This window comes from Enterobacter sp. SORGH_AS_0287 (assembly GCF_031453695.1).
Lineage (GTDB): Bacteria > Pseudomonadota > Gammaproteobacteria > Enterobacterales > Enterobacteriaceae > Enterobacter > Enterobacter ludwigii.
Window position 1 is genome coordinate 692059 of the sequence record NZ_JAVIZW010000001.1, and the last position, 57671, is coordinate 749729.

58 protein-coding genes and 1 riboswitch (2 of these 59 only partly in view) are annotated in these 57671 nt (G+C 53.8%); of the genes, 30 read left to right on the plus strand and 28 right to left on the minus strand.

Going from position 1 to position 57671, the window contains the following annotated elements; translation table 11 throughout:
• Window positions 1–1266, minus strand: partial view of a pyruvate kinase gene (pyk, locus tag QE396_RS03210; protein ID WP_020883399.1) — the 5' portion only. The gene continues 177 nt to the left of window position 1, outside the view; the window shows 1266 of its 1443 coding nt (coding positions 1–1266); its start codon is at window positions 1264–1266; its stop codon lies off the left edge, out of view.
• A gap of 124 nt (window positions 1267–1390) precedes the next feature.
• Window positions 1391–2260 (minus strand): MurR/RpiR family transcriptional regulator, encoded by an 870-nt coding sequence (locus QE396_RS03215; RefSeq protein ID WP_025203851.1) that lies wholly within the window; start codon window positions 2258–2260, stop codon window positions 1391–1393.
• 357 nt (window positions 2261–2617) lie between these two features.
• On the opposite strand from QE396_RS03215, the gene zwf reads away from it, so the two are divergent.
• From zwf to kdgA, 3 genes are all read left to right on the plus strand, one after another.
• Complete coding sequence (gene zwf / locus QE396_RS03220) at window positions 2618–4093, plus strand: glucose-6-phosphate dehydrogenase (RefSeq protein ID WP_020883401.1); 1476 nt, start codon at window positions 2618–2620, stop codon at window positions 4091–4093.
• 234 nt (window positions 4094–4327) lie between these two features.
• Complete coding sequence (gene edd / locus QE396_RS03225; protein ID WP_014170631.1) at window positions 4328–6139, plus strand: phosphogluconate dehydratase; 1812 nt, start codon at window positions 4328–4330, stop codon at window positions 6137–6139.
• 39 nt (window positions 6140–6178) lie between these two features.
• A complete protein-coding gene (gene kdgA / locus QE396_RS03230) occupies window positions 6179–6820 on the plus strand; it encodes a bifunctional 4-hydroxy-2-oxoglutarate aldolase/2-dehydro-3-deoxy-phosphogluconate aldolase (RefSeq protein WP_020883402.1) in 642 nt (213 codons plus the stop codon).
• A 41-nt stretch (window positions 6821–6861) separates the two neighbouring features.
• Here the strand turns inward: kdgA and purT are convergent, their stop codons facing one another.
• The gene (gene purT, locus QE396_RS03235; protein WP_309949899.1) at window positions 6862–8040 is read right to left on the minus strand and encodes a formate-dependent phosphoribosylglycinamide formyltransferase; all 1179 of its coding nucleotides are present in this window, start codon (window positions 8038–8040) and stop codon (window positions 6862–6864) included.
• A gap of 170 nt (window positions 8041–8210) precedes the next feature.
• Here purT and QE396_RS03240 point away from each other — a divergent pair, with 170 nt between their 5' ends.
• On the plus strand, window positions 8211–8861 hold the full coding sequence (locus QE396_RS03240; protein ID WP_020883404.1) for a tellurite resistance TerB family protein: 651 nt from the start codon (window positions 8211–8213) through the stop codon (window positions 8859–8861).
• Window positions 8862–8946: 85 nt separating this feature from the next.
• Entirely contained in the window at window positions 8947–11007 is a 2061-nt protein-coding gene (gene ptrB / locus QE396_RS03245) for an oligopeptidase B (protein WP_020883405.1), read from the plus strand.
• Here ptrB and exoX read toward each other — a convergent pair.
• From exoX to QE396_RS03260, 3 genes are all read right to left on the minus strand, one after another.
• On the minus strand, window positions 11004–11666 hold the full coding sequence (exoX, locus tag QE396_RS03250; RefSeq protein ID WP_014170626.1) for an exodeoxyribonuclease X: 663 nt from the start codon (window positions 11664–11666) through the stop codon (window positions 11004–11006). The genes ptrB and exoX overlap by 4 nt on opposite strands.
• Window positions 11667–11690: 24 nt before the next feature.
• Window positions 11691–12341, minus strand: coding sequence for a carbon-nitrogen hydrolase family protein (locus tag QE396_RS03255; RefSeq protein WP_020883406.1), 651 nt, complete (start codon window positions 12339–12341; stop codon window positions 11691–11693).
• A 108-nt stretch (window positions 12342–12449) separates the two neighbouring features.
• Complete coding sequence (locus QE396_RS03260; RefSeq protein ID WP_013096102.1) at window positions 12450–12680, minus strand: DNA polymerase III subunit theta; 231 nt, start codon at window positions 12678–12680, stop codon at window positions 12450–12452.
• 137 nt (window positions 12681–12817) lie between these two features.
• On the opposite strand from QE396_RS03260, the gene yobA reads away from it, so the two are divergent.
• Genes yobA through QE396_RS03275 form a run of 3 tightly spaced genes read left to right on the plus strand, consistent with a single transcriptional unit; the run spans window position 12818 to window position 14415 of the window.
• Window positions 12818–13189, plus strand: coding sequence for a CopC domain-containing protein YobA (gene yobA, locus QE396_RS03265; protein ID WP_020883407.1), 372 nt, complete (start codon window positions 12818–12820; stop codon window positions 13187–13189).
• Between the two features lies 1 nt (window position 13190).
• On the plus strand, window positions 13191–14060 hold the full coding sequence (gene copD, locus QE396_RS03270) for a copper homeostasis membrane protein CopD (RefSeq protein ID WP_047366330.1): 870 nt from the start codon (window positions 13191–13193) through the stop codon (window positions 14058–14060).
• Window positions 14061–14076: 16 nt separating this feature from the next.
• Window positions 14077–14415: a YebY family protein gene (locus tag QE396_RS03275; RefSeq protein WP_014170622.1), complete on the plus strand. Its 339-nt coding sequence runs from the start codon at window positions 14077–14079 to the stop codon at window positions 14413–14415.
• A 689-nt stretch (window positions 14416–15104) separates the two neighbouring features.
• On the opposite strand, the gene QE396_RS03280 is transcribed toward QE396_RS03275, so the two are convergent.
• The 3 genes from QE396_RS03280 to QE396_RS03290 all read right to left on the minus strand — a co-directional run bounded on the left by QE396_RS03280 (window position 15105) and on the right by QE396_RS03290 (window position 17732).
• Window positions 15105–15971: a glycosyl transferase family 17 gene (locus QE396_RS03280; RefSeq protein WP_020883409.1), complete on the minus strand. Its 867-nt coding sequence runs from the start codon at window positions 15969–15971 to the stop codon at window positions 15105–15107.
• 65 nt (window positions 15972–16036) lie between these two features.
• Entirely contained in the window at window positions 16037–16240 is a 204-nt protein-coding gene (locus QE396_RS03285; RefSeq protein ID WP_230075023.1) for a hypothetical protein, read from the minus strand.
• Between the two features lie 550 nt (window positions 16241–16790).
• The gene (locus QE396_RS03290; RefSeq protein ID WP_020883410.1) at window positions 16791–17732 is read right to left on the minus strand and encodes a VirK/YbjX family protein; all 942 of its coding nucleotides are present in this window, start codon (window positions 17730–17732) and stop codon (window positions 16791–16793) included.
• Window positions 17733–17899: 167 nt separating this feature from the next.
• Between QE396_RS03290 and pphA the strand changes: the two genes are divergently transcribed.
• Window positions 17900–18544: a protein-serine/threonine phosphatase gene (pphA, locus tag QE396_RS03295; RefSeq protein WP_020883411.1), complete on the plus strand. Its 645-nt coding sequence runs from the start codon at window positions 17900–17902 to the stop codon at window positions 18542–18544.
• A 34-nt stretch (window positions 18545–18578) separates the two neighbouring features.
• Here the strand turns inward: pphA and QE396_RS03300 are convergent, their stop codons facing one another.
• The 4 genes from QE396_RS03300 to yebS form a co-directional block, all read right to left on the minus strand.
• Entirely contained in the window at window positions 18579–18818 is a 240-nt protein-coding gene (locus QE396_RS03300) for a YebV family protein (protein ID WP_020883412.1), read from the minus strand.
• 105 nt (window positions 18819–18923) lie between these two features.
• Window positions 18924–20366, minus strand: coding sequence for a 16S rRNA (cytosine(1407)-C(5))-methyltransferase RsmF (gene rsmF, locus QE396_RS03305; protein ID WP_032669968.1), 1443 nt, complete (start codon window positions 20364–20366; stop codon window positions 18924–18926).
• A 76-nt stretch (window positions 20367–20442) separates the two neighbouring features.
• Entirely contained in the window at window positions 20443–23076 is a 2634-nt protein-coding gene (locus QE396_RS03310; protein ID WP_020883414.1) for a PqiB family protein, read from the minus strand.
• A complete protein-coding gene (yebS, locus tag QE396_RS03315) occupies window positions 23045–24328 on the minus strand; it encodes a membrane integrity lipid transport subunit YebS (protein WP_020883415.1) in 1284 nt (427 codons plus the stop codon). Before yebS ends, QE396_RS03310 begins: the two co-directional genes overlap by 32 nt.
• Window positions 24329–24460: 132 nt before the next feature.
• Between yebS and QE396_RS03320 the strand changes: the two genes are divergently transcribed.
• The 4 genes from QE396_RS03320 to htpX all read left to right on the plus strand — a co-directional run bounded on the left by QE396_RS03320 (window position 24461) and on the right by htpX (window position 28884).
• A complete protein-coding gene (locus QE396_RS03320) occupies window positions 24461–24958 on the plus strand; it encodes a GAF domain-containing protein (RefSeq protein WP_014170613.1) in 498 nt (165 codons plus the stop codon).
• Between the two features lie 96 nt (window positions 24959–25054).
• Entirely contained in the window at window positions 25055–25741 is a 687-nt protein-coding gene (proQ, locus tag QE396_RS03325; protein WP_014170612.1) for an RNA chaperone ProQ, read from the plus strand.
• A 19-nt stretch (window positions 25742–25760) separates the two neighbouring features.
• A complete protein-coding gene (gene prc / locus QE396_RS03330; RefSeq protein WP_020883416.1) occupies window positions 25761–27809 on the plus strand; it encodes a carboxy terminal-processing peptidase in 2049 nt (682 codons plus the stop codon).
• Window positions 27810–28002: 193 nt separating this feature from the next.
• Entirely contained in the window at window positions 28003–28884 is an 882-nt protein-coding gene (gene htpX / locus QE396_RS03335; RefSeq protein WP_014170610.1) for a protease HtpX, read from the plus strand.
• A gap of 48 nt (window positions 28885–28932) precedes the next feature.
• On the opposite strand, the gene QE396_RS03340 is transcribed toward htpX, so the two are convergent.
• A complete protein-coding gene (locus QE396_RS03340; RefSeq protein WP_020883417.1) occupies window positions 28933–30306 on the minus strand; it encodes an MFS transporter in 1374 nt (457 codons plus the stop codon).
• A 178-nt stretch (window positions 30307–30484) separates the two neighbouring features.
• Between QE396_RS03340 and kdgR the strand changes: the two genes are divergently transcribed.
• A complete protein-coding gene (kdgR, locus tag QE396_RS03345) occupies window positions 30485–31276 on the plus strand; it encodes a DNA-binding transcriptional regulator KdgR (protein ID WP_014170608.1) in 792 nt (263 codons plus the stop codon).
• 64 nt (window positions 31277–31340) lie between these two features.
• On the opposite strand, the gene QE396_RS03350 is transcribed toward kdgR, so the two are convergent.
• Complete coding sequence (locus tag QE396_RS03350) at window positions 31341–31580, minus strand: YobH family protein (RefSeq protein WP_020883418.1); 240 nt, start codon at window positions 31578–31580, stop codon at window positions 31341–31343.
• Between the two features lie 169 nt (window positions 31581–31749).
• On the opposite strand from QE396_RS03350, the gene mgrB reads away from it, so the two are divergent.
• The 7 genes from mgrB (at window position 31750) to rlmA (ending at window position 36974) form a co-directional block, all read left to right on the plus strand.
• On the plus strand, window positions 31750–31884 hold the full coding sequence (gene mgrB / locus QE396_RS03355; protein WP_309952574.1) for a PhoP/PhoQ regulator MgrB: 135 nt from the start codon (window positions 31750–31752) through the stop codon (window positions 31882–31884).
• 74 nt (window positions 31885–31958) lie between these two features.
• Entirely contained in the window at window positions 31959–32249 is a 291-nt protein-coding gene (locus QE396_RS03360) for a YebO family protein (RefSeq protein WP_020883419.1), read from the plus strand.
• Window positions 32250–32272: 23 nt separating this feature from the next.
• Window positions 32273–33262, plus strand: a complete 990-nt coding sequence (locus QE396_RS03365; RefSeq protein ID WP_309949912.1) for an MBL fold metallo-hydrolase — start codon at window positions 32273–32275, stop codon at window positions 33260–33262.
• A 525-nt stretch (window positions 33263–33787) separates the two neighbouring features.
• Window positions 33788–33904: a DUF2627 domain-containing protein gene (locus tag QE396_RS03370; RefSeq protein WP_032611517.1), complete on the plus strand. Its 117-nt coding sequence runs from the start codon at window positions 33788–33790 to the stop codon at window positions 33902–33904.
• 39 nt (window positions 33905–33943) lie between these two features.
• Entirely contained in the window at window positions 33944–34153 is a 210-nt protein-coding gene (gene cspE, locus QE396_RS03375) for a transcription antiterminator/RNA stability regulator CspE (RefSeq protein ID WP_001062678.1), read from the plus strand.
• A gap of 231 nt (window positions 34154–34384) precedes the next feature.
• A complete protein-coding gene (gene ftsI / locus QE396_RS03380) occupies window positions 34385–36091 on the plus strand; it encodes a peptidoglycan glycosyltransferase FtsI (RefSeq protein WP_309949925.1) in 1707 nt (568 codons plus the stop codon).
• A 67-nt stretch (window positions 36092–36158) separates the two neighbouring features.
• Window positions 36159–36974, plus strand: coding sequence for a 23S rRNA (guanine(745)-N(1))-methyltransferase (rlmA, locus tag QE396_RS03385; RefSeq protein WP_049023018.1), 816 nt, complete (start codon window positions 36159–36161; stop codon window positions 36972–36974).
• Here rlmA and mntP read toward each other — a convergent pair.
• The 5 genes from mntP to manX form a co-directional block, all read right to left on the minus strand.
• A complete protein-coding gene (gene mntP / locus QE396_RS03390; RefSeq protein WP_014170601.1) occupies window positions 36971–37537 on the minus strand; it encodes a manganese efflux pump MntP in 567 nt (188 codons plus the stop codon). The genes rlmA and mntP overlap by 4 nt on opposite strands.
• Before the next feature lie 10 nt (window positions 37538–37547).
• Window positions 37548–37737, minus strand: a riboswitch (yybP-ykoY riboswitch).
• A gap of 198 nt (window positions 37738–37935) precedes the next feature.
• Window positions 37936–38394 carry a DUF986 family protein gene (locus QE396_RS03395; protein ID WP_049023019.1) on the minus strand — a complete coding sequence of 153 codons (459 nt, stop codon included), beginning with the start codon at window positions 38392–38394 and terminating at the stop codon, window positions 37936–37938.
• A gap of 54 nt (window positions 38395–38448) precedes the next feature.
• On the minus strand, window positions 38449–39300 hold the full coding sequence (locus tag QE396_RS03400; RefSeq protein WP_006810994.1) for a PTS mannose transporter subunit IID: 852 nt from the start codon (window positions 39298–39300) through the stop codon (window positions 38449–38451).
• Between the two features lie 12 nt (window positions 39301–39312).
• Window positions 39313–40113, minus strand: a complete 801-nt coding sequence (gene manY / locus QE396_RS03405; protein ID WP_014170599.1) for a PTS mannose transporter subunit IIC — start codon at window positions 40111–40113, stop codon at window positions 39313–39315.
• A gap of 47 nt (window positions 40114–40160) precedes the next feature.
• A complete protein-coding gene (manX, locus tag QE396_RS03410) occupies window positions 40161–41123 on the minus strand; it encodes a PTS mannose transporter subunit IIAB (RefSeq protein WP_309949932.1) in 963 nt (320 codons plus the stop codon).
• 316 nt (window positions 41124–41439) lie between these two features.
• Here manX and QE396_RS23465 point away from each other — a divergent pair, with 316 nt between their 5' ends.
• Complete coding sequence (locus tag QE396_RS23465) at window positions 41440–41598, plus strand: protein YoaL (protein ID WP_404997360.1); 159 nt, start codon at window positions 41440–41442, stop codon at window positions 41596–41598.
• Entirely contained in the window at window positions 41586–43145 is a 1560-nt protein-coding gene (gene yoaE / locus QE396_RS03415; protein WP_014170597.1) for a CNNM family cation transport protein YoaE, read from the plus strand. The genes QE396_RS23465 and yoaE overlap by 13 nt, the downstream gene beginning before the upstream one ends.
• A 6-nt stretch (window positions 43146–43151) precedes the next feature.
• Here yoaE and QE396_RS03420 read toward each other — a convergent pair whose 3' ends face one another.
• The 4 genes from QE396_RS03420 to pabB form a co-directional block, all read right to left on the minus strand.
• A complete protein-coding gene (locus tag QE396_RS03420; protein WP_020883423.1) occupies window positions 43152–44750 on the minus strand; it encodes an EAL domain-containing protein in 1599 nt (532 codons plus the stop codon).
• A 141-nt stretch (window positions 44751–44891) separates the two neighbouring features.
• Entirely contained in the window at window positions 44892–46256 is a 1365-nt protein-coding gene (gene sdaA, locus QE396_RS03425) for an L-serine ammonia-lyase (protein WP_309949935.1), read from the minus strand.
• A 184-nt stretch (window positions 46257–46440) separates the two neighbouring features.
• Complete coding sequence (locus tag QE396_RS03430; protein WP_181240543.1) at window positions 46441–47019, minus strand: CoA pyrophosphatase; 579 nt, start codon at window positions 47017–47019, stop codon at window positions 46441–46443.
• A gap of 6 nt (window positions 47020–47025) precedes the next feature.
• Entirely contained in the window at window positions 47026–48372 is a 1347-nt protein-coding gene (gene pabB, locus QE396_RS03435) for an aminodeoxychorismate synthase component 1 (RefSeq protein ID WP_309949940.1), read from the minus strand.
• Window positions 48373–48433: 61 nt separating this feature from the next.
• Between pabB and QE396_RS03440 the strand changes: the two genes are divergently transcribed.
• Window positions 48434–48616 carry a YoaH family protein gene (locus tag QE396_RS03440; RefSeq protein WP_020883426.1) on the plus strand — a complete coding sequence of 61 codons (183 nt, stop codon included), beginning with the start codon at window positions 48434–48436 and terminating at the stop codon, window positions 48614–48616.
• A 6-nt stretch (window positions 48617–48622) separates the two neighbouring features.
• Here QE396_RS03440 and QE396_RS03445 read toward each other — a convergent pair whose 3' ends face one another.
• A complete protein-coding gene (locus QE396_RS03445) occupies window positions 48623–48967 on the minus strand; it encodes a RidA family protein (protein WP_020883427.1) in 345 nt (114 codons plus the stop codon).
• Between the two features lie 131 nt (window positions 48968–49098).
• On the opposite strand from QE396_RS03445, the gene QE396_RS03450 reads away from it, so the two are divergent.
• From QE396_RS03450 to rnd, 5 genes are all read left to right on the plus strand, one after another.
• A complete protein-coding gene (locus QE396_RS03450; protein ID WP_020883428.1) occupies window positions 49099–51009 on the plus strand; it encodes an ATP-dependent DNA helicase in 1911 nt (636 codons plus the stop codon).
• A gap of 66 nt (window positions 51010–51075) precedes the next feature.
• Entirely contained in the window at window positions 51076–51771 is a 696-nt protein-coding gene (tsaB, locus tag QE396_RS03455; protein WP_020883429.1) for a tRNA (adenosine(37)-N6)-threonylcarbamoyltransferase complex dimerization subunit type 1 TsaB, read from the plus strand.
• A gap of 37 nt (window positions 51772–51808) precedes the next feature.
• Complete coding sequence (locus tag QE396_RS03460) at window positions 51809–52390, plus strand: Slp family lipoprotein (RefSeq protein ID WP_020883430.1); 582 nt, start codon at window positions 51809–51811, stop codon at window positions 52388–52390.
• 202 nt (window positions 52391–52592) lie between these two features.
• Complete coding sequence (gene fadD, locus QE396_RS03465; RefSeq protein WP_025203871.1) at window positions 52593–54278, plus strand: long-chain-fatty-acid--CoA ligase FadD; 1686 nt, start codon at window positions 52593–52595, stop codon at window positions 54276–54278.
• A gap of 83 nt (window positions 54279–54361) precedes the next feature.
• Window positions 54362–55477: a ribonuclease D gene (rnd, locus tag QE396_RS03470; RefSeq protein ID WP_123266851.1), complete on the plus strand. Its 1116-nt coding sequence runs from the start codon at window positions 54362–54364 to the stop codon at window positions 55475–55477.
• Between the two features lie 78 nt (window positions 55478–55555).
• Here the strand turns inward: rnd and minE are convergent, their stop codons facing one another.
• From minE to minC, 3 genes are read right to left on the minus strand one after another with little or no spacing between them, the layout of a single operon-like run.
• Window positions 55556–55825 (minus strand): cell division topological specificity factor MinE, encoded by a 270-nt coding sequence (gene minE, locus QE396_RS03475; protein ID WP_008500504.1) that lies wholly within the window; start codon window positions 55823–55825, stop codon window positions 55556–55558.
• Between the two features lie 3 nt (window positions 55826–55828).
• Window positions 55829–56641, minus strand: a complete 813-nt coding sequence (minD, locus tag QE396_RS03480) for a septum site-determining protein MinD (RefSeq protein ID WP_014170584.1) — start codon at window positions 56639–56641, stop codon at window positions 55829–55831.
• 23 nt (window positions 56642–56664) lie between these two features.
• Window positions 56665–57372 carry a septum site-determining protein MinC gene (gene minC, locus QE396_RS03485; RefSeq protein ID WP_020883433.1) on the minus strand — a complete coding sequence of 236 codons (708 nt, stop codon included), beginning with the start codon at window positions 57370–57372 and terminating at the stop codon, window positions 56665–56667.
• 124 nt (window positions 57373–57496) lie between these two features.
• Between minC and QE396_RS03490 the strand changes: the two genes are divergently transcribed.
• Window positions 57497–57671: the 5' portion of a YcgL domain-containing protein gene (locus QE396_RS03490; RefSeq protein ID WP_020883434.1), read on the plus strand. The gene runs 101 nt beyond the window's last position; the window shows 175 of its 276 coding nt (coding positions 1–175); the start codon lies at window positions 57497–57499; its stop codon lies beyond the right edge, outside the window.

Sequence of the window (57671 nt, forward strand, 5' to 3'; positions counted from 1 at the left end):
ACCGCGATACAGCGCCGTCAGGTTCAGCGTACGCTCGTGGCGAGACATGGCGAAGATGGGCAGACCGGAGCTGATACGGGAGGTCATCAGCGCGGTACGGCCAGATTCGGTCATGGTGATAATCGCCGTTACGCCTTTCAGGTGGTTAGCGGCGTACATGGCAGACATCGCAATCGCTTCTTCCACGTTGTCGAACTGCACGTCCAGACGGTGTTTAGAGACGTTGATGCTTGGGATCTTTTCAGCACCCAGGCAAACGCGTGCCATCGCGGCTACGGTTTCAGCAGGGTACTGGCCGGCTGCGGTTTCTGCAGAAAGCATTACGGCATCGGTACCGTCCAGCACGGCGTTAGCCACGTCCATCACCTCTGCACGGGTCGGCATTGGGTTGGTGATCATGGATTCCATCATCTGGGTTGCGGTGATCACGGCGCGGTTAAGCTGACGTGCACGGCGGATCAGGGCTTTCTGGATCCCCACCAGTTCAGGGTCGCCAATTTCCACGCCCAGATCGCCACGGGCAACCATCACCACGTCAGACGCCAGAATCACGTCATCCATCGCGTCCTGATCGCAAACGGCTTCCGCACGTTCCACTTTAGCAACGATTTTGGCATCACAGCCCGCATCACGTGCCAGACGGCGCGCGTAGTTCAGGTCTTCGCCACAGCGTGGGAAGGAGACGGCCAGGTAGTCAACGCCAATCAGCGCAGCGGTCACGATATCCGCTTTGTCTTTATCGGTCAGCGCTTCGGCTGAGAGGCCACCGCCAAGTTTGTTAATGCCTTTGTTGTTTGAGAGCGGGCCGCCGACGGTGACTTCGGTGAATACCTTCATCCCCTGAACTTCCAGCACTTTCAGCTGAACGCGACCGTCGTCGAGCAGCAGGATATCGCCAGGCACGACGTCAGCCGGCAGACCTTTATAGTCGATCCCAACTTTTTCTTTATCGCCTTCGCCTTTACCCAGGTTGGCATCAAGCAGGAATTTATCACCGATATTGAGGAAGACTTTACCTTCTTTGAAGGTTGAAACACGAATTTTTGGACCCTGCAGGTCCCCGAGGATAGCAACATGACGGCCAAGTTTGGCCGCAATTTCACGCACTTTGTCGGCACGTAATTTATGGTCTTCTGGCGTACCGTGAGAGAAGTTCATACGCACCACGTTGGCACCCGCGGCGATAATTTTCTCGAGATTGTTATCGCGGTCAGTGGCCGGGCCTAAGGTGGTTACGATCTTGGTTCTGCGAAGCCTTCTGGACATGTAATACTCCGTTGACTGAAACAACTTTGGTGTTGCGTGAACATTAAATCGGCCTTCATCTGCTGCAAGGCAACAGAGAGAGGACCGAATGCCGTAAATCGTTACATCGTAGTTATTAAACTATTTAGGGAACATCGCTTTTCATAAGCAATTCTTTATCAAAACGCGATTCCTTAAGCGCTTCCTTGACACGCTTCAAGTTATCTCTGAATTTTGCGCCACGACGCAGGGTGAAACCGGTTGCCAGCACGTCAATCACCGTGAGCTGCGCCAGACGGGAGACCATCGGCATATACATGTCGGTGTCTTCCGGGACGTCAAGGGTGATGGCGAGCGTTGCTTCTCTTGCCAGCGGCGTGCCCGCCGTCGTGAGGGCAATAACCATGGCATCGTTTTCACGCGCCAGTTGCGCCAGCTCCACCTGGCTTTTGGTGCGCCCGGTGTGCGAAATGAGTACCACGACATCATCTTCACTGCAATTCATACAGCTCATGCGTTGCAGGACAATGTCATCGGAATAAATGACCGGGACGTTAAAGCGGAAGAACTTATTCATGGCGTCATGCGCCACGGCCGCCGACGAGCCGAGGCCAAAGAACGCAATGCGCTTGGCCTGGGTCAGTAAATCCACCGCGCGGTTCACGGAATTCATATCCAGGGACTGGCGAACGTGGTCCAGCGTAGCCATGGCCGACTCAAATATTTTCGCCGTATAGGCATCAACACTGTCGTCTTCATCCACATTGCGATTAACATAAGGCGTGCCGTTTGCCAGACTTTGTGCAAGATGCAGTTTAAAATCAGGAAAGCCGCGCGTTTCAAGGCTACGGCAGAAGCGGTTAACCGTCGGTTCGCTGACGCCTGCCTCCTGCGCCAGAGCGGCGATGCTTGAATGAATCGCCTGAGCAGGAGCGGCAAGAATGACTTCGGCCACTTTTCGCTCGGATTTGCTAAGGTGTTCCAGTTGGAACTGGATTTTTTCCAGCATGTTCATTGTTAACAGGGCGCTCATGGGTGGAAACGATTTCATTAATACATGAAATCATGATTCGATTTAGCCGATATTACCCCTGTGGCTTCCATAAAGGGTAACAGTCGACAAGATAATGTTGTTGTTTTTTTTCATTACTTGATCGGTGTCGGGTTTTGTTATGACCCTGTAGTTCAAAGAATCAACGCTTTTTGCGTGATTCCGCCACCACACGCGTCTGACGGCGAAAAAATCGCGGTATCGCACGCGAGGTTAAGCGCTAATGGTTTCGGGAATGACGTAAAAGCAGTACAGTGCAACGTAATAAAATTACAACGATACCTGGCAGAAGTACCAGGTGATCCAACTGAGGAGAATGACATGGCGGTAACGCAAACAGCCCAGGCATGTGACCTGGTCATTTTCGGCGCGAAAGGCGATCTTGCACGCCGGAAATTGCTGCCTTCCCTGTATCAACTGGAGAAAGCGGGCCAAATTCATCCGGATACGCGTATCCTGGGCGTTGGGCGCGCCGACTGGGACAAGGAAGCTTATACCAAGGTCGTACGCGAGGCGCTCGAAACTTTCATGAAGGAAAAGATTGATGAAAGTTTGTGGGATACCCTGAGCGGACGTCTTGATTTCTGTAACCTGGACGTGAACGACGTCAGCGCGTTTAACCGTTTAGGCGCGATGCTGGATCAGAAAAACCGTGTCACCATTAACTACTTCGCCATGCCACCAAGCACTTTCGGTGCAATCTGCAAAGGTCTGGGCGAAGCGAAGCTGAACGCTAAACCGGCACGCGTGGTGATGGAGAAACCGCTGGGGACCTCTCTTTCAACCTCACGCGAAATTAACGACCAGGTCGGCGAGTACTTCGAAGAGTGCCAGGTCTACCGCATCGACCACTATCTTGGTAAAGAGACGGTACTGAACCTGCTGGCGCTGCGTTTTGCCAACTCCCTGTTTGTGAATAACTGGGACAACCGTACCATCGACCATGTGGAAATCACCGTGGCCGAAGAGGTAGGTATCGAAGGCCGCTGGGGTTACTTTGACCAGGCCGGTCAGATGCGCGACATGATCCAGAACCACCTGCTGCAAATCCTTTGCATGATTGCCATGTCTCCTCCGTCTGACCTGACGGCGGACAGCATTCGTGACGCTAAAGTGAAAGTGCTGAAGTCACTGCGTCGCATCGATCGCTCAAACGTGCGTGAGAAAACGGTACGCGGCCAGTACACCGCAGGCTTTGCTCAGGGTAAAAAAGTGCCGGGCTACCTGGAAGAAGAGGGCGCCAACAAGGCGAGCAATACCGAGACGTTTGTGGCGATCCGCGTGGATATCGATGACTGGCGCTGGGCGGGTGTTCCGTTCTACCTGCGTACCGGTAAACGTCTGCCGACCAAATGCTCTGAAGTGGTCGTTTACTTCAAAAACCCTGAACTCAACCTGTTCAAAGAGTCCTGGCAGGAGCTGCCACAGAACAAACTGACCATTCGTCTGCAGCCAGACGAAGGGGTGGACATCCAGATCCTGAACAAAGTGCCGGGCCTGGATCATAAACATAACCTGCAGACCACCAAGCTGGACCTGAGCTACTCCGAAACGTTCAATCAGACGCACCTTGCCGATGCTTACGAGCGTCTGCTGCTGGAAACTATGCGCGGTATCCAGGCGCTGTTCGTGCGTCGTGATGAAGTGGAAGAGGCGTGGAAATGGGTCGACTCCATCACTGAAGCCTGGGCTGCGGATCAGGATGCGCCGAAACCGTATCAGGCGGGCACCTGGGGGCCTGTCGCGTCCGTCGCGATGATCACCCGTGATGGCCGCTCCTGGAATGAGTTTGAGTAAAATAATCAGCTGCCTCTTAGGTGTTATTTTACCGGTAACATGATCTAACACAGCTCGTGGCACAATTTATAAACTTTTAAGCTCCGCGTGGATTCACCCGCGGAGCTTTTTTTATTACACTGCCGGAAGTGATTTTGCCCCTGAGCTCCGGACAGCAAGCGTTTCAGCGTTGTTAATAATCGCCAGCGACTTTGTAAACTCCCGAGCCCGGACAGATAAATTAGAGGAGCTTTTATGAATCCGACATTGTTACGCGTAACACAACGCATTATTGAGCGCTCGAAAGAGACCCGTTCTGCCTACCTCGCCCGGATTGAACAGGCCAAAAGTAATACCGTTCATCGCTCACAACTCGCCTGCGGTAACCTGGCGCACGGTTTCGCCGCCTGCCAGCCCGACGATAAAGCCTCGCTGAAAAGCATGCTGCGTAACAATATCGCCATCATTACCTCCTACAACGACATGCTTTCTGCGCATCAGCCGTACGAAGTGTATCCGGAGATCATCCGTAAAGCGCTGCACAGCGTCAATGCGGTAGGCCAGGTTGCGGGCGGCGTGCCGGCCATGTGCGACGGCGTGACGCAGGGTCAGGATGGGATGGAGCTCTCTCTGCTGAGCCGCGAAGTGATTGCGATGTCGGCCGCAGTGGGCCTGTCTCACAATATGTTTGATGGCGCGCTGTACCTCGGCGTGTGCGATAAAATCGTCCCGGGGCTGGCCATGGCAGCGCTGTCGTTTGGTCATCTGCCTGCGATCTTCGTGCCATCAGGTCCGATGGCAAGCGGTCTGCCAAACAAAGAAAAAGTGCGTATCCGTCAGCTGTATGCGGAAGGTAAAGCAGACCGTCAGGCACTGCTGGAAGCGGAAGCCGCCTCCTACCATGCGCCGGGCACCTGTACTTTCTACGGTACGGCCAACACCAACCAGATGGTGGTGGAATTTATGGGGATGCAGCTTCCTGGGTCCTCTTTCATTCAGCCGGATGCGCCACTGCGTAAGGCCCTGACTGAAGCAGCTGCCCGCCAGGTAACGCGTCTGACCGGTAACGGCAACGCATGGATGCCGCTGGGTAAAATGGTCGACGAGAAAGTGATCGTCAACGGTATCGTTGCGCTGCTGGCAACCGGCGGTTCAACCAACCACACCATGCATCTGGTGGCGATGGCACGCGCGGCGGGCATCCTGATTAACTGGGATGATTTCTCTGATATCTCGTCTGTGGTGCCACTGATGGCGCGCCTGTACCCGAATGGCCCGGCTGACATCAACCACTTCCAGGCTGCCGGTGGCGTGCCGGTGCTGATGCGCGAGCTGCTGAAAGGCGGTCTGCTGCATGAAGATGTGAACACCGTGGCGGGCTTTGGTCTGCAGCGTTATACCCATGAGCCGTGGCTCAATAACGGTGAGCTTGACTGGCGTGAAGGCGCCACCGCCTCGCTTGACGCACAGGTTATCGCCACCTTTGAACAACCGTTCTCTCGTCACGGCGGCACCAAAGTGCTCAGCGGTAACCTGGGGCGTGCGGTGATGAAAACCTCCGCCGTACCGGAAGAGAACCAGATTATCGAAGCGCCGGCCGTGGTGTTTGAAAGCCAGCATGACGTTTTGCCTGCGTTTGATGCCGGTCTGCTCGACAAAGATTGCGTCGTTGTGGTACGCCATCAGGGGCCAAAAGCGAACGGGATGCCAGAATTACATAAACTTATGCCGCCACTTGGTGTATTATTGGACCGCCGTTTCAAAATTGCGTTAGTGACCGATGGACGCCTCTCTGGCGCATCAGGTAAAGTGCCTTCTGCCATCCACGTGACCCCGGAAGCTTACGACGGCGGTTTGCTGGCGAAAGTTCGTGATGGAGACATGATCCGCGTCAACGGTCAGACAGGTGAGTTAACCCTGCTGGTGGATGACGCTGAACTGGCGGCACGTAAGCCACATATTCCTGACCTTAGCGCATCGCGCGTGGGAACCGGACGCGAAATGTTTGGCGCGCTGCGTGAGAAACTCTCCGGTGCGGAGCAGGGCGCAACCTGTATTACGTTTTAAGACGACTTGATTTTATCGATCTGGCGAGAGAAAACTCTGATGAAAAACTGGAAAACAAGTGCAGAAGCAATCCTGACCACTGGCCCTGTCGTGCCGGTAATCGTGGTGAATAAGCTGGAACATGCTGTCCCGATGGCGAAAGCCCTGGTCGCGGGTGGTGTTCGTGTTCTGGAAGTCACCCTGCGTACCGCCTGCGCGATGGACGCTATTCGCGCTATCGCCAAAGAAGTGCCGGACGCGATCATCGGTGCGGGTACCGTACTGAATGCACAGCAGCTGGCTGACGTGACCGAAGCGGGCGCGCAGTTCGCTATCAGCCCTGGCCTGACCGAGCCGCTGCTGAAAGCTGCAACCGAAGGCACGATCCCTCTGATCCCGGGTATCAGCACCGTATCTGAGCTGATGATGGGTATGGATTACGGCCTGAAAGAGTTCAAATTCTTCCCGGCTGAAGCTAACGGCGGCACCAAAGCGCTGCAGGCTATTGCGGGTCCATTCTCTCAGGTTCGCTTCTGCCCGACGGGCGGTATCTCTCCGGCAAACTACCGTGACTACCTGGCGCTGAAAAGTGTCCTGTGCATCGGCGGCTCATGGCTGGTTCCTGCGGATGCACTGGAAGCAGGCGACTGGGATCGCATCACTAAACTGGCTCGCGAAGCGGTTGAAGGCGCGAAGCAGTAAGCGAAGACAGTATGAAAAACGGGCCTGCTGGCCCGTTTTTTTTATCCTGCAACCTTCACATTCGCGGCGGCTGTTTTGGCTCTTGCTACAGCCTCATCCACGTTTTCACCGGTCGCTAGCGCCACGCCAAGGCGGCGCGTGCCGTCAATCTCCGGTTTCCCGAACAGACGAACCTGCAAGCCTGCACCCATAGCCCCTTCGACGTTATCAAAGGTGACGTTCTGGCTGGTTAATTGCGGCAGGATCACCGCCGAAGCCGCCGGGCCGTACTGACGAATGCCGCCAACGGGCAGGCCGAGGAAGGCGCGCACATGCAGGGCGAATTCAGAAAGGTCCTGTGAAATCAGCGTGACCATCCCGGTATCGTGCGGGCGAGGGGAGACTTCACTGAAAATTACCTCATCGCCGCAGAGAAACAGCTCCACGCCAAACAATCCGTAACCGCCCAGCGCCAGAACCACTTTACGGGCAATTTCCTGCGCACGTGCCAGCGCCAGGTCGCTCATCTGCTGCGGCTGCCAGGACTCACGATAGTCGCCATCTTCCTGACGGTGGCCAATCGGATCGCAGAAATGGACGCCATCAACGGCGCTGACCGTCAGCAGCGTGATTTCGAAATCAAACTTTACGACACCTTCGATAATCACGCGACCGGCACCGGCACGTCCTCCCTGCTGGGCATACTCCCACGCCTTATCCAGAGTGCTGCTGTCGCGGATAAAGCTCTGTCCTTTACCGGAGGAACTCATGACGGGCTTAATGATGCACGGGTAGCCAATTTCGTCGACAGCCTGCAGGAAAGCGGCTTTATCGCCGGCAAAACGGTAGCCGGAGGTAGGTAAGGCCAGCTCTTCAGCTGCCAGACGACGAATGCCTTCGCGGTTCATGGTCAGTTTGGCCGCTTTTGCGCAGGGCACCACGTGCTGGCCTTCCTGCTCAAGGGCGATCAGCGTATCGGTGGCAATGGCTTCAATTTCGGGTACCACGAAATCCGGTTTCTCCTGCGTAATCAGCGTACGCAGGGCATCGCCATCCAGCATATTGATCACATAAGAACGGTGGGCGACATGCATGGCAGGTGCGTCAGCGTAACGATCCACTGCAATGACTTCCACGCCCAAACGCTGGCACTCAATGGCGACCTCTTTACCCAGTTCGCCCGATCCTAACAGCATCACACGGGTCGCCGCAGGTCGCAGCGCGGTTCCTAAACGAGTCATAACAATCCCCCTGAAAAAGTTGCGCGCATTATAAACGTAAACGTTTGCGTCTGTCTTGTTCAGGGCCCGAGAGCGGTTAAGAAATTTGCGCTTCTTTAGCCGTGGCAGACATTTCCTGACGCCTGCTCGCTTACGCTGGGAGACATATTTACCGTTAAGTGAGGGAAACCATGTCAGGCTGGCTAAATCAATTGCAATCCATGTTGGGACAGAAAACGTCGTCATCCGGCGAGCAGGGGCTGAGCAAACTCCTGGTACCGGGGGCGCTTGGCGGGCTGGCTGGACTGCTGGTTGCCAATAAATCCTCGCGTAAGTTACTGGCAAAGTATGGTACCGGCGCGCTGCTGGCGGGCGGCGGCGCTATTGCGGGTACCGTACTGTGGAACAAATACAAGGACAGAGTGCGGACCGCGCACAGCGACGAACCCCACTTTGGTGAGCAGACCTCGCCGCTGGATCTGCGTACCGAACGGCTCATCCTGGCGCTGGTGTTCGCGGCGAAAAGCGACGGGCACATTGATGACCAGGAACGATCGGCGATTGAGCAGCAACTGCGCGAGGCCGGTGTCGAAGAAAGGGGCAGAGCGCTGGTGGCGCAGGCCATCGAACAGCCACTCGAACCGCAGCGTCTGGCGCAAAGCGTGAAAAATGAGGAAGAGGCGCTTGAGCTCTATTTTCTGAGCTGTGCCGCCATCGATATCGATCACTTTATGGAGCGCAGCTATCTCAATGCGCTGGGTGATGCCCTGAAGATCCCACAAGATGTTCGGGACGGGATCGAGAAGGATATTCAGGAGCAAAAACGGGCGTTACAGGGCTAACTGCCACCGTCGCAGCCATGTTTCGCTTGCATCATGCGTGGGTTTTGCCAACCTTATAGGGTGTAAAACTCAAAAGAATGATGACATGCCACCGAAAGCCCGACGTACTCCTTATGCGATCACCACGCATGGCGATACGCGTATAGATAACTATTACTGGCTGCGGGACGACTCCCGTTCCCGGCCAGAAGTGCTCGACTACCTGCACGAGGAAAACGACTATGGCCGCAAGGTCATGTCCAGCCAGCAGGCGTTGCAGGACCAGCTGTTAAATGAAATGGTGCAGCGTATCCCCCAGCGCGATATTTCCGCGCCATGGACCAAAAATGGCTATCGATATCGCCATATCTACGAACCTGGCAACGAGTATCCCATCTACCAGCGACAGTCGGTGTTATGCGCCGAATGGGATGAGTGGGATATCTTGCTGGATGCCAACCAGCGCGCCGCCCATAGCGAGTTTTATACCCTCGGCGGCATGTCCATCTCTCCCGATAACACCATTATGGCGCTGGCGGAGGATTACCTCTCCCGTCGTCAGTACGGTTTGCGTTTTCGCAACCTGGAAACCGGTAACTGGTATCCGGAAATGCTGGATAACGTTTCGCCGGACTTTGTCTGGGCGAATGATTCCGAAACGGTCTACTACGTCACAAAGCATGCCTCCACGTTGTTACCTTACCAGGTGTGGCGCCACACCGTTGGGACGGATTCTGCTGACGACGAACTGGTTTACGAAGAGAAAGACGAAACGTTTTATGTCAGCCTGCACAAAACCTCGTCCCGCCACTATGTGATTATCTTCCTGGCCAGCGCCACAACCTCTGAAGTTCTGCTGCTGGACGCCGAGCTACCTGATGCGCAGCCGCTGTGCTTCCTGCCGCGACGTAAAGATCATGAATACAGCCTCGATCACTTCCAGCACAGCTTTTACCTGCGCTCTAATCGGGAGGGTAAAAACTTTGGCCTCTACAAAACCAAAGTACGCGATGAACGTAAGTGGGAAGTGTTAATCTCCGCCCGGGAGCAGGTAATGCTCGAAGGGTTTACGCTGTTCACCGACTGGCTGGTGGTTGAGGAGCGCCAGCGGGGGCTGACCAGCCTTCGGCAAATTAACCGCAAAACGCGGGAAGTGATCGGGATTGCGTTTGACGACCCGGCCTATGTCACGTGGATAGGGTTTAATCCTGAGCCGGAATCGTCGCGTCTGCGCTACGGCTACTCGTCTATGACCACGCCCGATACGCTCTTTGAGCTGGATATGGACACCGGGCAACGTCAGGTGCTTAAACAGTCCGAAGTGAAAGGGTTTGATTCCGACAACTACCGAAGCGAACACCTGTGGGTTACCGCCCGCGATGGCGTCGAGGTGCCGGTCTCGCTTGTTTATCATCGGGCGCATTTCCAGAAAGGTAAGAATCCGATTCTGGTTTACGGCTACGGCTCCTACGGCTCAAGCATGGACGCTGATTTCAGCAGCAGCCGGTTAAGTCTGCTGGATCGCGGTTTTGTGTTCGCCATTGCGCATGTTCGCGGCGGCGGGGAGCTGGGTCAGCACTGGTATGAAGACGGGAAATTCCTGAAAAAGAAAAATACCTTCAATGATTATCTCGACGTCTGCGATGCGTTGATTGAGCAGGGCTATGGCGATCCTGGGCTTTGCTTTGGTATGGGCGGCAGCGCGGGAGGATTATTGATGGGGGCCGTCATCAATCAGCGTCCCGAACGCTTTAAAGGGATTATTGCGCAGGTGCCGTTTGTCGATGTGGTAACGACCATGCTGGATGAATCCATCCCGCTGACGACCGGAGAGTTTGAAGAGTGGGGCAACCCGCAGGATGAGATCTACTATCGCTACATGAAAGAGTACAGCCCGTACGACAATGTAGAAGCGAAAGCGTATCCGCACATGCTGGTGACCACCGGATTGCACGATTCACAGGTGCAATACTGGGAGCCTGCAAAATGGGTAGCGAAACTGCGGGAACTGAAAACCGACGACAATCTGCTGCTGCTGTGCACGGATATGGACTCCGGTCACGGCGGGAAATCGGGACGATTTAAATCTTACGAAGGCGTGGCACTGGAGTATGCGTTTTTGATTGGCCTGGCGCAGGAGACGCTGCCAGGCCGTGCGGAGCGTTAAGCTTCGCCAAGATAGTGCTTAAGCGTTAAACGCAGTTCCGGGCTCATCTTATCGAGGTTGTTATAGAGCCAGCGCAGATAGCCCGGATCTTTATCCGCAATATCGGAAACCGCCCGACCGCGGTATTTGCCAAAGGTGAAGGTAGTCAGCAACGCCGGACGCCCGGTAATGGTCGCCATATCATCAGGGGTCCAGCCGGAGTTATTCATAATATCAATGAGTAACGCGGCGGTGATGTAGCAGTCATACAGGGCGCGGTGATGGTGCAGACCCTCCGGCGTTCTGACACTCAGCTTACGGGATTTGTACAACGCCATATTGCTGTACTTAATCCCGGGCCAGAGACGACGCGCCAGTTTCATCGTGCAAATCCATTCTCCGGGCATGTCGGGGAGCACCCGGCGGTCAAAACTGGCGTTGTGCGCGACGTACCACGGGCTACCGTAATAGTGGGGTATCACCTCTTCTATCCACGGTTTGTCCGCCACCATCGATTCTGTAATGCGATGAATAGCCATTGCCTGCGGGCTGATCGGGCGGTCGGGACGTACCAGATGGCTCATTGGGTTGACTATTTTTCCATCAATCACGTCGACAGAAGCCACTTCCACTATTCCGCCCTGAAGATCGCAGGTTTCGGTATCGATGACGCGCAGCATTGAACTCTCCTGAGCCTAAAACGCCTAGCCTAAAGGAATGATATCGCCTTGCCAACCCTGTCTGCCAAGAGATCCGGTCAATAGCAGTTCACCTTTGTCCGCGCGGACGATCAGCTGACCTTTTTCATCCCATAACGCGCTGCCGCCGCGCGCGTTCGCCATTAACACCGCAATGGCATATTTGTGTGCGAATCGCTGCAGGGTACTGATGGACTGCCGCCAGCGGCTATCTCCCACTGACTGGCAGCTGGTAAACAGCGTCGCCTGCGGGTCGAGATTTGGCGAATCAGCATGTGCATCGATGATCGTCAGCTGTTTATCTCCCGGGATCAGGCTTGCACCGCGACCCTGAGGGTAGCGCAGGATGCTATGGCGAGAGGGGGTAAACAGGGCAAGGCCTTTCTGACGATGGCCATTCACGTCGAGCGGAAGCCCGGCAATAATAGTAATCCGGTATAATTTCGCGGCGTTTAGCAACGGGGCCAGCTGTTTATCATCGGGAGGGGCGGGGAGCGTCGTTGTCCCTGGGCCAGTTAATGAGAGCTCCGGGAATACCAGCAAATCGCACTGCTGGCGTGCCGCTTCGGCAATGAAACGGAGATGGTGCGCGACATGTTCATCTACACTGTGGTGCAGCCCGGCATACTGGGCCGCAGCAATATTCCATTGTGACATCGTGACTTCCTTTACACAGAGTCGCAGTGATTTAAGAATACACCTAATTTAATCAGGGTTTCTTATCCTGCCATATTCCGCGTAAGGAAGTGTAACGACTCGTTAAGCTTATTTAACTTTAGGTTCGTACGGTAAACGAGAAAGGTTAACTGAGGCGAGACGATGCGCAATTAAGCGTTCGCGAAACCAGTCGCGCAGATGAGCAGGTTGCTCACGTTCAACCACTTCAGCCACGATGGGCATGTTGTAACGCTCTTTAAATGCGACGCCAGCGGCAGCGAGATCGACATTCACTTTATCCATCTCGTCCTGAGGAAGGGCGGCCAGATTGATCTTCATTACCTTCTCCTTTTTAGACGGCGGCAACGTTACCGCGATTGCTCGACGATGACAAGCATAGGTGGGATGATCCTCGACTCGCTTATTATACAGAGTTATTCTTTGCCATACAGGCATAACAAAAAGGAATGATTGCGATGGGTTTATCCTCTTCCCGCGCGGCAGGCGCACTGGTCTTTTTGGCCTCTTGCGTGATGTCACCCTCCGTGCTGGCGCACGCTCACCTTAAACAACAGACTCCGGCAGCAGATAGCCTCGTGACGGCACCGCGGACGCTGACACTGACGTTTTCAGAAGGTATTGAGCCCGGTTTTAGCGGTGTGGTGGTGACGGATGCACAAAAGCAGACCATCAGGACCGGTGCCGTTAAACGCGACGAGAAAGACAAGACGCAGCTGAATGTGCCGCTGGATCGCGAGTTGACGCCCGGAACCTACCAGGTTGACTGGCATGTGGTGTCGGTAGACGGCCACAAGACAAAAGGCAGTTATCACTTTAGCGTGAAATAGCATGCTGGCGATGTGCTACGTAGGGCTGCGCTTTCTCCATTTCGGCGCGTTAATGCTTATTTTTGGCAATGCGCTTTATAGCGTCTGGTTTGCTCCTTCCTCTCTGCAACGGCTCATGTCCCGGCGTTTTCAGTCGCAGCAGAGAATGGCGGCGTTAATCAGCCTGGTGACAGCGCTCCTGATGTTTACGCTTCAGGGCGGGTTAATGGGGAATGGCTGGGGCGATGTCGTCAACCCCGACATCTGGCGTAGCGTGCTGGGGACGCAGTTTGGAAGCGTCTGGCTGTGGCAAATTATTCTCGCGGTCCTTACTGCCGGTACAGCATGGCTGGCACCGCATAAAGGCTCACGGCTGTTACTGCTCGCCATGGGACAGTTCATCCTGCTGGCGGGAGTAGGGCATGCGACAATGAACGAAGGCGCGGTGGGCGCATTACAGCGTCTTAATCACGCTCTTCATGTGTTATGTGCTTCAACCTGGCTTGGCGGATTACTGCCGCTGCTGTTTTGCATGCGTCTGGCGAAAGGGCAGTGGCAGCCTGCCGCAATCTACACCATGATGCGCTTCTCACGCGTGGGGCATTACGCCGTAGCAGGCGTGGTGCTTACCGGCGTTTTCAATGCGCTGTTTATTCTGGGTATCGATATTCCCTGGCAGGCCCGTTATGTGCAATTTTTGTTGTTCAAATGTGCGCTGGTGGCTTTGATGGTGGTAATTGCGCTGGCAAATCGGTATTTTCTGGTGCCACGGTTTCGTGCGCAAAGCGGGCGAGAACAACAAATATTTATCAGAATGACACAAGCAGAAGTGGTGCTGGGTGCGCTGGTGCTGGCTACAGTCAGTCTGTTCGCGACCTGGGAACCCTTCTGACAAGGTTAACTATCCTATGAAAAAGACATTACTTTCTCTCATCTTGCTGGCCTGCACGGGGAGTGCCCTGGCCGCACCACAGGTCATTACCGTCAGCCGTTTTGAAGTGGGTAAGGACAAATGGGCGTTTAATCGTGAAGAGGTGATGCTGACCTGCCGTCCGGGGCACGCCTTGTATGCGATTAACCCAAGCACGCTGGTGCAATACCCTTTAAATGATGTCGCAGAGCAGCAGGTCGCCAGCGGCAAAAGCAGTGGACAGCCAATCAGCGTTATTCAGATTGATGATCCCGCGCATCCAGGGCAGAAGATGAGCCTGGCACCGTTTATCGAGCGTGCAGACACGCTTTGTTAATCTTCGGGTTTCCAATAAAAAACCGCAGATGCTTGCGAAAGCACTGCGGTTTTTCACTTTTAATGATGCTCATACGCTTTTTTTCCGGCCGCTTTAACTGAGGACTGGAAAACCTGGCGTCGTCATCTATTCTTAAAAGGCAAGGCGACTTAGCCTGCATTAATGCCAACTTTTAGCGCACGGCTCTCTCCCAAGAGCCATTTCCCTGGACCGAATACAGGAATCGTATTCGGTCTCTTTTTATCTATTTTAAATTTCAGTCACTTACAGCGATCTGCCACCAAAGTACCCTAAAATTGTCCGAACTTGAATATTCGGTATTTCCCGTTATACCACACCGTTTTTAACATTCACAATTCATTTACACGCAAATTTAGGGATCATCACGCACTCTTTTATCCTGCATCCCATTGTGTCCATGCGACGACAGTCAGTGCTGTTTGCCGCTTGAGTGTATGTCGGGACAGTGGCAATCATGGAAGATCGCTTGCAAATTTGCTTACAGGAACTGGGGTAACGGAGAGGTGTAGCACACATATGCGCGGCCATTAACCGTCAACTGTTGCGGAGCTATATCTTTTATCCGGGAAAGACTACGTTAAGGACAACCGGGAAAGGAGAGGGGGCATGGCATCAATGTTGATATAACCACAACACCCCGTTATGTTTGCTGGAAAGATATGACGTGATTAAAGGATAAAGTCTTTAAACTTATCTTTATTGTCAACGAGATAGGCTGGGAATACGGGTTTTTCTAGCGCCTGCCTGATTAGCTTCCTGTCTCTTCCCCAAATATCTTCTGCATTTTTGAGTACTTTCATAATGTGTTCTGGATTATTGAAATCAGGAGTATTGTATTCCTGATGAGAAATAGTCGCCATCTTCTCAGAAATGCGTTCAGGGGACATTACCCAGGAGAAATGCCAGCCACCATTATCGATAGTTTTATTCTTTAATTTAAAGAAGTTCCATTTAAACCACGACCAATTTTTATTTTTACGGGCATGCTTTATATTTCTGAAAGATTCAGGTTCACCATCAAAATAATTTAATAAATTTTTATATGTTGTTGCTCTCGGTAACGTGCATTTTCGGGGAGTACCATTAGTATTAAATACTTGCATATTAAACTGATAATTATAAAAATTTTGATGGATAGTCGTGCACAGATGGCGTGGGTTAATCCTGTCGATCACTGCGGGATCAAAAATTTCGTCTACATCAGAAACAAGAATGATATCGTCAGGCTGTGCGTTTACAAGCCCTTGCATAATGCTATTGCGGTGGTGCGATTCTACAGCCCAGGGATCAACTTCATTATCAGTGGTATATTTTGCACCCGGAATTTTTGTTGGGTCCGTATCGTTTACAACATAAATGATTTTATCGGCGAAACACGTGAACTTCTCGATGTCGAAATTGAGTTTCTTTGGTTTCCCGGTAAAAGTATATGTTGATTCAACAATAACGAATTTGTCAACGACATCCGAGAGTGTGTGTAGACGGATGTCTAACAACATATCTTCATCATAATATAAAAAACAATCATAAATCATCATCAATTCCTTAATCTTTTGCACCGATATCGCGCATTTTTCCTGTCACTTTATTTAATTCGTTTTCATTTAAAACTAAATGAGCGGCCAAAAAACACCTTGTACATCCCCATTACGCGAGGTAACTCACCGCCGGTGTATTTTCGCCAGCGATTGCTTCCTGCAAGCCCGGCAAACTTTGCCATTTGGGTACCCGTAAGACCGAGCGATGACTTGAGTAGAGCAAGGTCTTCCGGCGTAGGTGAGGCATAGTTTTCAATCAGAGGCATAACACACCAGTAAAAGCCGAACGGACATAGTTGGTTATCTAAATATAAGAAAATTAGGGTGGAGACAGCAATTGCATTCGTAAATCAGTATACAATTATAATCGTATCCCAACGAAATATCAGCAAAGTTTAGACACTTCAGTAATGAATAGCACCAGCATTTCTGTGACGATGATTGTACTACCTTTCGGGAGGTGAGACCCCGTGGCAAGAGGGCACGCTTTCGCACAACGGTAGCCCCTTCAGGATTTTTCATCAACGAACCAAAACAGAAACAAGCTTAATGTTCAGTCCGTTATTGTAAAATACCTTTGCAACAGCGGCAGAGTGGAGAGTAAATCACATTGAAAAGCGGGGCAAATGAACTGGGAGGAAGGTCAATTTTATCCCACAGATCGTCTGTTCTGGCCGGACGTAACCTCAAGGATCACTTTTTACCTATAAAAATACCCTTCGACCGAATCGACATCAATCACCCGGCAAAACAGCATGCCCTTTTTGCCGGTTTTGTTAAATTTTTGTGCAGAGTTGAAGAAAGCTCTCAGCGCGCTTAAAAGCGTGATTTCACCTCAGCCTCAATGCAGTCAAGCAGTTCAAAGCGACGGCGATATTCCGCCCGTTTTTTACTGGCGATATCTTCCAGGGATTTACGCTCCATCTGTAACGGCAGTTGCCAGCAGAAAGAGGATATTTTTTTACCGTCCAGACTTGCCCAGAATTCGTCATAGCTGGCATGGAAATGACGGCCTTTGCTCAGGCGGTAACGCAGTGCGCGGAAAACGTGTCCCTCATCACCAACAGCAAAAATTGCCCGGACGGATGAATGTGCGGCCAGCTGGAAAACCACTTCCATCAGCACGCGTTTTGGAAACAGGCCATGGCAGGCGCGGGTCGCCAGTTTAATGGCGTCATGCGAGACGTTGCGACGTGGCCCCTGAAGCCCACCAATCACCAGCACTCGCTGCCCGTTACTGCGGGCGACGCTAAACGTCAGGCTTGCGAGCACGGTATTCTCGCTGTCGCGCAGCCACAGCGTGCTTTCACCTTCCCGCTCGGCTTTGCCGGCAGAGGAGGCACTCACGGTATAGGTCGCGTCGTTTTTTGCCTGAAATTGCACTATCGTCTGCTCTTGCGGGCTGGTCAGCGCGTTGGCGAGGGTGATATTTTTCAGGCTATCGACCCAGTGATAATGGCTGATGATAGCGTCAGCCCGATCGCCGGCCGTCAGGCCACGCATCAGATACTGCCTATGGGTTTTACTCGGTAAGGTAATTTGAGAGGCCAGCAGACGGTCAAAATCATCACGTCCTGAGAGCGTTTCCAGCACGCGATGGGTGGAAGACCAGAACAGGAGCGAGCGCAGCAGGAACTTCAGACGATACTCGCGCTTCTGCCAGATTGGACCCGGAACGCGTTTTCCTTTCACCAGCTCGGAAATGATATTTGTGCGATGCGGATAGAACACATCGTTGTGCAGGTGCATATTAGACACGTTAAGACCTCTCGTTTAATTCATGCCTTATTCTAAAGAGTCAGCAAAAAGGGATTAATAGCGCGCGGATCTTTATTTCCATTTGGTTTACCGTTCGTTTGGCTTTGTGAATGCTGCGCGTGTCAGCTGTAATTTCTGCTGCGTCTATACTTAAGCAAGGAGGTTTTATGTATCAGCGAATCGATGGTGGGAAGTGGCGGCATGTCTGGGTTGTCAGCGACATACATGGTTGTTATCAGTGGCTCATGGATGAACTGAAACGCCGGCATTTTAATCCTTATGAGGATTTGCTTATTTCCGTAGGGGATGTAATTGACCGTGGCCCTGATAGTATTAAATGTTTACAGCTCATGAATGAAAAATGGTTTCGTGCAGTACGGGGCAACCATGAACAAATGGCTATCGACAGCCTTGATAATAATGATTTCGCACTCTGGACAATGAATGGCGGAATTTGGTTTACCCGCCTTGAGCACACACAGCAGCAGCTGGCGCTGACGTTACTTAATGCGTGTCGGGAACTGCCGCACATAATCGAGATAACCTGTGCAAACGGTTTGAATGTGATTGCTCACGCTGACTATCCCGCAGCGGAATACCGCTGGCAAAAACCCGTAAGCGCCCAGCACGTACTATGGGATCGCGACCGGCTGATGGGGTTTATGGTCGGGAAAGGGCAGGGGATCGGCGGTGCGGACCATTTCTGGTTCGGACATACGCCACTTGACCGGCGGTATGATTTTAATAACCTGCACTACATTGATACCGGCGCCGTTTTCGATGGTTACTTTACGCTGGCGCAGCTTCAGTAATAAATAACCCGCCTTCGGGCGGGTTCTCTTTAGGTCAGGCAAGACGCATGACCCAGGCATCGGATTGACTATCGTAATGCTCACGGTAAAGGACTGAGTGTTCGCCATCAAGTATTGCCGGTACGCTGGTATCGGCATCCCAGGCATCCAGTTGCATGCACAAATCCGGGTCGGATTTGCAGGGAATACTTAACGTTCGTTCGCCCTGTGCTTCGCCGCGCAATTCTGCGTCGTCGATTTCGAAAGCGCCAATACGCACGCTGGTTTTCGTCATATTGCTCTCCGGGTGTGTTATCAAAATCTGGTATGACCAGTATGGGCATCCATTTTTGATCGTAGACAAGGAGAGCAAAATCGCCAGTAAAAAAATGCGCTTTTTTCAGCCGGTGCGATCGTTACCGGTAAACAATCGCCCATCACGAACCAGCTCTCGCGGATAGCTGTTTTTCAGTCGTGAGCCTACCTTTTTCGCCAGCCCTAACGGATAACCCTGATAGGTCACCACCACTTCATCATGCGATGGCGTGTTGTCCGGATATACATCACGGCCCCGGTACCACTCTTCGGCTTCCTGGTGCGTCAGGGCGAACGTATTCTCGCTGCCGGCGAGGGCGATAACAGCCTCATGCTGCCAGCGATAGCCTTTATTGTGCACTTCCGCCAGGCGGATCCCGATGCGGGAAAAACGTACCTTGCCGATAAGCGGCTCAATATTTGCCGGGAAAAGCCAAATCTCTTTATCGCGAATCCAAAGATGGCATGTGTCATCCCAGGCCAGCCCGACCTTAGCGGCGGCGGTAGTGACTTGCTCCGCCTCACGCCTTTTCATGGGGGCGAAGGGGAAATTGCCGACCTTAAACGTCGGGGCTGGCAGTGGCTCAACCGTCTGCGTTTTACGCAACCGTGCGACAAAAAAACCTTCGCAGTCATAAATCTGGGGGAAAACGTGCAGAAATCCTTCAGGCGTGACGGCTTCATTGGCTGAAGCGAACAAGCCGTTTAACGGCAGGAACTCGACGGCATCAGGGTATTGCGCCTTGAGCCACAGACAGACGTCCTCGTTCTCGTCACGGTTTAAGGTGCAGGTCGAATAAACCAATGTGCCACCGGGACGCAGGGCATGGAAGGCGCTGTCGATCAGTTCGCGCTGGGTGGCGGCAATCTCAAGGTTACTCTCCACAGACCAGTTTTTTAACGCATCAGGATCTTTACGCACCACCCCTTCGCCGGAGCAGGGCGCGTCCAGCAGGATGGCATCAAACGCTTCTGGCAGGGCTGCGCCAAATACGCGGCCATCGAAGTGCGTCAGGGCAACGTTATGGATCCCGCAGCGGCTGATGTTAGCGTGCAGAACTTTAACGCGACTGGCTGAAAACTCGTTGGCGAGAATGGCCCCGCGATTTCCCATCCTGGCGGCAATCTGCGTGGTTTTGGAGCCCGGTGCGGCAGCGACATCCATGACGCGTTCTGGCGCATTATCATCCGTAAACAGGGCGGCAACCGGCAGCATCGAGCTGGCTTCCTGGATATAAAACAGACCACTCAGATGTTCTGCGGTACTGCCCAATGGCAACGACGCTTCGTCATCCCGTTCAATCCAAAAACCCTCTGCACACCACGGTACTGGCGTCAGTTGCCAGTTATACGGCGAGACCAGCGCCAGAAAATCGGCGACGCTTATTTTCAGCGTGTTGACGCGAATACTCCGGCGCAACGGCCGCTGACAGGCGGCGATAAAATCGTCTAACGAGAGGTGAGAAGGAAGCGCCTCGCGCATCTGCGCCAGGAATTGTTCAGGAAGAAATACGGAGTTTTGAGCCACGTGCACACCACAGGGAAAAGTTCAGGGGCGCAGTGTAACATAAAGGCTCCGGTGCGTTGACACCGGAGCCCTGAGATTAACGCGGCAGGGCAGTGCCCCATTCACGCCACTCTTTCGGCTCGCTTTCGAGCAGCAGGAAGTGTTTGCCCGGTTGCGCTTTCGGCGCCAGCGGCGTCCCCGGTGGTGTAGCGAAAGCAATACCGCCACGAATGAACTGGTTGAAGGTGCCGGTTTTCACCACCCCGCCCGTCAGACCGAAGTCCAGTGAATAGCCGGAGGCCAGCCAGAACACCGAGTTATTACGCACCAGGTGCTGGTAACGATCGCTGATGCGTAATGCCACCATCACGCGGTCAGAGAGCGTACCGAGCGTCAGGCCCGTCACTGTGCCCACCTCAATCCCGCGGAACAGCACCGGTGTGCCGATGTTCAGCGAGCCCGCTTCCGGCACTTCCACCACAATGCTCAGGCCATCCAGATAGCGAGAGTCAGTGATCGTGGCTTCCTGCAGTTCAAAGTCACGGCGAGCATTCCCTTTACCGGGTTCGACGTTGATATAAGGCTGCAGGATAGTGTCGAGGTGCTCAACGCCAGCGGCCGAAATCTGTGGCGTCACCACCGAGAAGCGGGAGCCTGAGCGGGCGAAGGTTTGAACATATTCCGGGTAGAGCACGGCGGTGGCCTGGACCTCGTTACGCGCGGTGATAAGCGTCAGCTTCTGGATCTGCCCGATATCAATACCCAGATAACGGATAGGCATCCCTTCCGCCAGCTTCCCTGCATCAAAAGCATGCAGGGTAATCTGCCCGCCAACGGCACGGGCAGCGGTTTCAGACGGGAAGAGAATACGCTTATCGCCTTTACGCAGGTTTGCACCCGCACCGCTGAGGTTATCGAAGCTGATCGCTCCGCGCAGCGCACGTGAAAGCGGGGAGGCCTGCACGGTCAGCCCGTTACCGTTAAGCTGCACTTTCGCACCACCTTCGGCCCAGAACACGCTATTCGGGGTCAGCAACTTGCGATACTCCGGTTTGATATGCAGTTCGATATCAAACGCGTCCGCATGAGGGCGTACGGCAATCACTTCCCCGACCTCAAACTTACGGTACAGCACAACGGAGCCAGCCTGGACATCAGGAAGCGTCTCGGCGCTTAGCGTCAGTGTCGTGGTTGGGAGATCGCTCATGCTGTTTTCAATCGCTTTGTCCAGGTTGGCATACAGCGGATAACTGTCGCGCACCGGGCCTTTATTGCCCGGTAAAATGCGGATCCCGCCGTTAACCCATTCGCTGGCGCTGGCACCGAGGAACTCAACGCCGTCGAGGCCAACCTTCACGTCGACGCGGCTGTTCACCACAAATTTACTGTCGCCATGGACAAGGTCGCTGTATTGCGGATCGATAGCCACCGAGAAGCTCACGCCGTTTTCAGAGAGCGTACGCTCCAGCACCTGGCCCACCTGGACGCCATGCAGAATCAGAGGCTGGCCGGCTTCGATACCGTAACTTTCAGGCGCGGTCAGTTTCACCGTTACGACGCCCGGTTTTTGCAGCAGCGCTTTATCTGCTGGCGCAACAACGAAACTGTTGCTGGGTTGACCTTCACCGGGGATCAGTTCAAACGTATTGCCGGTCAGAAGATTGCTCAGGCTGGTATCGTTCAGAGACAGTTTTGGGCTGCGCATCTCGATACGCGTTTTTTCACGCAGGAGATCAACCACGCTCGGGTCGACGGTCATCTCACCGGTCACGGAACCGCCTGGATTGAGCGTCATTTTGGTGAGCTGACCAACCTGTAATCCCTGATACATAAGCGGTGTGGAACCCGCTTTCAGCCCTTTAGCGTCGGGCAGGGCGAGTTTGACGATCACGCCGCGCTGGCTGTGCGCCAGGTCAGCATACAATCCGAAGGTATCATCTGCCGTGGCCGGGCTGGAGTTTTCCGGAGAGTCGAAGGCAACGGCACCGTTGACCAGTGCGGCCAGGCTCTCGAGCTTCACTTTGGCACCGCTCAGGCTGAGATCGGCATCCACGCCGGAGACGTTCCAGAAACGGCTGCCTTTTTTCACCAGGTTAGTGAAGCGGCGATCGATTAACACATCAATCGTCACGCCCTGTTTATTCGGGTTGATGGCGTAATCATAAACGCGACCTACAGGAATTTTACGGTAATAAACCAGTGAGCCACTGTTGAGGGAACCCAAATCTGGTGCCTGCAGATGGATCATCAGATCGCCGTTGTTCAGTCGGTATTTTGGTTGGGTATCCAGCGCAACAAAGTGATCCTGCGGTTCACCTTTACCCGGCATCATGCCGATGTAGTTACCGCCAACCAGTGCATCCAGCCCTGAAACACCCGCCAGAGAGGCCTTAGGCGTTACCAGCCAGAACTGCGTTTCGCTGCGCAGCGCATCCTGCATATCGGACTTAATGCTGGCGCGGACCTGAATTTTATTCAGCCCTTTTCCAAGGCTGATATCCTGAACGGTACCCACCTCAACCCCCTGGAAGCGGACAGGGGTTCGCCCGGCCACAATGCCGTCGGCAGACTGGAAGTCAATGGTGATGGTGCTTCCGCGATCTTCATAGCTCGTCCAGATAAGCCAGCCTGCAATCATCAGGGCGATGACAGGCAGCAACCAGAATGGAGAAATGCGGCGTTTTGTTTTAATTCTCGCTTCAGTCGGCGAAGCGGGCGTTTCCTGACTCATGTGCATCCCAAAGTAAGCGGCTATCCAGCCATTCCACAGCAAGAATAGTCAATATCACCGCGGAGCCGAAATAAAAAGCTGCGGGTCCCATTGTAAAAGCTAATAACTGGTCGCGATTGATCAGCGACATCATCAACGAAATCACGAACAGATCCAACATCGACCAGCGGCCAATCCAGGTGACGAATCGCAAAAGCAGAATTCGGGTACGTAAACCTTGCTCACATTTGAAGTGAATACTCAGGAGCAGGGTAAACATCACCACCACTTTGGTAAACGGCACCAGAATACTGGCGATAAACACAATTGCCGCCACCCCCACGTTGCTGTGGGCGAGGGAGATGATCCCGGAGAGGATGGTATCCTCCTGGCGCCCACCATTCACGTAAATGATGGAAATCGGCAGCATATTGGCCGGGATCAAAAAGACCAGCGAGGCAATCAGCGCGGCCCAGCATTTTTGCAGACTGTTGTTGCGCCGCAGTCTCAGGGGAATATGACACCGCGGGCAACGGCCACGTGGGTCGGGCAAGCCAGTATAGTGACACCCCAGACAGACCCGGAGACTTTCATCCGGTCGCGTGGCCGGGCGCTGAGGGTAAAAGCGCTCCCAGAGCTGTTCGACGTTCAGATGAATGAGTGTGAGGATGCTGAGCAAGACCAGACAAATAAATGCAAAGAGTCCGACCCCGGGCTGCAAGAATGCATAGTCCTGCACTTTTATGGACGCCACGCCGACGCCCACCAGGTAGATATCCAGCATGACCCACTCTTTCAGTTTGTCCAGCATCAGCAACACGGGGCGGAGATTCATCCCCAGAATGTTACCAAACCAAAGATAGGCAATGGCGGCGACCAGCACCAGCGGCGCGCCGACCGTACAGAACAGCACCATGGCGGCGGTGAGCGGGTCACCCTGGCGCGTCATCTGCCAGATCCCCTGCAGTACGTTGGCATCAATACGCACACCAAGCAGGTACAGCTTCAGCAGCGGTTCGCCCCAGGCAAACGGCATAAGAAGCAGCATGGTGATGGCCATCGCGGCGAGACGGGTCAGCGACCAGTCGCGGCCGTCGCGAATTTTAGCGTCGCAGCGGGGGCAAAAAGCACTTTCATGCGATTTCATCTTCGGCAACATAAAAAGCGTATCGCACTGCGGGCAACGCTGATAATGTGCACGAGGCAAAGCTTCGCTTACCGTATGGACAGTTATCTTTTTTGTCGGCGTAATTTTGGTTGTTTTTAAGGCCATCAGCTGCGCACAAATAAGTATTGTTGAACGTTATATTAACTCATGAACGGATTCATCTTGAGCATGAGCGCATTTAATGCTTATTTTAATAGGCTATGCGGTAATTTTGTAAGACAACTAAGTGATTGAATAATGAACAAAACAGAATTCTACGCGGATCTTAACCGCGATTTTAAGGCATTGATGGCGGGTGAGACCAGCTTCTTAGCCACTCTGGCAAATACTAGCGCATTGCTGTTTGAACGGCTATCAGACGTTAACTGGGCCGGTTTTTACCTTCTGGAAGGTGAAACGCTGGTGCTTGGCCCGTTCCAGGGGAAAATTGCCTGCGTGCGTATTCCCGTAGGACGCGGCGTTTGTGGTACAGCGGTCGCGACTAATCAGGTACAGCGCGTCGAAGACGTCCATGCGTTTGACGGACACATTGCCTGTGACGCAGCCAGTAATTCTGAAATCGTTCTGCCTCTGGTGGTAAAAAATCAGATTATTGGCGTTCTGGATATCGACAGCACGGTCTTCAGTCGCTTCACAACCGAGGACGAACAAGGGCTGCGCGAGCTGGTGGCTAACCTCGAAAACGTTCTCGCCGCAACCGATTATCAAAAATTCTTTGCGAGCGTAGCAGGATAATCAACGGATAACGTAGCATTTACTGATAGCGTCATTATAATGACGCCTGTTCATGCCTGCGCTTGTTGGCAACGTCCGTTGTAATCAGGAAATTTCATGGAAAATCAACCTAAGTTGAATAGCAGTAAAGAAGTTATCGCATTTCTGGCCGAGCGTTTCCCACAGTGCTTCAGTGCTGAAGGTGAAGCTCGTCCCCTGAAAGTCGGTATTTTTCAGGATCTGGTGGCACGCGTTGAGGGGGAAATGAACCTCAGCAAAACTCAGCTTCGTTCCGCCTTACGTCTTTATACTTCGAGCTGGCGTTACTTGTACGGTATCAAAGCGGGCGCGACGCGTGTTGATCTTGACGGCAACCCTTGTGGTGAGCTGGACGAGCAGCACGTTGAGCACGCACGTAAACAGCTGGAAGAAGCCAAAGCACGCGTTCAGGCACAACGTGCAGAACAGCAAGCGAAAAAACGCGAAGCCGCAGCGGCAAACGGCCAGGAAGAAGCGCCTCGTCGTGAGCGTAAACCACGCCCAGCGCCGCGTCGTAACGATAATAACGATCGCAAACCGCGTGCTGACAAACCAGCAGCTAAAGCCCCGCGCGCCCCTCGTGAAGAGCCGCGCCATACGCCGGTTTCTGACATTAACGCCCTGAGCGTGGGTCAGGCACTAAAGGTGAAAGCGGGTAACAACGCAATGGACGCCACCGTACTGGAAATCACCAAAGATGGCGTTCGTGTACAGCTGACTTCTGGTATGTCAATGATTGTACGCGCAGAACACTTGTTGTTCTGAAACGGAGGCCAAGCCTGGCATGAACACTTTTTTTAAGCTCACCGCGTTGGCGGGCCTGTTTGCTATAACGGGCCATGCTTTCGCAGTGGACGATATCACGCGTGTTGATCAAATTCCGGTCCTCAAGGAAGAGACGCAGCACGCGACGGTGAGCGAGCGTGTGACCTCACGCTTCACCCGTTCGCACTATCGTCAGTTCGATCTCGATCAGGCCTTTTCGGCCAAAATCTTTGACCGCTATCTGAACTTGCTGGATTACAGCCATAACGTACTGCTCGCCAGCGATGTCGAGCAGTTCGCTAAGCGTAAATCCGGGGTGGGTGACGAGTTGCGTTCAGGCAAGCTGGATCTGTTCTACGATCTCTATAACCTGTCGCAAAAGCGCCGCTTTGAACGCTATCAGTATGCGCTGAAAGTGCTGGAACGTCCGATGGACTTCACCGGCAACGACACCTTTAATCTGGACCGCAGCAAAGCGCCCTGGCCGAAAGACGAAGCCGAGCTGAATGCGCTGTGGGATGGAAAAGTAAAATACGACGAGCTGAGCCTTAAGCTGACCGGCAAAGATGAAAAAGAGATCCGTGACACGCTGACGCGTCGTTACAAATTCGCTATTCGTCGTCTGGCTCAGACCAACAGTGAAGATGTTTTCTCACTGGCGATGACTGCTTTCGCTCACGAAATCGATCCGCATACCAATTATCTCTCGCCTCGCAATACCGAACAGTTTAATACCGAAATGAGCCTGTCTCTGGAAGGTATCGGTGCGGTGCTGCAGATGGACGATGATTACACCGTGATCAACTCAATGGTCGCCGGTGGCCCGGCGTCGAAAAGCAAAGCGATAAGCGTAGGCGATCGCATTGTTGGTGTGGGTCAAACCGGACAGAACATGGTCGATGTGATCGGCTGGCGTCTGGATGATGTGGTTGCGCTGATCAAAGGTCCGAAAGGCAGCAAAGTTCGCCTTGAAATTCTGCCAGCCGGTAAAGGCACCAAAACCCGTATCGTTACCCTGACGCGTGAGCGTATCCGCCTGGAAGACCGCGCGGTGAAAATGTCGGTGAAGACCGTGGGTAAAGAGAAGGTGGGTGTTCTGGATATCCCGGGCTTCTATGTCGGGCTGACTGATGATGTAAAAGTCCAGCTGCAGAAGCTTGAAAAGCAGAACGTGAGCAGCGTCATCATCGACCTGCGCAGCAACGGTGGTGGGGCGCTGACCGAAGCGGTTTCACTGTCCGGGCTGTTTATCCCGTCTGGTCCGGTGGTTCAGGTGCGCGATAACAACGGTAAAGTACGTGAAGATGCCGACAACGATGGTGTGGTCTATTACAAAGGCCCGCTGGTGGTCTTAGTCGATCGCTTCAGTGCTTCCGCGTCTGAAATCTTTGCCGCCGCTATGCAGGACTATGGCCGTGCGCTGATTGTCGGTGAGCCGACATTTGGTAAAGGTACCGTACAGCAGTATCGTTCTCTGAATCGTATCTACGATCAGATGCTGCGTCCGGAATGGCCTGCACTGGGTTCGGTTCAGTACACCATTCAGAAATTCTATCGTGTGAACGGTGGCAGTACGCAGCGTAAAGGCGTGACGCCGGATATCATGATGCCGACAGGCACGGAAGAGACTGAAACCGGCGAGAAGTTTGAAGATAACGCATTGCCGTGGGATAGCATTAACGCCGCGACCTACGTGAAAGCGGGTGATATGACGCAGTTTGGTCCTGAACTGCTGAAAGCGCACAACGATCGCATCGCCAAAGATCCGGAATTCCAGTACATCATGAAGGATATTGCTCGTTTCAATGCCCTGAAAGATAAGCGGAATATTGTTTCTCTCAACTACGCTCAGCGTGAGAAAGAGAACAACGAAGATGATGCAACGCGTCTGGCGCGTATCAACGATCGCTTCAAGCGTGAAGGTAAGCCTCTGCTTAAGAAACTGGACGATCTGCCAAAAGATTACCAGGAGCCGGATCCTTACCTCGACGAGACGGTGCATATCGCTCTTGACCTGGCGAATCAGGAAAAGGCGAAGCCCGCCGTGCAACCCGCACCGGCAAAATAATCCCCCAACAGGCACAAGAAATTGTGCCTGTTTCTTTTTGTTCCGCATTCTCCCGTCAGGCAAATTTCCAATTGTGTAAAGTTGTGTCTTTCTGGTGACTTACGCCCGATGGATGCTTGAAAATAGCCGTAATACCCATACGATGTGGGTAATCGCATAGTGCGCTTTGTTAAACTGAGGTTAAAAGAAAATTATGATGCGAATCGCGCTCTTCCTGCTCACCAACCTTGCGGTGATGGTGGTTTTCGGGCTCGTGCTAAGCCTGACAGGAATTCAGTCGAGCAGCGTTCAGGGTCTGTTGATTATGGCGCTGCTGTTTGGTTTTGGTGGCTCATTCGTTTCACTTCTGATGTCGAAATGGATGGCACTGAAATCGGTAGGTGGTGAAGTCATTGAGCAACCGCGTAACGATATGGAACAGTGGCTGATGAATACCGTGGCTCAGCAATCGCAGCAGGCGGGTATCGCCATGCCGCAGGTGGCCATTTACCACGCGCCAGATATTAACGCCTTTGCTACAGGTGCCCGCCGTGATGCGTCGCTGGTTGCCGTCAGCACCGGGTTGTTGCAGAACATGAGCCGTGACGAAGCCGAAGCGGTTATCGCTCACGAAATCAGCCATATCGCTAACGGCGACATGGTCACCATGACCCTGATCCAGGGCGTAGTGAACACCTTTGTTATCTTCATCTCCCGTATTCTGGCGCAGATCGCCGCAGGCTTTATGGGCGGGAACCGCGATGAAGGGGAAGAGAGCAACGGCAACCCGCTGATCTACTTCGCGGTTGCGACGGTTCTGGAGCTGGTATTCGGTATTCTGGCCAGCATCATCACCATGTGGTTCTCCCGTCATCGTGAGTTCCACGCGGATGCTGGCTCGGCGAAACTGGTTGGCCGTGAGAAGATGATTGCCGCGCTACAGCGTCTGAAAACCAGCTATGAACCGCAGGAAGCGACCAGCATTATGGCATTCTGCATTAACGGTAAATCAAAATCGCTGAGCGAACTGTTTATGAGTCACCCGCCGCTGGATAAACGTATTGAAGCGCTGCGCAGTGGTGAATACCTGAAGTAACGCTAAGAAGAGCAATGAGCCGGGCTGGAGATATCCGCCCGGCTTTTTTTATGCCTGTACTCTGGGCTGGGTAATGCGCAGCCCGCTGATGATGGCGGCGAGGGTGGCAAGGGCGCCTGCGGTGAAAAGTGCAACGTGGTTGCCATTTTGCCCGGCAAGATTAAACATCAGCGCGACCAGGGCCGCGCCGGTGCTTTGTCCCAGCAGACGTGCGGTGCCTAACATACCGCTGGCACCACCGCTGCGATGGCGCGGCGCTGAGGTGATGATGGTGTGGTTGTTAGGCGACTGGAACAGACCGAACCCTGCACCGCACAGGATCATGCGCCAGATGATATCCAGATCGGTGGGTGATGAGGGGAGTAGTGCGAGTGCGAACAACCCCGTGGCCATGACGGCAAGCCCCAGCGCGCCAAGCAATCCGGCGTGGACGCGCTCAATCAAATACCCTGCCAGCGGCGCCATTACCATCGTCGCCAGTGGCCACGGCGTTAACAGCAGTCCGGTCTCGACTTCAGTACGTCCCACCACACTTTGCAGGAAGAAGGGCAGAGAGACCAGGGCCAGCATCTGAGCGCAGAATGAGCAAACAGAAGTACAAATCGAGAGAGAAAAAAGAGGAATACGCAGCAGGTCGACAGGCAATAAAGGGACAGGGAGCGCGAGCTGGCGGCGTACAAAGAAGAAGCCAATCACCAGCAACGCAATGAGCTCCGCGGCGGTAAGTAAAAGGGACTGACCTTGTGCAAAGCCGCTCAGGGCAGTAATCAGCAGGCCAAAGGTCAGGGCATTCATCACTGCGCTGATGAGGTCAAAGCGCGGCATCGTGCTTTTGGGACCGTTCGCGGGAAGATAGCGCAGAGCAAAGAAGAGGGCCACAATACCCAGCGGTACGTTAATGGCGAATAACCACTGCCAGGACGCGACAGAGAGTATGGCCGCCGCAAGGGTTGGCCCGGCCGCAGACGAGACGGCGACAATAAACGAGTTTATCCCCATACCGCGTCCCAGATGACGCTGCGGATAGATTAAGCGGATCAACGCCGTGTTGACGCTCATCAGTGCCGCCCCCCCAAAACCCTGCGCTATGCGCGCAAGCGTCAGAGTATGCAGCGAATCAGAAAGGGCACAGAAAAGGGAAGTAAAGGTGAATACCAGCAGGCCGCATTGATACACCCGTCGGTAACCGAACATATCGCCCAGGAAAGAGAACGAGAGCAGTGAAACCACGATCGCTATCTGGTAGGCATTGACTATCCATATAGAACTGGCAGGGGAGGCATGCAGGTCGCTGGCAATGGTTGGCAGGGCAACGTTAGCGATTGCACCGTCAAGGACGGCCATTGAAATACCGATAACAATCGTGGCGATAGCGCCATACCGCTGGGGCAAAGGCAGGCCATCGGACAAGTTTTTTTCCATTAGGGATGAAAAGCTCAGTGTGAAATTATTCTCAGGGTAACTATTTTAGCATCGTTATTTCAGTTTTATGTCGCAGATTTGTAACGAAGTAAACGAGGATCGATTGCAGGTAACATGACGGGAATTTATAATAAAAACCGGTTCTGATTTTTATAAAACACTCTCTATGAGGTGGTAAATGGCAATTGCAGATTTGGATAAACAGCCAGATTCTGTTTCTTCCGTGCTGAAGGTGTTTGGCATCTTACAGGCGCTCGGAGAAGAGCGTGAAATTGGTATTACAGAGTTGTCGCAGCGTGTGATGATGTCGAAAAGCACCGTTTATCGCTTTTTGCAAACCATGAAGTCACTGGGTTACGTCGCACAGGAAGGCGAGTCTGAAAAGTATTCTCTGACGCTGAAACTGTTCGAGCTCGGGGCCCGTGCGCTGCAAAACGTGGATTTGATCCGCAGCGCAGATATCCAGATGCGTGAGATCTCTCGCCTGACCAAAGAGACTATCCACCTGGGGGCACTGGATGAAGACAGCATTGTCTACATCCATAAAATCGACTCCATGTACAACCTGCGCATGTATTCACGCATCGGTCGTCGTAATCCGCTTTACAGTACCGCGATTGGCAAAGTGCTGCTGGCGTGGCGCGATCGCGAAGAAGTGAAGCAGATCCTCGAAGGCGTGGAGTATAAGCGCAGTACTGAACGCACTATTACCAGCACTGACGAATTATTGGCCGTGCTCGACAAAGTACGTGAGCAGGGGTATGGCGAAGATAACGAAGAGCAGGAAGAAGGGCTGCGCTGTATCGGTGTGCCGGTATTTGACCGCTTTGGCGTTGTCATTGCCGGGCTGAGTATCTCTTTCCCGACCCTGCGCTTTTCTGAAGAACGTCTGCATGAGTATGTGGCGATTCTCCATACAGCCGCACGCAAGATTTCTGAACAAATGGGCTATAACGACTACCCGTTCTGATCCTTACGGGCACAAAAAACGCCGCACACAGTGCGGCGTTTTTTGTCAGTATCAATCGGGGTGATTAGCCGTTATCAATGACGACGGATGTTTTACGCAGAACCGGGCAGTTGGTTAAACCAATGATCCCGCTGTCTGAATGAATATATTGTGCCGTGCTCATGCCCTGCGCGGTCATGTATTTGCATTGAATACCTAATCCAGCGGCGTTTTCGGTGCTTCCCACAAGCACGCCATAGCCGGTTAACAGAAGGCCAACCCATACTACGGCCAGTGCAATAATTGTACGAATGATTAAATGCATCATTGCCTCTTTATCTTTGTTGTCATGCAGTAAGCCTAAACGGTTTACTCTATGAAACAAGTGCATGATTCTGAAAACGACCAGATGGCGGTACAGTTAGTCCTTGTTTAAGATAGCCGTGATAACCTGGTTATATCGGGCCTTTAGACGGAGTGTGGAGTGAAAAAAAATACGCTGGGTGATTCTGATTATTGTGCTGGTAGCCTGTGTGGTGTTGTGGACGCAGACTATCAATGTGATGTGCGATCAGGATGTACAGTTTTTTAGCGGCGTTTGCGCAATCAATAAGTTTATTCCGTGGTAACACGCATTTTTTCTCAAGGTGATTTCCTTCCTTCGCACCAGTGGTAAGATAGACGTTTTTATTGAGGTGGTGAAATGGGTGAGTTACTGAATTCAGGGCTGCTAAATATGGCATCCCTGATGATCTCGTTGGTTGTTCTGCTGGTGGGGCTTGTCATTTGGTTTTTCGTAAACCGTGCCAGTTCCCGTACAAACGAGCAGATCGAACTGCTGGAAGCGCTGCTTGACCAACAAAAACGTCAGAATGCGCTGTTACGTCGTCTGTGCGAGGCTAACGAACCAGAAGAGAAAGCGTCGGCGAAAGACGCGGTTGCTGAAGACAACACTGAGCAGGATGACTTTATCCGCCTGGTGGCTGAGCGTTAATTTGTCTTATCCGGGAGGTGGCTGTGGTCTGGAAAAATCCCTGGTATGACCCCTCCCTGAAACATCACACACCGAACGGTTTTCGTAATACTGACCCCGTCGGGCATCAGCCCGGTGACGTTGATCGCTGGCGAAAAGCGCGTAAAGAAGCTGGCTTACCCCGCCCCCCGGCAAACGGATATGAGGACTTTATCCGCCAGTGGTGGCAGCCGGCAACGCTTAAGCAGCCGCAGGAAAATGGGGTATGGTGGCTCGGACACGCAAGCCTGTTGTTGCACATTGATGGCAACACCCTGCTGACCGACCCCGTTTTTTCTCGCCGCGCCTCTCCCTTACCTTTCCTCGGACCACAACGTAAAACGCCTCCCGCTCTGTCTGTCGAACAGCTCCAGCAACTCGATGCAGTGGTTATCTCCCATAATCATTACGATCATCTGGATGACGCGACCATTCGCCGGATCCTTAAACGCTTCCCCGACGTCACTCTGTTTGTTCCCTTAGGTCTGGGAGACTGGTTTCGCCGCCGGGGGGCAAGACGCATTGTTGAGCTCGACTGGTGGCAGAGTTTCACCTGGCTGGGGATTACGCTTTCCGCCGTACCGGCGCAGCACTGGAGTATGCGCACGCTCTGGAACCGCAATCGCTCCCTGTGGTGTGGCTGGGTGTTTGAAGGGCGGCATCATCGTTTCTGGTTTAGCGGCGACACGGGCTATTCACCTGAACTGCTGCGAATACCGGAAAGGCTGGGTAAAATTAACGCCGCGGCGTTGCCCGTTGGCGCTTATGCACCACGGTGGTTCATGGCCATACATCATATGGATCCGCAATCTGCCGTTGCGTTGTGGCAACAGTTGGGATGCCCACTGGCATTTCCCATTCACTGGGGCGTGTTTGAACTGGCTGATGAATCGCTTGATGACCCCGTGCGAGAGTTAACTGCAGTCCTCGATAATTTAGCACCGGTTAATAATTCCTTCAGGATACTGAAAATTGGTGAATATTTATCCTTATAAACGAAGCGCTGGATTGTTGCATATATTCTGTATGTCTAAGGTCTAAAGAATGTTTTATTTTTATCGAAACGTTTTGCTTGCCTTGTTTTGATGCAGAGTCATAAAAATTTCATTATTTTGGTGCATAACATTCTTTATTAACTGGTGCTTTTTAATACAGTTTAGCGTGAAGGATTAACATTGTATTTCCACTGTAACAATACAGGGGCGTTACAATGATTTAAGCATAAGTTTTCACAAATTGTTCTAACTCAATCAATGTAGGGGTTTTTCTTAGCGGGTTGCTGGACGCACTGGAATGATTGAGCTATGTTAAAAAAGTCTTAGATAACAGCGGTTGTGAAAGCAACGGCGAGTCTGTGTAAGTGAGCAGGGCTGTCCATATGTCATGCGCATAATTGTGCAAAAGCATACCGGCACAGTTCGAATTTGTGCGGCGGATCGAGACATGTTTAAAAATGGCTTGCCATATTAAACATAGTGTGTGATAACACGTTTTGGGTCAAACGAGGTACAGTTCTGTTTATGTGTGGCATTTTCAGTAAAGAAGTCCTGAGTAAACACGTTGTCGTTGAATACCGCTTCTCTGCCGAACCTTATATTAGTGCCTCATGCAGTAATGTCTCAGTTTTATCTCAGTAATGCCTGCGGGCTAAGAAAACACTCTAAGGAATTTTGCAAATGGCAAAGATTAAAGGTCAAGTTAAGTGGTTCAACGAGTCTAAAGGTTTTGGTTTCATTACTCCTGCTGACGGCAGCAAAGACGTGTTCGTACACTTCTCTGCAATCCAGGGTAACGGCTTCAAAACTCTGGCTGAAGGCCAGAACGTTGAGTTCGAAATTCAGGACGGCCAGAAAGGCCCAGCTGCAGTTAACGTAACTGCTATCTGATCGAACCACTGCTGACTGAAGCACGTAGTACTTCACTCTCAGACATAAAGCCTCGCATATAGCGGGGCTTTTTTATGTGCCTTATCTTTCAAAATATTACCATCCCCGCTCTTGTTAGTAACTTGTTGCAAAGCTACGAGGTTAGTAGCACTGTTTTCCCTCCCTCTGGCCGTCTTTTCCCGTTAAATCAGGGCGTTGTTTAACAGTCCTGGGGTTCAGGTGAAGAAGAAAATGATAACGACCGCCGGCAATTTCACGCCGGCGCGTTTTGCGCTGCTCTGTTTAGCCATTTTTTGCAGTCTGGCGTTTTTGCTGGGCCGCGTTGCCTGGCTGCAAATTATTAAACCTGACAACCTGGTCAAGCAGGAGGATATGCGATCGCTACGCGAACTGCCGATTGATGCTCCCCGCGGAATGATCATGGATCGTGAGGGCCGGCCGCTGGCGGTCAGTGTCCCGGTCAGGGCCGTGTGGGCCGACCCAAAAACGGTGCTGGCAAAAGGGGGCGTGGGCTTTGACGATCGCTGGCAGGCGCTGGCGAATGCGTTACATCTCTCCCTGAACACCCTGTCATCACGGATTAACGCGAATCCACAGGGGAGGTTCATCTACCTTGCCCGGCAGGTAGATCCTGCTCAGGCAAAATGGATCGATAAGCTGAATTTGCCGGGTATCAATTTACGCGATGAATCACGCCGTTTTTATCCTGCCGGGCATGTGGCGGCAAACCTGATTGGTTTCACCAATATTGACGGTCAGGGCATTGAGGGGGTGGAAAAAAGTTTCAACACCCAGCTAACAGGCAAGCCGGGCGTCCGGCAGGTCAGGGAAGACCGTTACGGTCGCGTGGTGGAGAATCTGACGGAAGTCGCGCCGGTGCCTGCGCACAATATTCAGCTCAGTATTGATGAGCGCCTGCAAACCATCACCGAGGATGCGCTAGATAACGCTGTGGCCTGGAACAAGGCGGAGTCGGGGGCATCAGTGCTCATTAATATCCCCACCGGTGAAATCCTCGCGATGGCGAGCTATCCGGATTTCAACCCCAATAACCGCCAGGGCGCGACAATAGACGATTTTCGTAACCGTGCCATCAGCGATACGTTCGAGCCAGGTTCAACCGTGAAGCCGCTTGTGCTGATGACGGCATTGCAACAGGGGCTAGTGCAGCCTGACAGCGTCATTGACACCCATCCGTATGTGCTTGACGGGCACCGCATTCGGGATGTGGGTTACTACCCTGAACTCTCGATGACCGGGATCCTGCAAAAATCGAGCGACACTGGCGTATCGCGCCTCTCGCTGGCGATGCCTGTTCAGCACCTGATTGATACCTACCGGAACTTTGGTTTTGGTACAAACACCGGGCTTGGCTTAACCGGCGAGAGCGCCGGTCTGTTACCCCAGCGTAAATACTGGAGCCAGCTCGACAGGGCGACCTTCGCCTTTGGCTATGGTCTGATGGTCACCCCCCTCCAGCTGGCGCACGTCTATGCCACCATCGGCGGCTTCGGGCTGGAACGGCCCCTCTCAATTACCCGTATCGATCCACCCGTTATCGGGCACAGAGTCATGCCGGAAGAGATTGCTCATCAGGTCGAGCATATGATGGAGAGCGTTGCGCTGCCGGGCGGGGGCGGCGTTAAGGCTGCGGTGCGTGATTACCGTGTGGCGGTGAAAACCGGTACGGCGAAGAAAATCGATGATAGCGGCAAATATGTCGATAAATACGTTGCCTATACCGCGGGCGTCGCGCCTGCCAGCGATCCGCGTTTTGCGCTGGTGGTCGTGATTAACGATCCTCAAAACGGAGCGTACTATGGCGGCGCCGTCTCCGCACCGGTATTCAGCGAGATTATGGGTAACGTATTGCGTCTTGAGAACGTCAAACCCGATGGTCTGGCACCTGATTCCTCGCACCTTATCGTCATGCGTTAACCCAGGCGTTTTATACCGGGGCGAATAGCGGTACACTTCGCCCTTTGATTTACGCCCCGGAGCTGCCATGTCCTTCAGTTGTCCCCTTTGCCACGCGCGTCTGACGCGATCAGAAAAAAGTTATGCCTGTCCGCAGGGACATCAGTTTGATATGGCGAAAGAAGGCTACGTGAATCTTCTGCCGGTGCAGCATAAGCGCTCGCGCGATCCGGGTGACAGTGCTGAGATGATGCAGGCACGCCGGGCATTTCTCGACGCCGGGCACTATCAGCCACTCAGAGAGGCCGTCGCGCAATTGCTGGAAGATAATCTGACTGACAGTGCAGCAGGCGTGCTGGATATTGGCTGCGGGGAAGGGTATTACACCGCGCGGTTTGCTGAGGTTGCACAAGAGAAGGGCGCGCAGACATTTGGTCTGGATGTTTCCAAAGTGGCTATCCGCGCGGCGGCAAAACGCTACTCCGGCGTGACGTTCTGCGTGGCATCGAGCCACCGACTGCCGTTTGACGATGCCAGCATGGATGCGGTTATCCGCATCTATGCGCCCTGTAAGGCGCAGGAGCTGGCACGCGTTATCAAACCGGGCGGATGGGTCATTACCGTCACGCCAGGTCCCCGACATCTGATGGAGCTTAAAGGGCTTATCTATGATGAGGTTCGGCTGCATGCGCCACATTCTGAGCAACTGGCGGGCTTTACGCTGAAGCAGGAGCAGACGCTGGCCTACGAGATGAACCTGGCAGGGGAAGAAGCTGTAGCGTTGTTGCAGATGACGCCATTTGCATGGCGGGCGAAACCGAACGTGTGGGAAACCTTAGCGGAGCAAACAACGTTTCGCTGCCAGACGGATTTCAGTATCCACTGCTGGCAGCGCGAAGATTAACCGGCGAAGTGTGCCCAGAGGATCTGGGCACCAATGCCAATCAGCACGATACCGCCCAGGATCTCGGCGCGTTTGCCCAGCAGGGGGCCAATAAACCGGCCAACCATCATTCCCAGCGTCGACATAATCAGCGTGGCACAACCAATGGCCAGCGCGGTCGCAATAATATTGACCTGCAGGAATGCCAGGCCCACACCGACGGCCATGGCGTCGAGACTGGTGGCGATGGCGGTGGTCACCAGCAGCCAGAAACCGTGGCGGTGCTGCGGCTCGTCTTCCTCATCGCCATTGCCGCGAAAACCTTCAATCACCATTCGCCCCCCCAGAAATACGAGCAGCACGAAAGCGATCCAGTGGTTCCACTCCAGTATGAACTGGCTTGCCAGCATACCAAGACCCCAGCCGATGAGCGGTGTCAGCGTTTCGATAGCACCAAAGATAAGGCCTGTGCGTAGCGCTTCAGAGAATTTGGGTTTGTGCAGCGAGGCACCTTTACCGATGGAAGCGGCAAAAGCGTCCATGGACATACCGAAAGCAAGAAGAAGGGTTGCGGAGATATTCATTAAAGCGTCCAGACCGGGAGATATCCATATGACACATCACTGCCCCCAGTAAACAGCAGTTGATGTATCTATGGTCTCGCCTGACCGCCTTGCACAAATCTGTGCGGCAAACGGTCCGTACGTGCCACGTTTTTCAACGAGTATGTTGACACGTACATTTCCTGCGAACAGGAAATCAGCTACTCCCCAACGACGGGCGCAACCTTAACATATTTTGAGAATATAAAACAACAATGAAACGGCATTATTTCTCCAAGGTGTTGATAACGATTTTCATTTAGATTTATGCGTGAAAATAACGTTAATAAATATAAGAGAAATGACAGAATGGAATATAGCTTTGGCTATATCAGGTGCGCAAAATAAACGCAGAATATAGCCAAAGCTATGTAGTTAACTTACTGAGTTTTAAGCATTAGTTTGTATATTCTTTCCAGGTCATCAATATTCTTGACCCGAATAAGCAGCCGGCGTTGCTCTAATTGCATCACCAGTACACCGTCTTCCGATAAATTCATCTCTTTAATACGGTTATATTCTATCCATACATTGGCAAAGAAAAACCCGCGGCTTTTAAAAATGATTTTCGGCACACGGATCCAGAACAGATAAATCGCCATTAATGCCAGCGCACATAATAACCATGTGGTTAATAATGCACCATGACCGGTCACGTTGTTGTATATAAGAATGACGATGAGACCGGCGAAGATAAACGCATCCACGCGGCCGCGTCGCAGAAGGGGCAGGGAGAGCAGCGTTTCGCCGTGGCGGCGGGGCATGATGAACTCGTCATAGATCGCATATGCCAGAAGGGCCACAATAAACAAAACCAGTACGATGTCCGTGACAGTCATTCATCCTCCAGATAAAAAAACCGGGGGCAAGCCCCCGGCGTATTACGTGATGTCTTACAGGCCCAGCAGACCGACAGCGTAGCCCGCGATACCGATGACGAAGAAGCCAACAATGATCCACAGCGGGTTAACTTTCTTACGCAGCAGCCACATACAGGCGAAGGTCAGCAGCAGCGGTACCAGACCCGGCATCAGCTGGTCCAGAATCGTCTGCACGGTGGTAACACGGGTCTGACCATCCTGACCGGTGATGGTGGACACCACCAGCGGGATGTTCACGTGCGTCCACTTGTTAACCAGTGCCCCCATGACAAACAGGCCGAGGATTGACGCCCCCTCAGTCAGTTTCTGCAGGAAGCCGCCGCCCATATCCTTAACGATGTCCACCCCTTTACGGTAACCGTAAGCCACACCGTAGTAACGGGTCAGCAGACGCACCGCATTGAACAGGATGAAGAACAGCAGTGGCCCAAGCAGGCTTCCGCTCATGGCGATACCGGCACCCAGCGCCGCGAAGACCGGACGCACGGTACCCCAGAAGATCGGGTCACCGACGCCTGCCAGCGGACCCATCAGACCGACTTTGATACCGTTGATGGCACCATCGTCAATCTCTGCGCCGTTTGCACGCTGCTCTTCCATCGCCAACGTCACGCCCAGAACCGGAGCCGCCACATAAGGATGGGTGTTAAAGAATTCCAGGTGACGCTTAATCGCCTGACGGCGCGCTTCGTTGTTTTCCGGATACAGGCGTTTGATAGCCGGTACCATGGAGAAACAGAAGCCCAGCGCCTGCATACGTTCGAAGTTCCATGAACCCTGAAACAGGTTAGAACGGATGAACACGCCACGAATATCACCCGGAGTGAGTTTTTTCTCGGTGGTAGTTTTTGTCATATCAACCATTTCGCTCACCTGCTAGTCCAGTTCGTTATCGAGATCGTTATTACCAGCAGCCTGCGCTGGGGCACCCGCAACGCGGTTATATTTCGGGCTGAGCTGGATGTAGAGAATCGCCATCACTGCACCAATCACACCCAGCGCAACCAGGTTGAAGTTGGTGAACGCAGCAGTAACGAAGCCGAGGTAGAAGAACGGCATCAGGTAGCCTGCGCGCATCATATTGATAACCATCGCATAACCAACCACCACAATCATACCGCCTGCGATGTTCAGACCGCCGGTGACCACTTCTGGAATGGCGTTCAGCATGCTCTGTACTTCACTGGTACCGACGGAGATCGCAACGATAACGGCCGGGATCGCGATACGCATCGCCTGCAGGAACAGGGACGAGACGTGGATCCAGGAGAGCGCCGTCAGGTTGCCATTTTCGGCCGCCTTATCCGCCGCGTGCTGGAAGGCCACGGTGATAGTACGCACGATGATGGTCAGTACCTGACCTGCTGCTGCCAGCGGGATGGCCAGGGCAATACCTGCACCGATACTCTGGTGACCGGCAATAACCAGAACCGTAGAAATGATGGACGCCAGCGCGGCATCAGGCGCAACTGCCGCACCGATGTTCATCCAGCCCAGGGCAATCATTTCCAGGGTACCACCGATGATGATCCCGGTTTTCATATCACCCAGAACGGCACCAATCAACGTACAGGCCACCAGAGGGCGGTGGAACTGAAATTCATCAAGTACGGATTCCATACCCGCAATACACGCGACGATGAACACCAGCACAATCTGAAGAGTGGTAATCTCCATTGTACTTCTCCTATTACATAAGCTTTATGTGAAAAACCGGCGCGGGCTTATTTCCCAACTTTACCGATCAGATCCATCATTTTCAGTTTCTGATCCGTGGAAACCTTACGGGCTTCCAGTTCGATACCGCGTGCATTCAGCTTGTTGAATGCCTCGATATCTTTCGCATCGACTGAAATGGCGTTGTTGACCTGCGTTTTGCCCTGACGGAATGCCATACCACCAATGTTTACGGAGGTAATTTTCACGCCGCCTTCAACCAGGCGTTCAACGTCTGTCGGGTTTGTGAACAGCAGCATCACGCGCTCGCCCGCATATTTCGGGTTGTTATAAACGCGGATCATTTTGGCGACATCCACCACGTGCGCGGTAACGCCAGGAGGAGCAACCTGTGTCAGAAGGGTTTTACGTACGGTATCAGCAGCAACTTCATCGCTGACGACAATAATGCGTCGAACGTTGGTCTCTTTGGTCCAGCGCGTTGCCACCTGGCCGTGGATTAAACGGTCATCGATACGGGCAAGGCCGATCACCATGTAATCATTCGGGCCCATGGGCTTCGCCGGGGCTGCGGCTTTTGGCGCCGCGGCCACCTGAGCAGGCTTCTCAACCGGTTGTGCTTTCAGCGCTTTCACGCCTTCGCGACCGGTTTCAACTGCCAGAGCGACCAGTTCATCAAAACTCGGATTGTCGTCGCGTGCCATGAAGGTTTCCACCAACATGGGGATATTCACCCCGGCGACAACTTCATAATGCTCTTTATCGACGACAATGCGGCTGGCAGCATTGAACGGACTGCCTCCCCATGTATCAACGAGAAACAGCACGCCTTTGCTGGTATCCAGTTTCTGCAGTTGAGCAGTGTACTTCTCAATCAGCGTTTCAGCGTTTTCACCGGGAACGAAATCGATCCAGCCGACGTTTTCCTGCTCACCCAACAGCATCTCTGCTGTTTTGAGTAACTGCTCTGCAGCCCAACCATGTGTGCCTATGACAATAGCAATGGTCACTTGCTACCTCCTTTTATTATCATTAATACGCCTGCCAGGCAGTCGCACTGTGAATCGTATCTGGCCAACCGAATCGATTCAGAAAAGGGTTAGAGTTAAATAACTAAGACTTCCGCGAATTATTTTAGATAGTGAAAAAATAATTTATGTGATGAAGATCCGTAATTTAGCTATGGGTTACAGAATTATCTGTAAGGTAAAGCAGCTGTGTTACAGATCTTTGCAAAGGAACGTAAATCTTTGCTAAAAACGCATTGTCTCTGATATGTTTAGCATCCGTTTAATTGTTCAGGAGTATAGGGCTAAAGCCCACTATATGGACCGTCACCGACGTCAGTCATCCTCCAGGCCATTCCGCGCCTGTTTCACCGGCGATCCTCGCCACGTATCGACTCTGTCTGCCTCTGTTTTTCCCACGTTGAGTGGGGCACCGTTTGGTCATTCCGTTAGCAGGAGCGTTTCATGGAATTCTTAATGGACCCGTCAATCTGGGTGGGATTGCTCACGCTGGTCGTGCTTGAGATTGTTCTCGGCATTGATAACCTGGTGTTTATTGCCATCCTTGCGGACAAACTGCCGCCAAAACAACGTGATAAAGCGCGTCTGATCGGCCTCTCTCTGGCACTGGTCATGCGTCTGGCACTGCTGTCCGTGATCTCGTGGATGGTTACGCTAACGAAGCCGCTTTTTTCCGTCATGGATTTCACTTTCTCCGGCCGTGATTTGATCATGCTGCTCGGGGGGATATTCCTGCTTTTCAAAGCAACGACAGAGCTTCACGAGCGGCTGGAAAATCGCCAGCACGATGATGGACACGGTAAAGGCTATGCCAGCTTTTGGGTCGTGGTACTGCAGATCGTGGTGCTTGATGCGGTCTTCTCGCTGGATGCGGTGATCACGGCTGTCGGCATGGTGAACCACCTCCCGGTGATGATGGCTGCGGTGGTTATCGCGATGGCGGTGATGCTGCTGGCGTCTAAGCCACTGACGCGCTTTGTGAATCAGCATCCGACGGTCGTGGTGCTCTGCCTTAGCTTCCTGCTAATGATTGGTCTGAGCCTGGTGGCGGAAGGTTTTGGCTTCCATATACCAAAAGGCTACCTGTACGCCGCCATTGGCTTCTCGATCCTCATCGAGCTGTTTAACCAGATTGCACGACATAACTTTATCAAGCAGCAGTCTACCCAGCCGCTGCGTGCGCGTACGGCTGATGCGATTCTGCGTCTGATGGGCGGTCGCCGTCAGGTCAACGTGCAGAATGACAATGAAAGCCGTAACCCGGTTCCCGTCCCGGAAGGGGCATTTGTGGAAGAAGAGCGCTATATGATTAACGGCGTGCTCTCCCTGGCCTCCCGCTCGCTGCGTGGCATCATGACCCCGCGCGGTGAAATCAGCTGGGTCGATTCCCGCCTGAGCGTTGATGAGATTCGCCAGCAGTTGCTCTCTTCACCGCATAGCCTGTTCCCGGTATGCCGGGGTGAACTGGACGAGATCATCGGCGTGGTGCGTGCGAAAGAGATGCTGGTGGCGCTGGAAGAGGGGATTAACGTCGAAGCCGTCGCCGCCGCATCACCGGCGATTGTGGTGCCGGAAACACTGGATCCTATCAACCTGCTTGGCGTCCTGCGCCGCGCACGCGGTAGCTTTGTTATCGTCACCAATGAATTTGGTGTGGTGCAGGGTCTGGTGACGCCGCTCGACGTGCTTGAAGCCATTGCCGGTGAATTCCCGGATGCGGATGAAACCCCGGAAATTGTCTCCGACGGTGACGGCTGGCTGGTGAAAGGCACCACCGATCTGCACGCGCTACAGCACACGCTGGGTCTGGAAAACATCATCAACGATGAAGAGGACATTGCGACCGTGGCTGGGCTGGTTATTGCCGTTAACGGACAAATCCCGCGGACCGGCGATATCATTGAACTGCCTCCGCTGCAGATCACGATAATCGAAGCGAATGACTATCGCGTCGATATGGTGCGCATTGTTAAAGAGCAGTCGGCCCACGACGAAGAAGAGTAACTGAGCCTAGCGTAACGGCATCAGCGGAACGATATGCCCGTTACGCGGTGCTGGCGGAGACGAACTCTCCGCCAGCCATTGCGGAAATTCCCTCAGCGGCATAGGCTGCGCAAACAAAAATCCCTGCAGTACCTCTACCCCGTGATGACGCAAATACCGCGCCTGCTCGGGCGTTTCTACCCCTTCAGCCACCAGCTCAATGCTAAGCCGTTGTCCGAGCGCAATGATGATGTCCGTCACCGTGGAGTTCACAGCATCAGTGCCGATAGCGCTGGTAAAGGACTTATCAATTTTCAGCACGTCCGGATGCAGCTTTTCCAGCCACGAGAGAGAGCTATTGCCGGTGCCAAAATCATCAATGGCCAGCTTCACGCCCTGACGGTGTAACTCTCTTACAATGCGATAATCCACGTCCTGCAGCGCGTCACGCTCCGTCAGCTCCACAATCAGCTGCTGGGTGGGATGCGCGCTGAACCAGTAGCGGTTCAGGTCCTGAATGAGCGTTCCATGCCGGAAATGGCTGGCGGCGGCGTTGATGCCAATGTGGAAGCCGGGCGTTGCCGGAAAATAGCCAATCTGACTCACCGTCTCGTTAATGACGTAACGTGTGAGAGGGATAATCAGGTTGTGCTCTTCGGCGAGCGGAATAAAAACGTCCGGGGAGATCCATCCCTGACGGGGGTTGTTCCAGCGCAGCAGGATCTCCACCCCCACGCATTTCTGCGTGCGGGCATTCAGCAGCGGCTGGCAAAACAGCTCAAATTCACGCGCGGCCAGGCCAAGGTTAATTTCCCAGGTAAAACTCATGCGGTTCGCGGTCGCAAGCCAGGCGACGTAACCCATCAGGAGACTGAGCATCAGCGCCAGCGGCAGCTGAGAGGGCAAATATATCAACGCCAGCTCGCTGGCTCCCGGGCCACTGACGGTAATGGTGAACGGGAAATGGCTGGATTGCTGGCGCAGAACCCTCTCATCATCGTTTATTGTCAGCGAGTCGGAGACATTTTCACCGTAGCGCAGGTATTTATCCCCCACGGTCAGGGCCACGTCGGTGATAAGCGGGCGCTGTGGCTCCAGCATCAGGCGAGTGATGAGATCGATATTCACAATCTGCATCACCCCATCTTCTCCGCTATCAGAAACCGGATACCACTGGATCAGGATCGGGCTTCCCTTAAGCAAGGATTTGTCGGTGGAGAGCACCAGCTTTGTTTCGGCGGAGGGCAGGGCAGGCTGAATCTCTCGCAACGGGACGTCGCGATTGCCGAAAATACTTGAACAGTAAAGGATACCGTCTTTGACCAGTGCAATTGAGCGCACCGTTTGCAGTGAGGCCGCCTGTTTTCGTAACACTAAATGCGCCTGAGAGCAGGGCGCTCCGACCAGTGCCAGCAGCGGGTTGCGCCCTTTTTCCAGCGGCAATAAGACGTTATCCAGCACGTTGACGGAGTGCGCCGCAAAGTTCAGGGTGTTTTGCTGATTTACGTTACGCTGTGAAATAAAGCGTATACCCAGCGTAATGATGAGCGTAAGAAGCGCAACCATCACGCAGACGATGACGCGTTTTCGGCGATACTTTTTTATGATCCTCTGTGCTGTTTGCATGGGAGGCCGCCCAATACGCCTTCAGCACCAAAAGCCGAGGCAACACAGCAAGTGTAGTGGGGAAATATTAAGTCGACGAGAAAGGGATAAAAATTCGCCCATCCGTGGAAGATGGGCGAGAGAGGCGTTGAGGCGAAACGGTTAGTCGCACTGCACCTTTATCGCCAGACCGCCGCGGGAGGTCTCACGATATTTGGCGTTCATGTCTTTACCGGTTTCGTACATGGTCTCGATAACCTTGTCCAGCGAAACGCGTGGCTCGCTGGTACGGCGCATGGCCATACGCGTGGCGTTGATCGCTTTTACCGACGCGATAGCGTTACGTTCAATGCACGGTACCTGCACCTGACCCGCAACCGGATCACAGGTGAGACCGAGGTTATGTTCCATACCGATTTCAGCCGCCACACAGACCTGCTCCGGGCTGGCGCCCAGCAGTTCTGCAAGACCGGCCGCGGCCATAGAACAGGCCACGCCCACTTCACCCTGACAGCCCACTTCAGCGCCAGAGATAGACGCATTCATCTTGTACAGCGCACCAATCGCCCCTGCTGCCAGGAAGTAGCGAATGTAGATATCAGGCGTTACGGGTTCAATAAAGTGATCGTAGTAGGCCAGTACCGCCGGAACGATACCGCACGCGCCGTTCGTTGGTGCAGTCACCACCCGGCCACCCGCGGCGTTTTCTTCGTTCACCGCCAGCGCAAACATGTTCACCCAGTCGACCACGTTCATCGGGTCGTTAGAGAATTTGTCTGTGGTGACCAGCATACGGCGCAGCGCAGAGGCGCGACGCGGTACGCGCAGTGGCCCAGGCAGTACGCCTTCGGTGTTCATGCCGCGATCGATACAGGCCTGCATGGTTTGCCACACGTTCGCAAAATAGTCTTCAATTTCTTTTTTGCTGTGCAGCGCCAGTTCGTTCTGCATCACCATGCCGGAAAGTGACAGACCGGTTTCATGGCAGTAGTCCAGCATCTCTTTGGCGGACTTGAACGGGTAAGGTACGTTCACATCACCCGTTGTATCTTTGCCGAAGTGTTCCTCATCAATGATAAAACCACCGCCAATGGAGTAATAGGTTTTGCTGTAGATCACTTTGTCGCCGCTAAAGGCGTGGATCTGCATACCGTTTTCATGCAGGGACAGGTTATCGCTACGAAAACGCATGCCGTCATCATGCGGGAAATCCACTTCATGCTGACCGTTTGCCAGCAGCAGGCGGCCGCGCGTTTCCACGTCGCGGATAAATGCCGGAATGGCATCAATATCTACGGTATCCGGCATATTGCCCGCCAGACCCATAATAATGGCGATATCGGTGTGGTGGCCTTTACCCGTTAATGACAGTGAGCCGTAAACATCCACGGCGACACGGGTAACGCTTTCCAGTAATCCTTTTTCGACCAGATCATCGACGAACTGTTTACCGGCCTTCATCGGGCCAACAGTATGGGAAGACGAAGGGCCAATTCCCACTTTGAACATGTCGAATATACTAATCACTTTCACACTCCTGACAGGGTTACCGGGGTTCCAGTAACGATGTTATAACTGCGCATAGTGTAAGAGGGAAGACCGACCTCGGCTTAACTATTCACATGAATTAAACTAATGGTTAGCGATGGTTTTGCTAATAGCGCGACGCCGATCGCAAACCTGGCAGAAGAGGGTGGAATGTAAAGTATAGTCAAGGCTTCAGGCCGATTTGCAGCGCCAGTTCACGAATGATGCCCGCCGTCATGCCCCAGACAAAATAATGCTGATACCAGGACAACCACACCCGGTGCGCATGACCCCGACGCTGGATATCCAGCGGATGATAACGCCCGAGCCGAAGAGCCTCTTCCAGTGGCATCTCAAACACCGCAGACACTTCATCGACGCTGGCGTGATATTGCAGATCCGGTGGGATAATGCCGACCACCGGTGTGACCTGAAAACCGGTCACGCTGTCGACCGGCGGCAGCACGCCAATGATCTCAACCGCTTCAGGCGGAATGGCGACCTCTTCCTGGGCTTCACGCAGCGCGGCGGCAATCAGCGAGGCGTCAGAACTGTCCACGGCACCACCCGGAAAGGCGACCTGACCTGCGTGCTTACGTAAATGTGGCGAACGCTGGGTGAGCAGCAGACCCGGCTGCTCACGACGGACCACCGGGATCAACACCGCTGCCTGACGTTGATTCAGGGCTTCGCGGCTCACGTTGGGCCGCAAAAGCTGAAAGCGCGACAGAAAATCATCCAGCGTCAGGTTCTCTTTATCCACCCGTCATTACTCCAGTTGTTTCAGGATACGGTTAACTTTATCAAAGGTTTCCTGATATTCCGCATCGACCTGGCTATCAGCAACAATTCCGCCCCCTGCGGAACAGTAAAGATGCCCGTTACAGGCGGTCAGCGTTCGAATGGTGATGCTGGTATCCAGCGTACCGCAGAGACTGATATAGCCAATGCTGCCGCACCAGGCGTTTCGTCGATGCGGTTCCAGCTCATCGATTATTTCCATTGCCCGCACTTTAGGCGCGCCGGTTATCGAGCCGCCCGGGAACGCGGCGCGAAGCAGATCGCAGGCCGTGCGCGAGGCGGGCAGTTGCGCGGTAATGGTGCTGACCAGGTGATGCACCGCGGGGAACGGCTCGACGACAAACAGTTCAGGGACACGCACGCTTCCCGGTACGGCGACCCGGCCAATGTCGTTACGCATGAGGTCGACAATCATCAGGTTTTCAGCGCGATCTTTTAACGAGGCCGCCAGTTTTTCCGCCTGCTGGCGGTCGGCAACAGGATCGGCCAGCCGGGGAAGCGTGCCTTTAATCGGTCGCGTCTGAATAGTGCCATCGGCAAGATGAATAAAACGCTCGGGCGAGAGGCTCAGGATAGCGCCCTGTTCCAGGCGCAGAAATGCACTGAACGGTGCCCGGTTACTGGCGTTGAGGCGGGTAAATGCCTGCCACTCATCGCCTTCACAGGTTGCCTGAAAACGCTGGGCAAGGTTGACCTGATAGCAATCACCGCTCTGCAGATAGCCCTGAACCTGCTCAAACTTCGCGGCGTACTCCCGCGCGGTCATGTTGGCGCGCCACGCAGAGGTCAGATGGAAATCCGCTGTCGCGACGGGAACCTGTGCCTCAAGCCATGCAAGCCGGGCGGACACATCCTGATGGCTGAGCAGAGAGACCGCCTGCTTGTGGTGATCGACGATTATTGCCCAGTCGTAAAGCCCCACCGCCATATCCGGCAGCGGAATGTCGTCCTGCGCAGTCTCCGGCAAGGTTTCGAAGCGGCGACCTAAATCATAGCCGAATAAGCCCAGCGCACCTCCCTGGAAGGGAAGGTCGGGATTTTGCGGAACGGTTAAGCCCAGCGCGTCCAGCGCCTGCTGAAGTAATGACAGCGGATCGTCCGTTGACTGCGTTTCGCCCGTCGTAGTCACATTCCCTTGTGTTATCAGGGTCTGCAGAGGGTCGGCAACCAGAATATCAAAGCGGCTATAGGGATGATCCGCATAACCGGAGTGCAGCAACATCGCAAAAGGAAGATGGCTGAGGCGGGCAAACCAGAATTCCGCGGCGTCTGAACGCCAGGGTAATGAAATGACTGTAGGGGGTAACGGGTTCATGTGTGGCATACTACCGGGCAGCGTGAAATAATTAGCGCGGATAATTTAGCAGGAGTTGACAATGTTTGCAGGTTTACCTTCTCTGAGCCATGACCAGCAGCAGAAAGCGGTGGAGCGTATTCAGGAACTGATGTCCCAGGGGATGAGCAGCGGACAGGCGATTACGCAAGTTGCTAATGAACTTCGCGCCACCCACACCGGCGAGCGGATCGTGGCGCGTTTTGAGGATGATGAAGAGGAGTAATCCGGCTTAAACCGCCGCGATGATCTTAATTTCGACTTTGTATTCCGGCTTCATCAGCGTCGCCTGTACGGTACACCGTACGGGCGCATGTCCCGCCACAACCCAGGCATCCCAGGCTTTATTCATCGCCGCAAAATCGTCTTTACTGGCAAGAAAAATGGTCGCATCCAGAATGCGTGATCTGTCGCTGCCTTGCTTTTCCAGCACGGCGTCAATCTGCGCCAGCGTATTCGCCGTCTGTTCGAAGGCATCTGCGTCGAGATTTTCCGGTACACCGGTGTAGTAGAGCGTCTGGTTATGGATGACCACATCAGACCAGCGTGCTTCGGCATCAATGCGCACAATTGTCATAAACGTTTCCTCGTTATTTTCATGTCAGTCGGCAAGACTGCCATATTGTGTTCCCCTCGTCACTATTTGGGGTGGCACTGGAGAGGATGGGCTGACATAATCCCTGTGCAAAAATACAGTGAGAGAGCAACGTGGCAGACGATTTTTCCCCAGAAGGTCAGTTAGCACAGGCGATTCCCGGTTTTAAACCGCGTGAACCCCAGCGGCAGATGGCGCATGCCGTGGCCCGCGCAATCGACACCGCGCAGCCGCTGGTGGTGGAAGCCGGTACCGGCACGGGCAAAACCTATGCCTACCTGGCGCCAGCGCTGCGGGCTAAAAAGAAAGTGATCATCTCCACCGGGTCTAAAGCGCTGCAGGACCAGCTTTACAGCCGCGATCTGCCCACGGTTGCCAACGCCCTGAAGTATAAAGGCCGCCTGGCGTTGCTGAAAGGCCGCTCCAACTACCTCTGCCTTGAACGGCTTGAGCAGCAGGCGCTGGCAGGCGGCGATCTGCCGGTGCAGACGCTCAGCGATGTCATTATTCTTCGCGCCTGGGCCAATCAGACGGAGGAGGGGGATATCAGCACCTGCGCGAGCGTGCCGGAAGACTCTCCCGCCTGGCCGCTGGTCACCAGTACCAACGACAACTGCCTGGGGAGCGACTGCCCGCTGTATAAAGATTGTTTTGTGGTGAAAGCGCGTAAAACCGCCATGGATGCGGATGTCGTGGTGGTCAACCACCATCTCTTCCTTGCCGATATGGTGGTTAAAGATAGCGGCTTTGGCGAACTGATCCCGGAAGCGGACGTGATGATCTTCGATGAAGCCCACCAGCTTCCTGACATCGCCAGCCAGTATTTTGGCCAGTCGCTCTCCAGCCGCCAGCTGCAGGACTTAGCGAAAGATTTCACCATTGCCTACCGCACCGAGTTAAAAGATACCCAACAGCTGCAGAAGTGTGCTGACCGCCTGGCGCAAAGTGCGCAGGATTTTCGCCTGCAACTGGGTGAGCCGGGCTATCGCGGTAATCTGCGTGAGCTGCTGGCAGACAAAAATATCCAGCGCGCGCTGTTGTTGCTCGATGATGCCCTTGAGCTTTGCTACGACGTGGCGAAACTATCGCTCGGCCGTTCCGCACTGCTGGATGCCGCCTTCGAGCGCGCCACGCTCTATCGGGCACGCCTCAAACGGCTGAAAGAGATAAACCAGCCGGGGTTCAGCTACTGGTATGAATGCACCTCCCGCCATTTCACGCTGGCCCTGACGCCGCTGACGGTGGCGGATAAATTCAAAGAGGTGATGGCGCAAAAACCGGGAAGCTGGATCTTCACGTCGGCAACCCTTTCGGTGAATGACGATCTACATCACTTTACCGGGCGTCTGGGGATTGAGCAGGCGGAGTCGCTGCTGTTGCCCAGCCCGTTTGATTATGAAACACAGGCGTTGCTCTGCGTTCCGCGTAATCTGCCTCTGCCTAACCAGCCCGGCGCGGCGCGCCTGCTGGCGGCAATGCTCAGGCCGATGATCGAGGCCAACAACGGCCGCTGTTTTATGCTCTGCACCTCCCACGCGATGATGCGCGATCTGGCGGAGCAGTTCCGCGCCACCATGACTTTGCCGGTTCTGCTTCAGGGCGAGACCAGCAAAGGGCAACTGTTACAGCAGTTTGTCAGTGCCGGTAACGCCCTGCTGGTAGCCACCAGCAGCTTCTGGGAAGGGGTGGACGTGCGGGGAGATACCCTGTCACTGGTGATCATCGATAAACTGCCGTTTACTTCGCCTGACGATCCGCTGCTGAAAGCACGTATGGAAGATTGCCGTTTGCGCGGCGGCGATCCTTTTGATGAGGTCCAGCTACCGGACGCGGTGATCACCCTTAAACAAGGGGTAGGGCGCCTGATTCGCGACACAGACGACCGCGGCGTGCTGGTCATATGCGATAACCGGCTGGTGATGCGCCCTTACGGTGCGACCTTCCTTGCCAGCTTGCCGCCCGCGCCGCGCACGCGGGACATTAAACGCGCGGTTCGCTTCCTGGCAAACCCAACGGCGGAGTAATTTGCCCGTGAGTATGCTAAGATGCGCGCCATTTTGTGACTGACCATTGCGAGAGCGCGACGACTGATGCGAATTCTGGCTATTGATACCGCGACAGAGGCCTGTTCTGTTGCTCTGTTGAACGACGGTGCTATCTCTGCTCATTTCGAAGAGTGCCCACGAGAACACACCCAACGCATTCTGCCTCTGGTTAAAGAGATTTTAACCCGGGGCAACACCACCTTAACCGACCTTGACGCACTGGCCTTTGGCCGTGGCCCCGGCAGCTTTACGGGCGTACGCATTGGAATTGGCATTGCGCAGGGGCTGGCGCTGGGCGCAGAACTGCCGATGATCGGTGTTTCCACGCTGGCAACCATGGCGCAGGGCGCATGGCGCATGACCGGGGCAACGCGCGTTCTGGCGGCCATTGACGCCCGAATGGGAGAAGTTTACTGGGCAGAATACACCCGCGATGAAAATGGCATCTGGCACGGTGAAGAGACCGAGGCTGTCCTCAAGCCGGAAGCGGTGACCGAGCGGCTGAAACAGCTGTCCGGCGAGTGGGCGACAGTAGGCACCGGCTGGCCGGCATGGCCAGAGATGGCTAACGGCACCGGGATCACGCTGACAGACGGCAACATGCTTCTGCCCGCCGCAGAGGATATGCTTCCCGTCGCCTGCCAACTGCTTGAGGCGGGCAAAACCGTGGCCGTTGAACATGCGGAGCCGGTTTATTTGCGAAACACCGTCGCGTGGAAGAAACTTCCAGGCCGGGAATGAATCTCAGTAACAGGAACTGAGAAAAAGGAGTCGCATCATGGCGGTTCAGACTAAAGTTGTACGCCTTTTTATGGCAGGCGCAGTGGCCATAGCACTGAGCGGATGCGTTTCCGTTCCTGATGCGATTAAGGGCAGCAGCCCCACGCCACAGCAGGATCTGGTTCGCGTGATGAATGCGCCTGAGCTTTACGTCGGCCAGGAAGCGCGCTTTGGCGGCAAGGTTATCGAGGTGCAAAACCAGCAGGGGAAAACCCGTCTGGAGATTGCCACCGTTCCGCTGGATAGCGGTGCGCGGCCGATCCTTGGCGAACCTTCCCGCGGGCGTATTTATGCCGACGTTGGCGGTTTTCTCGACCCGGTCGATTTTCGCGGACAGCTGGTCACCGTCGTCGGCCCGATTACCGGTTCGGTAGAGGGCAAAGTCGGCAACACGCCGTATAAATTTATGACCATGCAGGTCAACGGGTATAAGCGCTGGCGGCTGACACAGCAGGTCATCATGCCACCTCAGCCGATGGATCCGTGGATGTGGGGTCCACATCCTTATCGGTATGGCTACCCGGGCTGGGGCTGGTATAACCCGGGGCCTGCACAGGTTCAGACAATCGTTACTGAGTAACTCCCTGTAATTGTTAGAAAAGAGACAGCGGCTCAGCCGCTGTCTCTGTTTTTTACGAATAAAACGAAAAAAAAGAGTGACGCGCTTCGCAACCTTAAATCTGAACAATTAATAAACTGGTACGCTGAGTTAATATAATGTTAACAAACTGTTTATTATCGGGGTTGTGATGACGACGAACACTCATTTCAGAGGTGATGCATTGAAGAAGGTTTGGCTTAACCGTTATCCCGCAGATGTTCCTGCCGAGATCAATCCTGACCGTTATCAATCCCTGGTTGAATTGTTTGAACACTCGGTAAGGCGTTACGCAGACCAGCCTGCTTTTGTGAATATGGGCGAGGTCATGACGTTCCGTAAACTTGAGGAGCGTAGTCGGGCGTTCGCCGCCTATCTGCAGGAAGGGCTGGGGCTGCAAAAAGGGGACCGCGTCGCGCTGATGATGCCGAACCTGCTGCAATACCCGGTGGCGCTGTTCGGTGTCCTGCGTGCCGGGATGATTGTTGTCAACGTTAACCCGCTGTATACGCCGCGGGAGCTGGAGCATCAGCTCAACGACAGCGGTGCCGCCGCCATTGTGATTGTCTCTAACTTTGCCCACACGCTGGAAAAAGTGGTCGACAAAACCCAGGTTAAACACGTTATCCTGACGCGTATGGGGGATCAACTCTCTACCGCCAAAGGGACACTGGTTAACTTTGTCGTCAAATACATCAAACGTCTGGTGCCGAAATACCACCTGCCGGACGCGATCTCTTTCCGCAGTGCGCTGCAGGCGGGCTACCGCATGCAATACGTTAAACCGGAAGTGGTATCAGAAGACCTCGCGTTTCTGCAGTACACCGGCGGCACAACGGGTGTGGCTAAAGGCGCCATGCTGACCCACCGTAACATGCTGGCAAACCTTGAGCAGGTGAATGCCACCTACGGACCGTTGCTGCACCACGGAAAAGAGCTGGTGATCACCGCGCTTCCGCTTTATCACATCTTCGCGCTGACCATGAACTGTCTGCTGTTTATTGAGCTGGGCGGTCAAAACGTATTGATAACGAACCCGCGCGATATTCCGGGGTTGGTGAAAGAGCTGGCGAAATATCCGTTCACCGCCATGACCGGGGTGAATACGTTGTTTAACGCGCTGCTCAACAACAAAGAGTTCCAGAAGCTCGATTTCTCCACGCTGCACCTCTCTGCAGGTGGCGGTATGCCGGTTCAACAGGCCGTTGCCGAACGCTGGATGAAACTGACGGGTCAGTATTTACTGGAAGGCTATGGCCTGACGGAGTGCGCCCCGCTGGTCAGTGTGAACCCGCACGATATCGACTATCACAGCGGAAGCATTGGCCTGCCGGTTCCGTCGACGGAAGCCAAACTGGTTGATGATGACGATAACGACGTGGCGCCAGGTGAACCGGGCGAACTCTGTGTCAAAGGGCCGCAGGTGATGCTGGGCTACTGGCAACGTCCCGATGCGACCGATGAAATTATCAAAGACGGCTGGCTGCACACCGGTGATATCGCCGTGATGGATGAAGAGGGCTTCCTGCGTATCGTCGATCGTAAGAAAGACATGATCCTGGTTTCCGGTTTCAACGTCTACCCGAATGAAATCGAAGATGTGGTGATGCAGCACAGCGGCGTGCTCGAAGTGGCTGCCGTAGGCGTCCCTTCCGGGAGCAGCGGCGAGGCGGTGAAGATTTTTGTGGTCAAAAAAGATCCTTCTCTTACGGAGGAGGCGCTGATCACCTTCTGTCGTCGTCAGCTGACCGGCTACAAGGTGCCGAAGCTGGTTGAGTTTCGCGAGGAACTGCCGAAATCGAATGTCGGAAAGATATTACGACGAGAATTACGTGACGAAGCCCGTGGCAAAGTAGACAATAAGGCCTGAGCTTCACGCTAATCGCCCAGACGCCGGTTAAGCCGGCGTTTTTTATGGGCGCAAACAAAAGAGAATCCGTTTTGAATTACCAGATGATCACGACCAACGACGAGCTGGCTTCGCTGTGCGAAGTGACGCGCGACTTTCCTGCCATTGCCCTGGATACCGAGTTTGTCCGTACCCGGACCTACTACCCGCAGCTGGGGTTGATTCAGATGTACGACGGTAAACACGTGTCGCTGATCGACCCGCTCGGCATTACCGACTGGACGCCGATGCGTGACCTGCTGCTCGATACTGCGGTAACAAAATACCTGCACGCAGGCAGTGAAGATCTGGAAGTCTTTCTGAATACTTTTGGCGTCATGCCACAACCGTTGATTGATACGCAGATCCTCGCGGCCTTCAGTAATCGACCGCTCTCATGGGGCTTTGCCGCCATGGTTGAGGAGTATACTGGCCTGACGCTGGATAAAAGCGAATCCCGCACCGACTGGCTGGCACGCCCATTAACCGAGCGTCAACTGGAATACGCGGCGGCAGACGTGTTTTACCTCCTGCCGATTGCCGGCCAGCTGATGAAAGAGGCGGAAGCGTCAGGCTGGTTGCCCGCCGCGCTGGATGAGTGCCGAATGACGCAGCAGCGTCGTCAGGAAGTGGTTGATCCGAAAGAGGCCTGGCGCGATATCAGTAACGCCTGGCAGCTGCGTACGCGTCAGCTGGCGTGTCTGCAGCTGTTAGCGGACTGGCGTTTGCGTAAAGCACGCGAGCGCGACCTGGCCGTTAACTTTGTGGTACGCGAAGAACACCTCTGGGCGGTCGCGCGGTATATGCCGGGCAGCATGGGCGAACTGGACAGCATCGGGCTTTCCGGCAGCGAGATCCGTTTCCACGGTAAAACCCTGCTTGCGCTGGTGGCAAAAGCGCAGGAAATGCCGGACGAAGCACTGCCGGAGCCACTGCTGAATCTGATGGATATGCCGGGCTATCGCAAGGCGTTCAAGGATATCAAAGCGCTGGTGCAGGACGTCGCGACGCAAAGCAAACTGGGCGCGGAACTGCTGGCGTCACGCCGTCAGATTAACCAGCTGCTGAACTGGCACTGGAAGCTGAAACCTCAGAATGGTTTGCCGGAAATGATGGCGGGCTGGCGCGGGGAATTGATGGCCGATCGCCTGAATACTGTGCTGGAAGGTTATCCGCGATAATGAAAATGCCGGGTCATGCTGACATGCCCGGCACATTTCCCCGGCGGCATACGCTTACCGGGGATACACAATCCCGAACTACGGACGTGACTCTTCGGCTTCCGGGAGCGTAACGTTCAGCTCCAGAATCGAAATATCCCCGTCTTTTTGCTCCAGCTGCACCGTGACCATCTCCGGGTCAATCTGCACATACTTACAGATCACTTCCAGGATGTCCTTACGCAGCTGCGGCAGGTAGTGTGGCTCGGCGTCACTACGACGACGCTCCGCAACGATGATTTGCAGTCGTTCTTTTGCGATGTTGGCGGTGTTCTTTTTCCGCGAGAGAAAAAAGTCCAGTAATGCCATAACTTATCCTCCGAACAGGCGTTTGAGGAAACCTTTCTTCTCTTCTTCAATGAAGCGGAAAGGACGTTCTTCTCCCAGCAGACGGTCAACGGTATCCGCGTACGCTTTACCTGCATCTGCCATTGTATCCAGGATCACTGGCTCGCCCTGGTTAGAGGCGCGCAATACGGATTGATCTTCCGGGATCACGCCGACCAGTTTGATGCGCAGGATCTCCAGCACGTCTTCCATGCTAAGCATGTCACCTTTGTTCACGCGACCCGGGTTATAGCGGGTCAGCAGCAGGTGCTCTTTAATGGGTTCTTCGCCATTTTCCGCACGACGCGATTTGGAGGCGAGGATCCCCAGAATACGGTCCGAGTCACGCACGGATGAGACTTCAGGGTTGGTGGTGATGATGGCTTCATCAGCGAAGTAGAGTGCCATCAGGGCGCCCGTTTCGATGCCGGCAGGGGAGTCACAGACAACGAAGTCAAACTCCATTTTTTTCAGCTCGTCGAGCACCTTTTCCACGCCTTCGCGGGTCAGGGCGTCTTTATCACGCGTCTGAGAAGCCGGAAGGATGTAGAGGTTTTCGGTGCGCTTGTCTTTAATCAGCGCCTGGTTCAGTGTGGCGTCACCCTGAATGACGTTCACGAAGTCATAGACCACGCGACGTTCACATCCCATGATCAGGTCGAGGTTACGCAGACCGATATCGAAATCGATAACGACGGTTTTCTTTCCCTTCTGGGCCAAACCAGTAGCGATGGCCGCGCTGGAGGTGGTCTTGCCAACGCCTCCTTTACCCGAAGTAACAACAATAATGCGTGCCATAGAAATTCCTTGTTAAAAAGGGATCAATTCAACGGTTGAACGGTCAACGCGTCGTCTGCCAGTCGCAGACGAGCCGCTTTGCCATAAAATTCGGCTGGGATCTTGTCGCTCAGCCAATATTCACCTGCGATGGACACCAGTTCCGCCGTCAGATGAGTACAAAATATTTGCGCATCCCTGTCACCACTTGCACCCGCGAGCGCACGCCCACGCATCATACCGTATACGTGAATATTGCCATCTGCAATCAGCTCTGCGCCAGCGCTGACGTGGCTTGTAACAATCAGATCACAGTTTGGTGCATAAATGCGCTGACCGGAACGAACCGGCACATCAATCAATCGCGTTTTTGTGACAGGTGTAACGTTTTGCACCGGAGGAGGGGGCGTTTGGACTGCCGCAGGGGCAGGACGCGCGGCTTTTTCTTTGCCTTCGGTCAGAATGGGCAGACCCGCACGGTCAATTTCTGCTTTCAGCTCAGCATCTTTGCAGCCGCTGATACCGACGATACGCAGCCCGGTCGCGGCCACGGCTTGCTGGAGAAGTTTCCAGTTAACCGGTGCATCCAGACCACTGACATTCACGACGACGGGGGCATGTTTCAGAAAAGCGGGAGCCTGCGCAATTTTGTCTTCTAACGCCTGACGAATAACCTCGGGTTTTGCATCATGCAAATGTACCACTGATAAGGTGAAGCTACTGCCTTTAAGCTCGATTGGCGTGTTTGACATCCTGGCCTTACTCAATTTGCTATTAACCGCAACACCGCCGTTGCGATATTCCGAAGAGTATCAGGCATGTTATAGTCAGGAGTATATTGAGGCAAGCAACCACCCATTAATTCAGAGTAAAAACATGTTTTGTGTGATCTACAGAAGTACAAGTCGTGACCAGACCTATCTTTATGTCGAAAAGAAAGACGATTTTTCGCGCGTACCTGAAGAATTAATGAAGAACTTTGGCCGACCTCAGCTGGCGATGCTGCTGCCGCTGGATGGCCGTAAGAAACTGGTCAACGCCGATCTGGAAA

Coding starts and splice junctions, on each gene's coding strand:
- QE396_RS03215 (WP_025203851.1), bottom strand. CDS start 2,260: ATGAACATGCTGGAAAAAATCCAGTTCCAACTGGAACACCTTAGCAAA.
- zwf (WP_020883401.1), top strand. CDS start 2,618: ATGGCGGTAACGCAAACAGCCCAGGCATGTGACCTGGTCATTTTCGGC.
- edd (WP_014170631.1), top strand. CDS start 4,328: ATGAATCCGACATTGTTACGCGTAACACAACGCATTATTGAGCGCTCG.
- kdgA (WP_020883402.1), top strand. CDS start 6,179: ATGAAAAACTGGAAAACAAGTGCAGAAGCAATCCTGACCACTGGCCCT.
- purT (WP_309949899.1), bottom strand. CDS start 8,040: ATGACTCGTTTAGGAACCGCGCTGCGACCTGCGGCGACCCGTGTGATG.
- QE396_RS03240 (WP_020883404.1), top strand. CDS start 8,211: ATGTCAGGCTGGCTAAATCAATTGCAATCCATGTTGGGACAGAAAACG.
- ptrB (WP_020883405.1), top strand. CDS start 8,947: ATGCCACCGAAAGCCCGACGTACTCCTTATGCGATCACCACGCATGGC.
- exoX (WP_014170626.1), bottom strand. CDS start 11,666: ATGCTGCGCGTCATCGATACCGAAACCTGCGATCTTCAGGGCGGAATA.
- QE396_RS03255 (WP_020883406.1), bottom strand. CDS start 12,341: ATGTCACAATGGAATATTGCTGCGGCCCAGTATGCCGGGCTGCACCAC.
- QE396_RS03260 (WP_013096102.1), bottom strand. CDS start 12,680: ATGAAGATCAATCTGGCCGCCCTTCCTCAGGACGAGATGGATAAAGTG.
- yobA (WP_020883407.1), top strand. CDS start 12,818: ATGGGTTTATCCTCTTCCCGCGCGGCAGGCGCACTGGTCTTTTTGGCC.
- copD (WP_047366330.1), top strand. CDS start 13,191: ATGCTGGCGATGTGCTACGTAGGGCTGCGCTTTCTCCATTTCGGCGCG.
- QE396_RS03275 (WP_014170622.1), top strand. CDS start 14,077: ATGAAAAAGACATTACTTTCTCTCATCTTGCTGGCCTGCACGGGGAGT.
- QE396_RS03280 (WP_020883409.1), bottom strand. CDS start 15,971: ATGATTTATGATTGTTTTTTATATTATGATGAAGATATGTTGTTAGAC.
- QE396_RS03285 (WP_230075023.1), bottom strand. CDS start 16,240: ATGCCTCTGATTGAAAACTATGCCTCACCTACGCCGGAAGACCTTGCT.
- pphA (WP_020883411.1), top strand. CDS start 17,900: ATGTATCAGCGAATCGATGGTGGGAAGTGGCGGCATGTCTGGGTTGTC.
- QE396_RS03300 (WP_020883412.1), bottom strand. CDS start 18,818: ATGACGAAAACCAGCGTGCGTATTGGCGCTTTCGAAATCGACGACGCA.
- QE396_RS03310 (WP_020883414.1), bottom strand. CDS start 23,076: ATGAGTCAGGAAACGCCCGCTTCGCCGACTGAAGCGAGAATTAAAACA.
- yebS (WP_020883415.1), bottom strand. CDS start 24,328: ATGGCCTTAAAAACAACCAAAATTACGCCGACAAAAAAGATAACTGTC.
- QE396_RS03320 (WP_014170613.1), top strand. CDS start 24,461: ATGAACAAAACAGAATTCTACGCGGATCTTAACCGCGATTTTAAGGCA.
- proQ (WP_014170612.1), top strand. CDS start 25,055: ATGGAAAATCAACCTAAGTTGAATAGCAGTAAAGAAGTTATCGCATTT.
- prc (WP_020883416.1), top strand. CDS start 25,761: ATGAACACTTTTTTTAAGCTCACCGCGTTGGCGGGCCTGTTTGCTATA.
- htpX (WP_014170610.1), top strand. CDS start 28,003: ATGATGCGAATCGCGCTCTTCCTGCTCACCAACCTTGCGGTGATGGTG.
- QE396_RS03340 (WP_020883417.1), bottom strand. CDS start 30,306: ATGGAAAAAAACTTGTCCGATGGCCTGCCTTTGCCCCAGCGGTATGGC.
- kdgR (WP_014170608.1), top strand. CDS start 30,485: ATGGCAATTGCAGATTTGGATAAACAGCCAGATTCTGTTTCTTCCGTG.
- QE396_RS03350 (WP_020883418.1), bottom strand. CDS start 31,580: ATGCATTTAATCATTCGTACAATTATTGCACTGGCCGTAGTATGGGTT.
- QE396_RS03360 (WP_020883419.1), top strand. CDS start 31,959: ATGGGTGAGTTACTGAATTCAGGGCTGCTAAATATGGCATCCCTGATG.
- QE396_RS03370 (WP_032611517.1), top strand. CDS start 33,788: ATGTGTGGCATTTTCAGTAAAGAAGTCCTGAGTAAACACGTTGTCGTT.
- cspE (WP_001062678.1), top strand. CDS start 33,944: ATGGCAAAGATTAAAGGTCAAGTTAAGTGGTTCAACGAGTCTAAAGGT.
- ftsI (WP_309949925.1), top strand. CDS start 34,385: ATGATAACGACCGCCGGCAATTTCACGCCGGCGCGTTTTGCGCTGCTC.
- rlmA (WP_049023018.1), top strand. CDS start 36,159: ATGTCCTTCAGTTGTCCCCTTTGCCACGCGCGTCTGACGCGATCAGAA.
- mntP (WP_014170601.1), bottom strand. CDS start 37,537: ATGAATATCTCCGCAACCCTTCTTCTTGCTTTCGGTATGTCCATGGAC.
- QE396_RS03395 (WP_049023019.1), bottom strand. CDS start 38,394: ATGACTGTCACGGACATCGTACTGGTTTTGTTTATTGTGGCCCTTCTG.
- QE396_RS03400 (WP_006810994.1), bottom strand. CDS start 39,300: ATGGTTGATATGACAAAAACTACCACCGAGAAAAAACTCACTCCGGGT.
- manY (WP_014170599.1), bottom strand. CDS start 40,113: ATGGAGATTACCACTCTTCAGATTGTGCTGGTGTTCATCGTCGCGTGT.
- QE396_RS23465 (WP_404997360.1), top strand. CDS start 41,440: ATGGACCGTCACCGACGTCAGTCATCCTCCAGGCCATTCCGCGCCTGT.
- yoaE (WP_014170597.1), top strand. CDS start 41,586: ATGGAATTCTTAATGGACCCGTCAATCTGGGTGGGATTGCTCACGCTG.
- QE396_RS03420 (WP_020883423.1), bottom strand. CDS start 44,750: ATGCAAACAGCACAGAGGATCATAAAAAAGTATCGCCGAAAACGCGTC.
- pabB (WP_309949940.1), bottom strand. CDS start 48,372: ATGAACCCGTTACCCCCTACAGTCATTTCATTACCCTGGCGTTCAGAC.
- QE396_RS03440 (WP_020883426.1), top strand. CDS start 48,434: ATGTTTGCAGGTTTACCTTCTCTGAGCCATGACCAGCAGCAGAAAGCG.
- QE396_RS03445 (WP_020883427.1), bottom strand. CDS start 48,967: ATGACAATTGTGCGCATTGATGCCGAAGCACGCTGGTCTGATGTGGTC.
- tsaB (WP_020883429.1), top strand. CDS start 51,076: ATGCGAATTCTGGCTATTGATACCGCGACAGAGGCCTGTTCTGTTGCT.
- QE396_RS03460 (WP_020883430.1), top strand. CDS start 51,809: ATGGCGGTTCAGACTAAAGTTGTACGCCTTTTTATGGCAGGCGCAGTG.
- rnd (WP_123266851.1), top strand. CDS start 54,362: ATGATCACGACCAACGACGAGCTGGCTTCGCTGTGCGAAGTGACGCGC.
- minE (WP_008500504.1), bottom strand. CDS start 55,825: ATGGCATTACTGGACTTTTTTCTCTCGCGGAAAAAGAACACCGCCAAC.
- minD (WP_014170584.1), bottom strand. CDS start 56,641: ATGGCACGCATTATTGTTGTTACTTCGGGTAAAGGAGGCGTTGGCAAG.
- minC (WP_020883433.1), bottom strand. CDS start 57,372: ATGTCAAACACGCCAATCGAGCTTAAAGGCAGTAGCTTCACCTTATCA.